The organism is Pelistega ratti, assembly GCF_009833965.1.
GTDB lineage: Bacteria > Pseudomonadota > Gammaproteobacteria > Burkholderiales > Burkholderiaceae_B > Taylorella > Taylorella ratti.
Map to the genome: position 1 here is coordinate 1,153,433 of NZ_CP047165.1, position 57,671 is coordinate 1,211,103.

Here is a 57,671-nt window from a genome sequence, read left to right on the forward strand (position 1 = left end):
GTACAGGTATTGTTATCAATTCATCTCGTGCTATCTTATATGCGAGTGCAGGCACAGACTGGAAAGAGGCGGCCGCTAATATGGCTAAAACAACAAGAGATGCTATTAATAAAGCAAGAGAGCTCTTACACCAATAGTATTAATACTCATACCCAATAGCAAGGGATAATATAAGTTCATATTTATCTCTTGCTTAACATATAAACGATAAACATTTTCTATAACAATTCTTAATACGAAATAATATTATTCTTCTATTAATTCCAATAAAGTCCACAATGCAAATTTCACTGCCTGTTGGCGAATTGCAGAACGGCTACCATTAAAATACTGTGTACTTGTTTTTAAGGTTCGGATACCTTGACTATCTTTCTTCACAAATGAAAAACATACCATACCAACTGGCTTTTCTGCTGTACCACCACTCGGCCCAGCAACGCCTGTCGTACTAATAGCATAGCACGTTATATCCTCTAAATAATGAGGTTGTTGTCTTAGTGTATACAACACTCCCAGTGCCATTTCTTCTGCTACTTTCTCACTAACAGCACCATAGTGTTGAAGCGAAATTACTTTTACACCCAATTCATCTATTTTTGCTTGATTACTATAGGTAATAAAACCTCGGTCAAACCACTGACTGGAGCCTGCCACCTCAATAATCGTACTAGCTAATAAACCACCTGTACAAGACTCCGCTGTAGAAACAATTGCCTGTTGTTGGTGCAAACGATACCCTACTTTTTCAGCTAAATCAGTTAAAGCAATAGATTCAAGCATTTTCTATTCCTCATAAGAATAAATACCTTATTTCTTAGCGAAAGAAGCCATAGCAATACTACTAACTCCCTCCGCTCACCTTAAAATACTGTATATTCAGAATGCATTCACACAGTAAGCTAGTAAGTATTACCATTTATTTTTAATCCCAACAGTATTAAAAATATGACTATGCCATCAAAGAGCTATAAAAAATGCCTAGCAGCTATTTCTTTCTCTATCCCTCTACAATCATTGTATCAAGATAGTGTATATTAGCCAGAAAAGTATTATACCCCTAAAAACCGCACAGCAATTGCCATTACAAATAAGGTATAAACGGCAACAATAATATCATCCCACATGACACCAAAACCATTTTTAAAATGCTCATCAAAATAATGGATGGGCCATGGTTTAATAATATCAAAAAAACGGAAAATAACAAAGGCAACCAATTGCCATAAGAAACTCATATTGGGACTTAGCATAACAAAGAATACTAACCACATGGCAACAATTTCGTCCCATACAATTCCCCCATGATCGGTTACCCCCAGCTCATTAGAAGTACGTTGGCACACATAAATACCAAAAGCAAAGCCCAATAATATAATAACAGCTTGTACAATATCATTACCAATAATATGTGCAATAATAAGCCAAGAAAACCATCCCAGCAAACTTCCCCACGTTCCCGGTGCTTTCTTAATTAAACCTGTACCAAAACCAAAAGCAAATAGACGGAAAACAGATTTTCTCATCCATTCGGCATTTGGTATTGTTCTTTCTTGTAATGTTGTGTGATCCATTTTATTTACACTTAAAATAATCTAACTTAAATAATATAAAAACTGATTTACTATACTGATGATGCAAAGTGATCAAAGCCTTTTTTCATCATTTTAACCTTATGATGAAAACGATCAAATACCGTAATAGTAGGCTCTCCTTTTGATACTTGCACCACCTCACCAATCGCTGTTAAGGGAATACCGAGGTGCTTTGCCAATATACCAATATCTTCTGAAAACTTGGCAGGTGCAGTAAAACATAGCTCATAAACATCACCTCCCGACAGTACAGCTTCTCTCACTTCAGTAGTAGGTAATGAACGTAATGCCTCTGCAATGGGTAGTTTTTCTTCATAAAGATACGCATGAACATGACTTTGTTCCATTATATGTCCTAAGTCTTGTAATAAACCATCAGAAATATCTATGACAGCATTTGCGAGACTTTTTAAGGATTGACCCAACATTATTCTAGGTTCAGGACACTCTAACGCTTGACGTGTATGTGCTAAAAGCAAACTTTCTTGTGGACTTAATGCTTGTTCTTTAGATTTAAACAATAACATTAGTGCTGTATGAGCAGCTCCCAAAGCACCACTCACCCAAATAATATCACCTACTTTGGCTCTATTTCGCATTAAATAAGGGGGACTAACCTCACCAAATACCGTCACACTAATCACAATATCATGTGCTGATTTTGTCGTATCTCCACCAATGAGGGGGCAGTGATATTTATCTGATAGCTGATAAAACCCTTTTGAAAATGCAGATAACCATTGCTCATCTATACGAGGTAATGCTAACCCCAACAAACACGCAATAGGGCTCGCCCCCATTGCCGCTAAATCAGATAAATTAACCGCTAAAGCTTTATGCCCTAGCGTGAATGGATCAACATCTGAAAAAAAATGTTGTCCTTCTACTAATAAATCTTTACTTGTGGCAATCTGATGATGAGAGGAGAAAATGGCACAATCATCAGCAACCCCCAGTACAACGCCTGTACCCAAGGATACCGATTCTCCTGCTGTACGAGAAAAATACTGACGAATTAAATCAAATTCCCCTCTCATTCTCAATCATTAACCTTTCTTTGCGAAAGCGTTTACTTCAACTGTACGAATGTCTGTTGCTAATTTGTCTAAGACACCATTCACAAACTTAAATCCATCAGTTCCACCAAACTCTTTGGTTAAATCAACCGCTTCATTAATAACGACTTTATAAGGCACTTCCTGAAGAGCAGATAGCTCAAAAGTAGCTAATAATAACACCCCATATTCAATAGGGGAAAGTTCATTAACAGGGCGATCAATATAAGGAGCAAATTTTTCTTTCAATGACTCTGCTTGGTCAAAAACACCATAAAGTAGCGTTTTATACCATTGCTCATCTGCTTGTGAAAATTCTTCTTGATTACGAATATGGGCATCAACCGCACCACGTTCTTGATATTCACAACCACTAATAATCCAGGCATAAATACCCTGTAACGCATATTCACGCGCCCTACGGCGGGCGCTTCGACTTTTAATACTCATTTGATTCCTATCTTATTGACGCTCATCTTCTTCGTAGTCATCATCCTCATCATCATATTCTTCATCTGATTCAGGAATTAATGCTTCTACTAAATTCGCCATTTCAACGGCACAAACTGCACAATCACGACCTTTTGTTTCTGCTCGCTCAAGTGCTTGCTCATCTGTTTCACATGTGAGAATACCATTGGCAATAGGAATATTCATATCTAAACCTACACGTGTGATGGCTGCCGCACTTTCATTACTCACCACTTCAAAATGGTAAGTTTCACCACGAATAACAGCACCAAGAGCGATTAAGGCATCAAATTCATAACTTAGTGCCATTTGTTGTAAGGTTAAACCAATCTCCAATGCACCGGGGACAGTAACCACCATAATTTGGCTTTCATCAACACCTAGCTCACCTAATTCATCAAGGCAAGCATTTAACTCTGCATAACCGATTTCTTCATTAAAACGTCCGCATACAATACCGATATGAAGACCTTCTCCATCATGATTAGGTTCTAAAGTGTATGGTTTCATCATTTTTCCTTTACGCTTAAAAATAAAGATTTATATAAGGTGAAATCTTTAATACGATATTTACCCTGCTATTATACCCTTTTATGCTTTAATCATTGCTTTCATAACCTGTTACAGTTAAAGCATAGCCTGTCATACTCGGCATTTTACGAGGTAATGCAAGTAGTTTCATTTTAGAAACTTGTAAATCTCGTAAAATCTGTGCCCCAACACCATATGTTCTTAAATCATAACGTTCTGCTTTTTTCTTAGGTGCTTCACCCTCATGACACCACCCCTCTAAACGATCAAATAATTGTTGCTCAGAGCCTTGTGCATTCAGTAATACTACTACACCACTTTTGGCCTGCTTAATCCGTGCAAGGGCTTTATCCATTATCCAACTATGTGCAACACTCTCTGTATCCAAGAAATCTAAAGCAGTAACAGGCTCATGGACACGCACCAATGTCTCTTCATCTGGTTGAATATCCCCATGGACTAAAGCAATATGAGGTGCACCTGAAGCCTTATCACGGTAAGCAACCGCCTTAAATTCACCCCACGGTGTTTGTAGTGTTTTCTCTGCCAAACGCTGAATCATTGTTTCATGTTCACTACGATACTGGATAAGATCAGCAATCGTACCAATTTTAAGCTGATGTGTTTGTGCAAATTCTATTAAATCAGGTAAACGAGCCATTGTACCATCTGGTTTTAATATTTCACAGATAACAGCAGCTGGTGTTAAACCTGCCATACGGGTTAAATCACAACCTGCCTCTGTATGACCTGCTCTAATTAAAACCCCTCCATCGACTGCTCTTACAGGAAAAATATGCCCGGGGTGAACAATATCAGTGGGTTTCGCATGAGGGGCAATGGCTGCTTTAATAGTTCTTGCTCGATCTGCCGCTGAAATACCAGTTGTAACCCCCTCAGCTGCCTCAATAGATAATGTAAAATTAGTACCAAAGCCTGACCCATTACGGCTTGTCATCAGCGGTAATTCTAATTGGTCACAACGTTCTTTTGTTAATGTCAAGCAAACCAACCCTCTTGCGTGTGTTACCATAAAATTAATCGCTTCAGGTGTTACATAATCCGCTGCCATTAATAAATCGCCTTCATTTTCTCGATCTTCTTCATCAACTAGAATGACCATTCTTCCTTGGCGTAATTCATCAACAATTTCACTGACACTTGCCATGACATTTACTTCTTTTTGAGACATTCTCTTAACCTTTATTTACTAAAAAAATATAGAATAACCATACTATAGTCATAAAATACGCTATAACATATTACCTATTTCATATTGGTATTTATTTTACTCCTTTTCCTTCTTTTTTATATCATTCAAAAGATAACTTTATAAACAACACTGATCATCCATCCCACTATCAGTAGCTATCAATATCCCTCTTGCTTTCTTCTACTAATTTTTATTGATTAAAAAAGCCTAGAAAAACAGAGCTGCTATTGACCATATCACCTATAAAACTCTTCTTATTCTTATTATCTTGATAACACTTTTCATTACTTTACCGAAAGCCTTTATTTACGTTATATTTTAAAGATTATTCCTTGCTATCCCTATGAAATCATTATATAATTATAAACAGAAACAAATTTTAACATTTATAACCTGTTATTTAACGGGAGCAAACATGACTTTTGATGTAGAAACACGCTTAAAAACTGATTCTAGTGAGGGCCTAAAACTTTGGTTGTGCTTACATGCTTGTAACAACCAAGTTGAAAATTATATTCGTGAACAGCTTTATTTACGCTATAAAACCACATTACCACGATTTGATTTTATGGCTCAATTAGCTGGACATAAATCAGGAATCAAAATGGGAGAACTTTCAGCCCGTATGATGGTTAGTAATGGGAATATCACCACTATCGCCACTCAACTAGAGAAAGAAGCACTTATTGAGCGAATCATTAATACGCAAGATCGCCGTAGTGCCCTTATTCGCCTTACACCTAAAGGGGTTAAGCAGTACAATAAAATGGCTAAATCTTATGAACAATGGCTAGAAGAGGCATTCTCTCTTTTATCACCTACTAATATGGCAAAACTACAAAAATCATTAGTTTTACTCAAAAAAGCTTTATCTGAAAAGACAAAATAGTCTCACTGCATTATTTTACTTATTACGACTTTCCTCCCTCTTTCCAGAAAAGGGAGGGTTTATTTTTATCTTAAAGATAAAATATAAAGCTAATTTACTTTAATTCTAAATTTCATTATTTTTTATCTAAACTATTAGGGTCAGCGAATCTTTATTTATCTATGAAGAAGACAATCAATACAGTGAATAAAAAGACCTTTTTAAAAAAATCAGAAATGGCTTAAATAGCGCAAACACTATACAACTATTTGCCATGATTTTTACACTCAATAATAAGATAAAAACCTTATATTCTATTTATACTTTATTTCTTTAATATGTCAGCCATCGTTTAAATCATAAACGTTTTCTCACTTGCCTATCAATACACAACAAGTGGTAAAATTCCTTATTCTTTCTTTTTGATATATTACTTATGTTTTCTACTAACTCTCAACATCAGTACGATATCTGTATTATCGGCGGTGGTATTAATGGTGTAGGTATTGCAAGAGATGCCGCTGGTCGTGGTCTGCGTGTGCTTGTCTGCGAACAACATGATTTAGCAAGTGCTACCTCATCAGCCAGTAGTAAACTTATTCACGGTGGTTTGCGTTATTTAGAGCATTATGAGTTTCGTTTAGTCAGGGAAGCACTTTCTGAACGAGAAACTTTACTCAATATTGCGCCTCATCTGGTGCAGCCCTTACGCTTTGTTCTACCTCACGAACCCCATCTTCGCCCAGCATGGATGATTCGTTGTGGGTTATTTTTATATGATCACTTGGCAAAACGTTCTGCTCGACTACCCAAATCATCAAGCATTACACTCTCACACGATAATCTCTATGGAAAAGCACTAAAAGATCATTATCAAAAAGGATTTATCTATTCTGATTGCCAAGTGGATGATTCTCGTTTGGTAATCCTTAATGCCATCAGTGCGCATCAGCATGGTGCTTCTATTCTCACTCAAAGCAAAGTAACCCATATCACTCACCATGAAAATCAATGGCAGATAACGGTTCAACAAGACACAGGTCAAACAATTCAAGCACAAGCAAATATCTTAATCAACGCTGCTGGCCCTTGGGTATCTCACGTTGATAAAATGATTCACCCTGAAAAAACAGACAATAAACTACGCTTGGTTAAAGGTAGCCATATTGTTGTACCTAAATTTTATGAGGGTAATCATGCATATATTCTTCAAAATAAAGATAAGCGTATTGTATTTGCAACGCCTTACCGTCAGCACTTTACTATGATAGGTACAACCGATGTGGATTATCAGGGTGATCTCAGTCAAGTAGCGATTAGTGAAGAAGAAATAACTTATTTACTCACCTTAATCAATGAATATTTTGCTAAACCACTAACACGAGAAGCCATCATTTCCACATGGTCAGGCGTACGTCCACTCTATAATGACAGCACAGGGTCAGCCTCTGCCGTTACCCGTGATTATGTTTTTGATCTCAGTGGGGGCGATGCTCAACACCCCCCTGTTCTCTCTATTTACGGGGGAAAAATTACTACTTATCGCCGTTTAGCAGAACACGCACTCGAAAAACTTGCACCATTTACAGGGAAACCGAAAGCATGGACAGCTACAGAAAAACTCCCCGGTGGTGATATTGAGTCTGCAGAAACTTTTGCCACACAACTGATACAACACTATCCATGGTTATCCATTTCTCTTGCGGAACGCTATACTAAAGCCTATGGTTCATTGGTTTATCAATTCCTCCCCCAAAATCAGTCAGGTATGGGACAAGATTTTGGACACGGACTCTATGCCGTTGAGGTAGATTGGTTAATACAACATGAATGGGCAAAAACAGTAGAAGATATTCTACAAAGACGTACACGCTTAGGATTGTACTTTACATCAGAAGAGCAACTTGTTTTAAGACATTACATAAATCAAAAGCTATCAACATAAAGATACTTTACTGCCATATTTAGACAGCAGTAGGTAATATGCTTTATAAATAAAGGACTATTCAGAATGAGAACTTATTATTGTGATTGTTAGTCCTCTATTTTAAAGCATTAAGTAGTAATCTATATTTGCTTTATATACTATTTTCCGAATACATTATCCAAACTTAATCTATTGTTGCACTTAGCCAATGTCCCATTTTGAAAACTAAAAATAGAATACCATTTTCTAATATATCCTGTATTTAATGATATTTTCGTAGATGAAATGGTAATATGACAGTTATATATTGATGACTATTTTTGGTTTTATCATGTCTGAACAAGAACTGAAATTACACGTACCGCCCCATAGCCGAGACAACATAAAGAAAGCACTAGCAAAAGCAAATACTATTCATTTACATGCTATGTATTTTGATACCCCTGATCGCCAACTAGCCAAAGCAAAAGTGGCTATCCGTCTGCGCAAAGAAGGAGATGATTGGGTACAAACACTTAAAATGGCAGGTGAGAATAGTTTTAGCCGTATTGAGCTTAACCACCCTCGTTCTAAACCTATTCTTGATCTTAGTCTTTATGCTGGAACAGTAGCAGAGCCTGTATTGACCAAGCTGACACAGCCTTTAGGACTTCGTTATGAGACAGATGTTATTCGTCTCTATAAAAAACAACGTACACGCAAAGGAACAGTAGAGATTGCTTTTGATACGGGTGTTGTACGTGCAGGGCGTTTAGAATTACCGATTAACGAGATTGAATTTGAACTCAGATCAGGGCATGTAGAAGCCATGTTTGATATAGCCACTCGTTGGTTATATGATTATGATCTTATTCTCGATACGCGTACGAAATCCCATCGAGGAGATGCATTAGCCAATATGATGGCAAAAATTAATAATACCGATGATATTCATAAAGATACTATTGAATCTCAAGAAACCACTCGATTCTGGAGACCGTATAAAACAAAACGTACAGTCCTATCCCGTCATCTTAGTGCCACACAAGCCCTCTGTCGTCTAACAGAAGAATGTGTAGAGCAAATCGCTATTAATACCGCCTATTTAGCAGAGGTAGATACGGCTGGGGTTATTCAAGTTGCTTGCCCTGAACATGTTCACCAATTACGCATTGGTATGAGACGCTTAATTTCTCATTGGAAACTATTTTCAGGTTTTGCCCATTTACCCCCATCAGAACTAATGGAAGAAATCCGTTTATATTTAAACCAATTTGGGGCAACCCGTGATACAGATGTTATGTTGGCAACCATTATGCCTTCGCTTGAAAAAGCAGGTATGCCCCCTATTAAAATTGATCACTATCAAGGTCGTTCAGCAACAGAGTTAGCAAGAGACAATCACTTCCAAGCCTTTTTACTTAAATTATTAGCTTGGATCGCTACTACACCTGCGACAGACCCAATTAAAGCAGATAAGGCAAATATATCTGCTGATTTGCCCTTATCAGAAGAGATTGACATAGATGCAGTTGATCATTCTTCCTCCGTATTACCTCAAACAGATATACCCGTATCTGCAACAGAAGAAATATCACAGATTTCATTATCAGACAATGAAAAAGAAGCGCTTTCTGACAATATAAGTATGAATATCTCTACTACCACACATACGGTTTTTTTAGATATTATCCCCTTGGTCCCTCATTCTCCCTCAAATGATTTTCTTAAAAAAATCATTGAAAAGCGTTTAACCAAATGGAATAAATCTATTGTGCAACATTGGCGATATCATGATCGACAAGACATTGAGGCTTACCATGATTTGCGCAAAAAGATTAAACGCATACGCTATAGCTTAGATGTATATAATAGTGTAGAAGGACATAGCCAATTAAATAGCTATATCAAGCGCCTTGCTGAAGTACAAGATATATTCGGTGCATTAAATGATACAGCTACCGCAAAAGTATATTTTTCAGAAATAACCGATACCCATTCCCATGCATGGTTTGCTGTAGGTTGGTTATCCGCACAGATAGAATTATTAAAAAGGGTAGCTGATTCTGCACTGAAATCTATTCCTAAAAAGATTCCATTTCAGTAATCATTATCCTATACCCTCTATGGTTATGGTAAAAACAAACTACTATATTCCTTAGAGGGCTATCCGATAGTATTATTTATTTTACTGATTACGTTCAAGAAAAACGACTATTCCTTATTGACGAATAGTCGTTTATGATGAAAATACTATAAAGTTTAAATTTCTACTTTTATAAAAATCTATACCTAATACATTATTCATCCCCCAGTAATGCACTTGCAAATTCACTGGCTACAAAGGGTTGTAAATCATGTAACGACTCACCAACACCAATCCAATAAACAGGAACGGGACGCACACCTTGACTACCCGATGCCACCGCAGCCAAAATACCTCCTTTTGCAGTACCATCTAGCTTAGTTACGATTAAACCCGTTAATCCTAAAACGGCATCAAATGCCTTAATTTGTGCCAGTGCATTTTGCCCTGTATTACCATCAATCACGAGTAATACCTCATGTGGTGCGGTACTTTCTGCTTTTGTAATCACCCGATGGATTTTCTTCAATTCTTGCATCAAATGTGTCTGTGTCGGTAAGCGACCTGCTGTATCAACCATTACCACCGTTGTTTTACGTGCTTTACCTGCATTAACCGCATCAAACGCAACAGCAGCAGGATCACCTCCATCTTGAGCAATCACTTGTACATTATTGCGAGCCCCCCACTCTATCAACTGCTCTCTTGCTGCTGCACGAAATGTATCGCCTGCCGCTAATAACACACTTGCACCACTTGCTTGAAAATGATGTGCCAATTTACCAATAGAGGTTGTTTTACCAGCCCCATTAACCCCAGCTAACATCACAACATTGGTTATATCAGGATCTAGCGTAAACCGTTTTTCCAAGGGTTTAAGGTGTTCTACCACTAATTCATACAAGGCTTGTTTAACTGCTTTGGCATCTTCTATACGTTCTTTTTTTACCTTAGCCCTTAATTGACTTAATAGTGATTGTGTCGCTTCTATCCCAGCATCTGCCATAATAAGTGCCGTTTCTAGCTCTTCAAATAAATCTTCATCTACTTTAACCCCTACAAAAAGGCTACTAATATTTGACCCTGTTCGAGCTAATCCTTTTTTCAAACGACTTAACCATGATGCTTTTTCCGCTGGAGGCGTGGCACTAAATACTTCCTCTTCTATCCGCTCTTCAGTAGTATGGTGTTTATCCGTATTGTCTGCTTTATTCTCTACCTCTTCAATATCTGTATAAGTATTTTCTTGCGTATTTTCAGATAATGTATTGATATTATCTAGTGTAGATGCTTGTTTATCATTTAGATTTAAACTATTTTCTTCTACAACAATTTCTTGTGTATGATTAAAATCCACACGATTATTTTCTTCTATACTTACTTTTTGATAAGGTGTATCCGTAGTTTGCTCTTTATTCTCATGTAGACTATCAAAATCCATATAATTATCTTTAGGTAACTCTACTGGATTACTTATTATATTTTCTGCTATAGAGCTATCAAGTAAAGCCGTTTGTTCAAGAGTATCCTCAGTGGTTTGATCTAATACTTCTTCACTGGTGTTTTCTCTTACTGACTGAATTGCTAAATCTTCTATGTCTGTTTTTTCTTCTTCTACTTGATAGCGTAAAGGACTATCTTCTGGAATCTCTGCTAAAGCCGCTTTTTCTAACTCTTCATCAGAAATAGGTGGTAGGGCATCACTTAATGTAAAGTGGATACGTACCTTTTCATCTTCTCCCCCCTGTACAGGTGCAGTATCGACTACATTCACCGCATTGGTAGAACAGGTCACTTCTTTATCAAGACTTTCTTGAATAATGGCTTCTGGTTCTATATCATTAGGCACAGGATTTTCCTGATATTCAGGCTCTATAGTATTCATTTCTACTGCAGATACTGTAGATAGTGAGACACTTTCTTGATTGTTTTGAGTCGTCTCAGTACCCGCTTCTACTGCTTTATCCTCAATAATTTGCTGTTCTGCTGTTGTATCAGCTTTATCTTTATTACGCCAACGTTTGAAAAAACTAAACATAGAAATATTCTTTTAAATAAGGATTAATAAATAAACAACTATTGTACCGTTAATTGAACAAATACGTTAAGTAAAAAACGGCTTTTTTACTTACTTCTTTTCTTCATTTCGCTTATATTTTAAATATATCTTAACTATAAATTTTCTCTTTTATCCCCTCTTATTTTTAGCTAGCGTATAATAATTTACTGTGAATAACTTTATTTCCTCATGTCATAATGTCATCTTCTACCCAAAAAGTTCGTATTATTGGTGGCACATTACGCCGTACGCCACTTCCCGTTATTGATGTCCCTGGTTTGCGTCCCACTCCTGATCGTGTCAGAGAAACACTATTTAACTGGGTTCATCATTTATGGCAAGGGCAGTATGCAGATAAAGCCGTCCTTGATTTATTTGCGGGAACAGGAGCTTTGGGTTTTGAAGCGGCATCACGGGGGGCATACCATGTACAACTTGTTGAGTCTAATCCTATAGCCCTACAAAACTTACGTATGGTACGCGACAAACTTAACTTGCCTCAAGTCCGTATTCATAACCATGATGCATTACTTGTACTCAGACGTATGGATGCCTCACGTTTTGATTTAATTATGCTTGACCCCCCCTTTGATACACCTTTACTTGAAAAAGCAACACCTTTTTTAAGTAATATCCTTAAAGCAGGAGGACTAGTTTATATCGAGTCTAATCAACCCCAATTATTACCAGAAGAAGAGTTTGAACTTATCCGTTCTTCAAGAGCAGGTATGGTTTATTTTCATCTGTTTGAACGTAAAGCATAATCCGTACAGATACCTTAAAAATACGATTTTTATAACAACTATCAACTGCTAAACATATAAAAAATAGTCAAGTACTTTAATGTCATAGCCTTTGACTCGACTCTATTTGCCATAATTATGACCCACTTATCTCTTCCCAGAAAGTCGCTCCTATTTATCTATTATTGCTTGATTATTGATGTGCTATAGCCATATATTGTTTTTCTTTGTAAACCTCTAATGCTGTTTTTATAGCACAGTGACGGGCTTTAATAATTTGTTTATCTTGATCACTTGATCTCACCTTATCCATATTACGTAAGCGAGTAATATGGCTGGCAAATGCTTGACGAGCTTCATCATAGGGTAAGCCTAATCTACGATTTTTAGGCAAACAATAAGCCTCATCAATACCTTTATAATTTAAAGGGTTCTCAACAAGTTTTAGATGTTTTTCAAGTATAGTAAATTCATATAAGGCATTTTTTAGACTACTTTTCATCGCATGACTATTTGCATTTCGTTCTAAATCAATACTTAAAATCGCTTTTTCATTAGCAATAATGGCATAAATATCTTTTTTTAAAGCCGTCTGAATAATTTGTTGATGAATTCTAGTTTGTGTACTTTTAATAGCATGACTTAACCTGCTTGAGTTTAACCGCTCAAGTCCTTTACTTTCAGATACTAGTAAAAATATAAAACTACTCATTTAACCAATTCTCTCCATAAGACTTAACTGCTTGTGTTGTATCAAAACCATATTTTCTAATAAACTCTGCTCCATGCCATTCTTTCATTAACTTTAATGTGTAATCAGGCATCTCTGTTTTAGCTAACCAGCGCCAAGCCATATCTAAATCACCAGCATTTTCTGCTGCTAATGCTTCTTCCATATAAATTAGCTCATCATCTACTCGTTCTGCTATCAATTCAGCTCTTGTATTTTCAGTTAAATAACTTTTTAATTCCATCATCTACTCCTACTTTATTCGATACAATATTATGCTATTTTTTACTTAATGAATAGATACATTTTAGCAATATGGTCAAAAAAGTCCTACTTTTACTTTCCCTCTTTTTAGTAGCATGCCAAGCAACATCTAGCACAAAAGGGAAAAACCTTATTATTTTTTTCGATAAAAACCAAACAACTACTCAACAACTTCTTGAGAAAGGGAAACCTTGGCAATTACAATTAGTCTATGATTACCAAACACTACACGGTATGGCTGTCTATGTACCCAATGCAGAGGATATTGCTCAAGTCAAGGATTTTTATCATCAACAACCAGAAGTATTTAGTGTCAATGAAGATCAGAAAATGGAATTACACTAAAAACTATTCTATTATTTTTGTATAACATTAAACCCATACAGTGCTACAACTTTATTACCCAGTTAGTCAATACCTTCTTTTCTTACGGTTAAAACCTTACTATAAATTCAAAAATACTTATTTAATTTCCTATCTAATAAAAATGATTTTCATTTCGCTAGCAATACCTTAAAAAGGGTTTTCTTTTCCGAACGATATAGAAAGCAGTATAATAGACGAATTATTTCATCTTTTAGAGAATATTCATGTTAGTTGCTGTTTATCCGGGTACTTTTGATCCTATTACGCGAGGCCATGAGGATTTAGTACGCCGTGCTTCAGGTCTTTTTGAAAAGGTAGTGATTGGCGTAGCGGCAAGCCGTGGCAAAAATCCCTTCTTTACACTAGAAGAACGCTTAAAAATCGCCAGCGAAGTCTTGGGACATTATCCTAATGTGATTGTCAAAAGCTTTGATGGTCTGCTCAAGGATTTTGTTCGGCAAGAGGAAGCCCGCGTTATTATCCGAGGATTACGAGCCGTATCTGACTTTGAATATGAGTTTCAAATGGCAGGTATGAATCGTTATCAGCTACCCGATGTTGAAACACTCTTTATGACCCCCTCCGATCAATATCAATTTATATCAGGAACTTTTGTTCGTGAAATTGCTCAACTCGGTGGTGATGTGAGTAAATTTGTATTCCCCTCAGTTGAACGCTGGTTAATCAAAAAAACGGCTGAACGCAAACAACTCGCCCAGCAGTAAAGGAAGTAAAAATGGCACTAACCATTAGTGAAGAATGCATTAACTGTGATGTTTGTGAACCGCAATGTCCAAATGATGCTATTTATATGGGTCCTGAGATTTATATTATTGAACCCGATAAATGTACTGAATGTGTAGGTCACCATGATGAGCCACAGTGTATGGTCGTTTGTCCTGTGGATTGTATTAGTCCCCATCCAGAATGGAACGAAACTCCAGAACAACTAATGCAAAAGTTTATTGAATTACAAAAACGGAAAGAAACATAGTACGCTAATACCCTCGTACTACACTATAGAAAAAGGCATAAGGCAAATAAAAATTATTATTATTTGTTAATTTTTATACGAATAGATTATTTTGGCACTTATATTTTTATTTTCCTTATAATAGCAATACTCATTGGGGAGTAGTCTCTTCTGCCGAAGGTTTACGTCAACATACTTAGCCAATAGCTATGGCGTAAACGACGAAATTTTTTCGTTTGACAAGACCTTTGATTATATTATGGTTGCCTTGCCGGACAACTATAGTGTGGTCATTTGTACTTGTTTTCCGGCAATAAGGTTGTTATCCCATGAATGCTTTTCTTATCTCTTCTAGTACGGTTGCCCTTGCCGAGATGGGCGACAAAACGCAACTCCTCGCCTTTCTTTTAGCATCTCGATTCAAACGTCCTATTCCTATTATTCTAGGTATTACACTAGCGACACTAATTAATCATGGTTTTGCTGGCTCTATTGGTGCTTGGCTAAGCAATCTTGTATCACCCGATATTTTACGGTGGGTACTCGGTATATCCTTTATTGCTATGGCAATTTGGATGTTAATCCCTGATAAGCTAGAAGCAGAAAAAATCTCTTTTTCTTCTCGTTTTGGTGTTTTTGGTGTTACTTGTCTTACCTTTTTCTTAGCAGAAATGGGGGATAAAACACAGATTGCAACAATAGCAATGGCGGCTCGCTTTGATCAAACCGCGTTGGTGATTCTTGGTACAACAGCAGGTATGCTTATCGCAAATATCCCTGCTGTATTCTTAGGTGAAAAATTTGCCCATCACTTTTCACCAAAACTCATTCATACTATTGCAGCAAGTATCTTTATATTATTAGGGATAGCCACATTATTTGAAGTCGATAAATTATTTGGTGGCTTATTCTAAAACCTCTAATATCCTTACCAAATAAACAGTAGAAGGCTTTATAACAAGCCTTCTTATCTTATGATTTCTCTAAAATCAAATTCTCTCTATGACATTTATAAGTAATATTACCTTATTGTCATTTTTATCCTTTACAATAAAAGTGTGCTAGGACATTTTGTTCAAGGCACTTTTTAGGAGAAATATGATGACATTAATGAAAGCAGCTGTCTTTATTGAGCCAGGTCGTATTGAGCTAGTCGATAAGAAAATTCCTGATGTTGGTCCTAATGATGCCCTAATCCGCATTACAACGACCACTATTTGTGGTACAGATGTACATATTCTTAAAGGTGAATATCCTGTTGCCAAAAATCTAACAGTAGGTCACGAACCTGTAGGGATTATTGAAAAATTGGGTAGTAATGTCAAAGGTTATCAAGAAGGACAGCGTGTGATTGCGGGTGCTATTTGCCCAAGCTTTACCTCTTATCCTTGCCAAGACGGCTATCCGTCTCAAGATGGAGCTTATCTTACCGCTGATGGGACATGCTCATGCCACGGGTATAAAGCAACCGCAGGATGGCGATTTGGTAATGTTATTGATGGCACACAAGCAGAGTATGTACTTGTTCCCGATGCTCAAGCCAATCTTGAACCCATTCCTGATGGACTTACAGATGAACAAGTATTAATGTGTCCCGATATTATGTCCACTGGTTTTAAAGGAGCAGAAAATGCCAATATCCGTATTGGTGATACTGTTGTTATATTTGCTCAAGGTCCTATTGGCTTATGTGCAACAGCAGGTGCTCGTTTATTAGGTGCAACGACCATTATTGCCGTAGATGGTAATGATGAACGTCTTGCTATTGCTAAACAGCTTGGTGCAGATATTACCGTAAATTTCCGCCATGCTGATGTGATTGATGAAGTAATGAAAATCACTAAAGGACGTGGTGCAGATGCCTCTATTGAATGTTTAGGAACACAGCGTACTTTTGAACAAGCACTTCGAGTCCTTAAACCTGGTGGTACACTCTCTAGCCTTGGTGTGTATTCAGAAGACCTTGTTATTCCACTTAATGCATTTGTGGCAGGTTTAGGCGATCACAAAATCAATACGGCTCTTTGCCCTGGTGGTAAAGAACGGATGCGCCGTTTATTAAACGTCATACAAAGCGCTCGTATGGATTTAAGTCCTCTTGTGACACACCATTATAAACTAGATAATATTGTTGAAGCCTATGATTTATTTGCCAATCAACGTGATGGTGTACTAAAAGTCGCTATTAAACCTTAATTAGTAGTCAATTATTTCATACTACAATAAATTAACCCCTATCACATACGATAGGGGTTTTTATTACATGATCAAAACCACATGTTTATGACTCAAACGCTGCTGCGGCTCGCTGCAAACGATCATTCAATGCTTCCCAATCTAGGTCTTGTGGTAAAGCCTGTACACAAATCCGTTGGTATCCTTGTGTATCCAACTGTCGTAATAAGGCATAAATACTTTTTGCATATACCGTTGGATCATCAGAGACAGGATATAAATCAATTGTAGATTGCTTATCAGACAAACTCAACGTATTCTGATGAGAAACCACGCTCAAATGAGAAATAGCTAGTTCTTGAAGTTTTAATAAATCTTGAGGGAACCCCATTAAGACCCATTTTTCATTTTTGGGAATATGGGTGAGTAAACCCTTATAATCCTCTTTTTGTACCATTTGTAGGGGAGTATGAGGTGCATAATGTGCTTTAAGTGTGCCTGATACCCGAGGGGCAGCCTTATCAGGACTTGCTGGCATATAACCCAATACATCCGCTAATTGCTGACGGGTAATATGCCCGGGACGCAATAATACCGCTCCAATACCTTCAGCTATACGGGATAAATCTACAATGGTTGATTCAATCCCAATATCCGCATCACCTCCTTCTACCACATATAATTGATGATGCTGAATTTCACCAGGAAACTCACTTTCTACATGAGCAGCACTTGTCGGAGAAACTTGCCCAAATTTATTCGCTGATGGAGCAGCAACACCTGCATTTGGTCTTAACTGTGCAAAGGCACGTAATAACTGTTGCGCAACTGGGTGTGAGGGACAACGTAAACCAATACTAGGCTGCCCTCCACTGACAGCATCAGGAATATGCTTAGCTCTAGGCAAAATAAGGGTTAAAGGTCCTGGCCAAAAATGCTGAATTAATAATTTAGCCTCTTCAGGAACATGACTTACCCAATAGCTTATATCTGCATCAGGTGGTAAATGAACAATCACAGGGTGATTTTGTGGTCTGCCCTTTGCCTGATAAATTTTAGCAACTGCCTCTGGATTCTCAGCATCCGCCCCTAAACCATATACTGTTTCAGTAGGAAAGGCTACTAGCTCCCCTTTTAATAATAATTCTGCTGCTTTAGCAATACACATATCATTAGATCTTTGCATTGAGATGAAGAATATCACTAACTTGACGGGCATAATATATCAGCTGTTGTGGATCTTTATTCACAATATTGATATGCCCCATTTTACGTCCTTTCCGCGCTTCTGCTTTTCCATAAAGATGTAAATTTACACCCGGTAGCGCTAATACACTCGCCCAATCAGGCTCTATCGCTTGTTCACCACCATGAGCAAACCAACTATCCCCTAAAATATTTAACATAATGGTTGGTGCTAATAAATCAGTTGAACCTAATGGCATACCTGCTAATACACGTACCTGTTGTTCAAATTGACTACTTAAACAAGCATTCATCGTGTAATGTCCGCTATTATGAGGGCGAGGTGCTATCTCATTAGCAACAAGGCGGTTATCTTCAAGAATAAAGAACTCGACACACATTACACCAAAATAGTTTAATCCTAAAGCAATTTTTATGGCGGCTTCTTGAGCTGCTTTTTCTATTGTAGGATCAATTTCCTCAACCCCGACAACGGAACTTGATAGGATACCATTAATATGTGTATTAACCCCTATAGGAAAGAGGGCAGTTTTTCCATCAAACCCCCTTGCCATCACAACAGAAACCTCTTTTTTTAGAGGAAGCATAGCTTCTAGTACACAGGGAACTTCACCAAAAGATTTAAAAGCCTCTACCGCTTCAGCAACCGATTTAACACGTGCTTGTCCCTTTCCGTCATAGCCTAAACGAGCCGCCTTTAAGATGGCAGGAAATAAGGTATTATCTGCTTTTTCTAAATCTTCTATCGTACGAATTTCTACATAAGGGGCAACGGGAATACCTTGTGAAGCAATAAAGGCTTTTTCTGCAATTCTATCTTGTACAACAGCAACCACAGCTGCTGATGGGCTTATTCTTATCTGTGATGATAAGTATTTAAGACTAGCTGCGGGTACATTTTCAAATTCTGTTGTTACCGCTTGTGTATAAGATAATAACGTATCTAGTCCTTTCATATCATCATAGGCAGATACTACTTCATATTCAGCAACACGTCCAGCAGGGCTTTCTTCCGTTGGTTCTAATACAACCACCTTATAACCAAGGCTTTGTGCTGCATGACAAAACATACGACCTAATTGACCACCACCCATCATACCGAGTGTATGTCCAGGTTGCAGTATTGCCGAATAAGGTAATGGTTCTTGAGGTAAATCTCTATTCATTATTCAACCTCTGGTAAATGCATTGCACGAGCAGTTTCTGTTTGTTTTGCTCTAAAGGCAATAAGTTGTTGGCGTAAATTATTATCATGCATCGCTAGTGTTGCAATAGCGTGTAAAGCAGCATTGGCAGCCCCTGCTTCTCCAATCGCAAAAGTAGCTACAGGAACACCCTTAGGCATTTGCACAATAGAAAGCAAAGAATCTTCTCCGCGTAAATAACGTGAAGGGACAGGCACACCAAAAACAGGGACTTCTGTTAAGGCAGCCATCATTCCCGGTAAATGAGCAGCACCCCCTGCTCCAGCAATAATGGCACGAATACCTTTTTCAAAAGCGGTTGCGCCATATTCAGCCATATCATGTGGCATACGGTGTGCTGAAATTACTTTTGCTTCATAAGGCACACCAAAATCTTTTAATATCTTAACAGCATTTTGCATAATATCCCAGTCACTGGAAGAACCCATAATTACGCCAACTTTTGCTACTGTCATTTACTTTAACCTTAAAATAATCAATTCATAAAGAAAAGAGCTACTATGTATTCACCCTAATTCTTATTTTTATATCAAATCGATAGAGAAATTATTTGTTTATATTCAAACTATTTCTCTATCTTATATCTATTAGGCACGCAAGCGATCTAAAGCCTCTCGGTATTTAGCCGCTGTTTTTTCTAATACATCTTGCGGTAACCGTGGAGCTGGAGGAGTCTTATCCCATACTTGTTTCTCTAGCCAATCACGTACAAATTGCTTATCAAAAGAGGCTGGACTTGTCCCCTCTTGATAGGTATCAGCAGGCCAAAAACGAGAAGAATCAGGGGTTAGTACCTCATCCATTAAATGCAACTGCCCTTTATCATCTAAACCAAATTCAAATTTCGTATCAGCAATAATAATACCTTTACTTGCCGCATACTCAGAAGCTTCTTTATAAAGTCGTAAGGTAACATCACGAATTTGCTCCGCTAACTCTTTACCTACCACATTGATAACATGATCAAAGCTTACATTTTCATCATGTTCACCTACTTCTGCTTTAGCGGCTGGTGTAAAAATAGGCTCAGGGAGTTTGCTTGCTTGTTGAAGTCCTGTTGGTAGCTGAACACCACATACTGCCTCTGTTGCTTGATAATCTTTCCAGCCTGAACCAATAATATAACCACGAGCAACTGCTTCCACTAATACAGGTTTTAAGCGTTTAACCACCATTGCTCGCCCTTTGACTTGTTCTATTTCATCTGGTGCAACAACCTCTTCGGGACGAATACCTGTTTCATGATTAGGGATAATATGTGCTAATTTTTTTAACCAAAATTCTGTTAATTCAGTCAGTACTTGCCCTTTCCCCGGAATAGGATCATCTAAAATAACATCAAATGCCGAAATACGATCACTGGCAATAATTAATAATTTATCATCACCCACTGCGTACATATCACGCACTTTACCACGGGCTAATAACGGTAAAGACTTTAGACTTGATTGGTGTAAAGTACTCACAACAGAACCTTTGAAAGAGGAAAAATAATGCTCTATTTTACATCAGATTAGAAGAATGCTTAGTATCCGTAGAGAATATACTATCTAAAAAAATACCACCTAACGAAAGGTGGTATTTTTACTGTTATCATCAACTTGATGCCATGCGATAAGATAATGACCTATTTTACTTGTTGCGCCAACTCACCTGAAGTATAACGAGCGGCCATATCCACTAAAGTAATTGGCTTAATTTTGCTTGCTTGTCCTGCAGAACCAAATGCTTCATAACGGGCAATACATAATTGTTTTGCGGCTTCTCGTGCTGGTTTATTAAATTCACGTGGATCAAACTTAGAGGGATTCTCTGCTAAGAAACGGCGAATTGCACCTGTCATTGCCAAGCGAATATCCGTATCAATATTCACCTTACGAACACCATATTTAATCGCTTCTTGGATTTCCTCTACTGGAACACCATAAGTTTGTTTCATATCACCACCAAACTGACGAATTTCTTCTAGTAGTTCTTGGGGAACACTTGACGAACCATGCATTACAATATGTGTATTGGGTAAGCGTTCATGGATTTCTTTGATACGTTGGATAGAAAGAATATCCCCTGTTGGTTTACGTGTAAACTTATATGCCCCATGACTTGTACCAATGGCGATCGCTAAAGCATCTACTTGTGTTTGACGCACAAAATCAGCCGCTTGTTCGGGATCAGTTAATAATTGTTCTCGTGTTAATGTACCCTCTGCACCATGACCATCTTCTTTATCACCTTGCATGGTTTCTAATGAACCAAGAACTCCTAGCTCACCTTCGACAGAAACACCCAATGCATGTGCCATCTTAACGACTTCTTTGGTTACTTCAACATTGTACTCATAGCTTGCAATGGTTTTACCATCCGCCATTAGTGAACCATCCATCATCACACTAGAAAAGCCTAGATTAATAGCACCTTGACAGATAGCCGGTGATTGACCATGGTCTTGATGCATCACCACTGGAATTTCTGGATATGATTCAACAGCTGCTTGAATTAAGTATTTCAGAAAATGCTCACCTGCATATTTACGCGCACCAGCAGAAGCTTGCATAATGACAGGGCTATTCGTTTCTTTGGCAGCCTCCATAATGGCTTGAACCTGCTCCAGATTATTCACATTAAAAGCAGGTAAACCATAACCATGCTCAGCGGCATGATCTAATAACTGACGCATTGACACAAGTGCCATATCTTTTTCTCCTAGAGATAAATCAATATTATTTAGAATATAGAACTACCCGTAATTTTAAATCTTATTCCAAATAATTGCGTAAAAATAGAGGTAAAGTTAAAAGAAAACTCAGAAATAAACGATATTTAGAAGCATACTACCCAATAGAATACTATTTAATCGTTTTTACTATATTTCTTAGTATCTAGAATAAACTCTTACTCATTAGTGTAACGAACTGACTTTTCTAAACTTTTTACTGTTGGAATAAGCTCAATATTTAAGGCATCAAGAATTTTACGAATACTTTCAAAGCGTGGTTTTTGACTATTTAAAGTTTGATAAAGACTCTCTCTTCCAATACCTGCTTTTTTAGCTAGCTCATTCATTCCTTTTGCTCGTGCAACCGTATTTAATGCTTCAATAAAGTCCTGGTCTGTTCCTTCTTTTAGAGTCTCTGACAAATAAAGGGCAATTAACTCATCATTATCTAAGTATTCTGCAGAATCAAATGTTGTCACACTATATTTTTCTTTTATATCTTCATTTATTTTCATTTCTTTCATCTTTACTCCTAGTTAGTATTAGGTGAGGTTCTTCAAATCTGCCCATATAGATTTAGCTTTCTCTATATCAGTCCGTTGAGTAGATTTATCCCCTCCATTTAGTAAAACATAAATAACATTACCTTGTTGTGCATAGTAAATACGATAGCCCTTACCGGTATCTATTCGCATTTCACTTATCCCTCCAGAATTTGTAATAATTTATGATCACCAAAATTTCCTTTTGCTGCTCGCTCAATACGTTTTAAAACATTAATTTTTGCTAATGGGTTATTTAATCGCTTTAACCATTGTTTAAACTCATCAGTTTGTTTTATCTCATATTTTATGTATTACCTCCCTACTGTATTGTAATGAAAACATTACAACATAGCAAGGGATAATTTATTATAGTAATCTGCTTAAAAAGCAAATATAAGATTATTATGATGTGGTTTATAATTATTTCAAAATAGGTTTTAATGGCAAATAAGTTTTTGAAAATTGGATATCATATACCGTAAAAACACTTATTTGTTCTATAAGCAAATATATAATGTATTCCCATCCTTTTAAAACAACCGCCTATTCACCAAACACGGTAGTAATGTTCTCACCGTATTAAGTCGTTCTAAAGATAGCGTCTGCACTTGAACTCCAATCTCCGTACCACACCCTGCTAATATGACACCCATAGGATCAATTATCATACTATTACCTATACCCTTAGTAGGTGTTTGTCCACTTGCTAATACATAAGCGGTATTTTCAATAGCACGGGCTTTTAGTAAGGTTTCCCAATGCATCTCTTTGGCTGAACCCGCTATCCAATTTGCACTCACACTTAATACATTAACCCCTTTATCAATCAATGCTCTTGCTAGTTCAGGAAATCTCAAGTCATAACAATTGATCAACCCTATTGTGAAATCCTTAATTTTAAAAATTCCCAACATACTGCCATCTGCTTTTATATCAGCAGGTTTTACTTTGTCAGACTCTTTAAATTTAAAGGCATCATACACATGGATTTTATTATAGCGAACAATAATCTCTCCCTGTGGATTAATGACAACGAGTTGATTCTGTACCCGAGGCTCATCACTATATTCACTAGGGCTTATGACACCAACCACAATAAATAATTGATACTGCTTAGCAAGGGTCTGTATAAATTGAATAAAAGTAGGCGTATGTTGATACGCAAGTGTTTGCAATACGGGTAAATCTGACGCAAAAGAACACATAGCCGCTTCGGGAAGCACTAATAATTCAACTGATTGTGCTGCACTTTGCTCAACAAGTTGTTGAATATACTGTTTATTGGTTTCAATATCATTACTTGCTGGAAATTGCCCTACGGCTACACGTAATACATTTTTATCCATCATTTATTTTCCTATATAGATAAATTTATAACTATTTTATCGTTATATATACGATATTTCCAATAAACAGAAAATAATGAATAACCAAGCAAATTTTACGAGCAAAGCGAGAAACTGCTTGAGCGACTTATCAAAGTAATTTATATAACTCTCTATTAAGTTTTTATTAAAAATACTTAATCTTTAAACTCTTTTAATAAAACAGCCATACTATTCCTCTAAAAGCACGGAGAAATAGTGAATAACCAAGCGAATTTTTCGAGCAAAGCGAGAAACTGCTCGAGCGACTTATCACTATTTATAGTGCTTTTTATATAGCCTCTAAATTTTATGAATACCCCCTATCGCATTCCTCTTACTTGAAAATGCACTTCATCTAATTTTTCACCTGATAAAGATAATAGTTCAAGTTTAAATGAACCTGCTTGCAATGGGATATAAGCAGGATTTGATTGACTAACCGCTTTCCCATTTAAAACCCATTGAATTTGCTTTGATAGTTGTTGATTAACCATTCTTGCCTCCAAACGTAGCTGTTGGTTCTCTGCCGGAATATCAGGATCTAACGCAATAATTGTTCCATCTGTTGGCATACTAATCATACCCACACCCTCTTGAGATGCTGCTATAGAACTCACCAATCGAATACTTTGCTGCTGCGTACCTTCTATAAAATATTCTTTTCGACTCGGCTCTATAGCAGGTTTATACTCAATCTGTTCAACTACTACTCCCTTAGGCATTGGGACAAATACTGAAGGCGTTTCCTGATGTAAGTATTGCATCACATCATGCCATATCGGAGCAGCACCTGAAACACCACTAATATTCCGCATACTATGACCGGCACTATTACCTACCCATACACCAACCGTATAACGAGATGACCAGCCTACTGTCCAGTTATCACGCATATCCTTACTAGTCCCTGTTTTAACCGCTGTATCAAATGGTGTACTTAATGCACTATCTAAACCAAAAGTTAATGCTCTTGCCTGTCTATCCGATAAAATAGACTGAATAATCCATGCACTCTGAGGGCTAAACACCTGCTCACCTTGCGTATCTTGAACCACTTCTACAGCAGAAGAATTATCACCAACGCTCTTTGTTATACGCCTATTTTCCTCTCGATCAGATAACCATTTTATGGGGGTATAATAGCCCTGATTAGCTAAACTTCTGTAAGCATTTGTCAAACTTAATAAGGTAATATCTGCACTACCTAATGCCAAACTATAGCCATAAAAATCACCCTCTTCGCTCAAAGGCAAACCTAAACGTACCAATGTATTCCGAAAGGATTCTGCACCCAACATGGTTAATGTTTGTACGGCAGGAATATTTAAAGAAGACGCTAAGGCTTTTCGAATAGATACCCAACCTTTAAATCCTTTATCATAGTTTTGGGGGATATAAAGCCCAGTATCAACCGCAATACTTAAAGCACTATCATTCAGTAAAGAAGCAGCAGTAAGATATTTTTTATCAAAAGCCTGTGCATATAAGAAGGGTTTTAAAGTAGAGCCTGCCTGTCGTAATGCCTGCGCATGATCTACCTCTTGTGCAGATGATAATGATCCTGACGAACCAACATAGGCTAATATTTCACCTGTCGCATTATCTAAAACCACAACAGCCGCATCACTGATCTGCTCATGGAATAAATCCATTAATCTCGTTCTAATACGCTCACTGACAAACTGTTGTAACTGCTTATCAATAGTAGATTTGAGGGTTTTATCAGTCGTATGAATAGAGGATAAATAATGTTTTAAAAAAGCACGTGCAAAGTGGCTACCTTCTTTTGCCTCATCAACAAATGTACCATGCAAATAACTAACCGCATTATTGACAAAAACATCCAGATAATCACAGCTATTCGGACGTATCAATAAACAAGTACGATTCACCAAGGTATTTATCTTCGCATTGGGTGCTTTTAACATCGCCACCAATAAAGCACTTTCTTTTTGGTTTAAGGCATAGGAATATTTTTGAAAAAAAGCCTTAGCCCCTGAAGCCATACCTACTATTTCTCCTCGCAAAGGAACAAGATTTAAATAGGCTTCAAGGATTTGCTCTTTACTCCATATTTGCTCTAATCGAATCGCATAGGCAATTTGCTGTATTTTTTGCCAATAACTACGCTGCTTACCTTGTCGTTGTAACTCTGGTAATAATATACCAACCAATTGCATGGTAATGGTTGATGCACCACGTGAGGTTGATGAAAAAAGCTTATCCTTTACTGCCCCTAGCCAAGCAAACCAATCGACACCATGATGCTGATAAAACCGCTTATCTTCAGATTGCAATACCATCTGACGCAAAGTAGGTGAATACGCTTCTAACTTTGTCCAAGGTACTTTACGTTGCTGAAAATCATCACGAATAGCAATTAAGGGTTCACCCCTTCTATCTACTATTTGAATAGAAGAGCTTTGTGTCTGCCTTACAACTTGCTCATAACTCGGTACAACTTGCCCCCATGCCCATATATACAGCCCAAGTATAAGAACACAGAAAAATATCGTAAATACTAACAGGAGTTTTATTATTTTTTTCATTAAATAATATCCCATTTATAAAAACCGTGAAATTATGCTATTTCACGGTTTTATTTAACTACATTTAATGTGCTTTTACCTGTATTTCTTTATTAACTGTCTCACCAAAAATAGCAGGTGCATACATGGCCTCCACACGAGTAACAGGTAAGGTGAATCGTCCTACATTATTTAAACGAACCACATAATCTAATGTGACTTCCCCCTTATCCATAAATTGATAATAAGCACGATATACATCCTCTTTTCTTTCTACAAAGACAGGCTCTTTATCATCTAATGCGTAGAATATATCTTCTTCTGCATTATCTGCTTGATTATCTTGTTGTGTATTAATAACAGAGTCTCGACCTAGACCTGAACCCAATATCGTTGCACCACTTGGGATAGGATCATTAACCACTACCCATGTCATCGGTGCATCAGCTATAATACGCAACTTAACACGGTACACATCACCGACTGACCACTGCCCCATAATTTTACGTTTAATCGGTTCGATTAATTTTTCAACGCGATAACCTGCATAGGTATGCTCTATTGGTTCAACCGCTGCCAATGTAGAAACGGTTGCCCAAGCTGAACCTTTTCCATGAAGACTTAAATCCATATTAGCTTCTTGTTTCGTTAGCCAAGGAATTTCAATTGCTTGGTTAAGTCCTATTTTTTCCAATTTTTTAGGTTCTTTATAACCAGCACCCGTAACGGTAATATTGGCATAACTATCATTAGCTGGGGCTTCAAATGTTTGACTAAAGGCATGAATCGCTAATGTACCAAATACATTATTAGTCGTTGTTCCCCATTGTCCTTTTTGTTGTGCATGAACAAGTCCTTGCACTAAATAAGGAATATCTTGTTTCCATGCCTCTTGATTCATCACTGTAAATAATAATTTTGCATGAAGACTATTGCGATCTTCCATCAACCACCATAGCTCATTCAATGATTCAAACTCTTTAAAGACTAATCTATCCGCTTGGCGTGCCATACGATCTAAAATAGCTTGTCGAAGTTGTTTAAGCGTCTCTGCCTGTTGTTCCGTCTCTAAATGACTGTGAATAATATACAAATTCACTAAACTGGCTGTACTATAAGACTCTCTAAACGGATAAGCCTGCATCATACTCTCTGTCACAAGATTATAACGAGCCAGTGCTGACAATAGGGTCAAGTCATAATCTGTCTTGTCGGGTGTTGGTATCCAATCCCGTGTATTCTTGATACGACCTTGTACTACCCCTTCTACAGCATTTAGCATTTTTAGTTTTGCTTCTTCAGGAAGTGCAAATTGCCATCCTAATTGCGAAGCATCTGCCGAAATTGCTAATAAATGAGCATTAAGCAAAGGACTACCTCTTAACATAGCACTTGGATAATAGCGAACAAACCCTAATTGATCTATATAGCTTGGGATTTCTTGCATTAAGATATCCCAACGATCTACATCCTGTAAACCCACGGCAATAGAGGCTTTTTGTTCAAAGCATGAGAAAGGATATTGAGTAAAATAATGTTCTACCCCTTCTAGGCTAGTACTAAGGCTATCTTGTAACTGTACAAGGATACCCCCACGGATTTTATTACCAACCGTTAAAGCACGAGTAGGCGCTTGTACAGGTAAAGATAAAGGTTGCTTATTCGCTTCTAATTGCACTAATTGCGATTGTCGGATAGTTACAGGAATAGCAGGAATTAAGCGTTGTGATACCCTAATACTATCTTTTAGCTTTTCAGCCCCATCTTCTGCTACCTCAAGCGCTTTAAATTCCCATGTTAGGTTCTGTACACCCTCAATATCATTTAAGCGTAAAGGATCTATTGTCCATGCTACTGTATTTGCATATCCTGCTAATACACGGACTTGTTTCGGTGCTAAACTGAGTAAGGGTTGATCACCTTTTTTCACCTCAGCAGTTATCTTCAATACTTTATCTGTCTCTGTTGTATTTCTGACGGTTAATGTAGCATCAAATTTATCCGTATCCCGAATTAATGTGGATAAACCAGAGATTAATTGAATATCCTGACGGCTTGTATAATCCACCTTTTGTGTACCAAATGCCTCTGCACCAGCATCTGCCACCGCCACCAATTCAAACTGTGAAATACTATCATTAAGATTAAAATCAACTGTTGCATGACCCTGTTCATCTAAAACAACATTAGCTTTCCAGAAAACCAAGGTATCAAATAGTTCTCGAGTTGGTGCAAGCCCACCACCGCCACCGACAGGGACAGCTTTACGACCATAGTGTCTTCGACCAACCACTTCACCTTGTGCTGTTGCCGTATTCACTAACCATGCACGTTCTGGCCACATAGCAGTTAATACATCTGTTGTCGTATTTTTTGCTAACTCTAATAGTGCTTTATCAACTGCAAATACAGTAACATTCGCTAAAGCAGCTGGTTTACCATCTGATAATTTAGCATCAATGGTTACCGTTGCTCTTTCTCTCACCTGATAAACAGGTTTATTTAATTGCAAGGCAATATCAAGATGATGTTGAGGATTTTTAACAAGCAGTTTAGCTGATCCAAAACGGAATGAAGGTTTAGCCAAATCAATTAATGTGCTTGCGCCATGCGATTGCTGACTATCATTTACCCACAATCTGCCTTCATCATTCGCATCACCTCGAATGCGTCCTCTTACCGATAATACCGTCACAAAGACGTTGGGAGACCAATCTTCTTTCACTTTTAATTTGAAAGTCGAACTATTTTTTTCAAACTGTACGATCTCATAATCAATGACCCCATCTCGCTCAATACTGATTAGAGCAGTTGCTTCTTTAAAAGGAATCCTAACATCAAAGATAGCTTCCTCTCCTGCAAGGTAAACAGGTTTATCTGCAATCACATCTACCCTATCGGTATCATTACCTGTGTACCATGAAGCACCATTAAATACCCATAAGGGGATATCCGTAATATAGGTGTTATCACTGGTGTCGCTTGCAATAACAGATAAGTTAAGTTGACCTTCTTCCTGAAGTTGGCTAGTACACGTGAGTACACCTTGTTCATTCGTAAAGCCCTCACATATATCACCTAAATCTACCACTTCTTCATGTATATCATAGGTATAAAAACCACCGACTAAACGTTTACGTACGACATTACTCTTAATTTTAGTTGCTTTCACGACAACATATCTATCATCCAATATTTGTCCTAATGGATTAACGGTGATGACATCAAAAGTAAAATCTTTTTTAGGTTCAAAATAGCGTTTGCTTCTTACCCCCGGAATTAAAGCAGATGATAAAGCACTCACCGTATGAGAAATGGTTTGTACTTGACCATTCGGATCAAGGAAACTCACCTCGATTAGAAAATCTGTTTTACCATTAAATTCAGGTACATTATCAATAGTGACTTTAGCATTACCATTCGCATCTAAGGTAAATGATTTTTTATCAAGAAAAACTTTACGTTCTTGTTCCCCTAAAGATTGGGCAGTAAAATCCACATCACTTATTGAAGTAATATTAAAATTAAACGTTTGAGGAATAGCCATTGCGGATACTTCAATCGGTAGTAATGCGGCAGCTCCTCCAGCGATATAATTCACCTGAATATTTGCCTCTAGCTGTTGGGGATTAATCAATATATTTTCGACTTGTTGGCTCTCACTAGATACCTGAATACTACCTTTTAAGAAAGGCACTTTAAATGACTCTACTTGGAAAGTATCTGTTCCGTTTACTTGATATATGTCATCCTCACGGCGATAAGTGATTGAGTAAGTACCATTTTTGGCTGTTTTTGGAATTTCCCAATTGGTTTCTGCATATAAACTACCATTAGCAGCTGTTTGCCATGTTAATGGCAAAGTAATTTCCTCATCAAGTGCATCAAGCGATAAGACTAGATCTGTTGGTAATGGTGTATTCTGACTCGGTGTTAGTAGCCCATCTTTGCTTTTTTGACGAACTAAATGTTTAATGTTGAGTGTTTCACCCGCTCTTAATAAAGTACGACCTAATACAGGATGTAATATGATATCTTGTTTGGTGTTTTGTTCCCAATAAGGATTTAAATTAAATGCCCAACGTTCAATACCATTATTCCAACTACTTAATGCAAATGCATAATCCTCCATTCCATTGGCTAAAGGATGAGTATCAGGAATACGAATACTTGCCATATAGCTATAGTTATCATAAGTACACTGACGATTCTCAGGCATTTTACCTTTATAATGGAAAACACCTTCTTCATTCGTTACACCTGTGGCAATTTCAGTATTATCACAAGTTGATAAGCGAACTTGGGCATTAGGAACAACTTTTGCATCATCCAAACGAGTTACCCATACTAAAGCACCCTCACTACTAGTTTTTAGATGCACAGCAAAATTGGTAACTAAAGCAGCTGTTCGTACATACATAGGTTCACCACTTTCTGTTAATTGGCGACCTAATTGTTCTGATTTGGCTTCTAATACATAAAATCCCGGCTTTTTAATCGGAATGCCAATCACTTCTGATTGATTTTTATGATTGTCTGTTGTAGGTAAATCATAATACTGAATATCTTTTTCTTGTGTTAAGAGCGATACATTGCGTGTATCTATTTCTGGTAATTCATCATATTCAGAAGAAAAACCACTTAATATACGCTGAATATTTTGCTCACTATAGGTTGTTTCTGCTAAGCGAGGAATAACCGACAACCATTTTCTCACATCAGCATCATTTTGTGTTCTCCATTGCGCAACGGTTGTCTGCACAGCTTGATTGCCTGATACGTCATTAACATGACGAACAGTTACGGGAATCATAGCAGGATTTTTATTAAGATTAGCCTCTGTTGTGTTAGCAAAAAGTTCAATAATACCAAAAGAACCCGTCGCAAATTTTAATAAAGGTGGATAATCACCTATCTTCATTTTATAAGGGAATCGATTTGTATTACTCAGCAATCTACCGATATCATCCTTTAATTCTCCCTCCAGTTTTACTTCAATGGAAGTATTGGGGTTAAATGGGCCTTTATAGACTAACTGGCTCACAACAGTATCTTTAACAATCTCCTCTGGAGCAATCTCTTTTCCATCTACAAATACATGCAGCTTACTTAATTCTTCTGAAGGAACAAAAGCATCGTTTGTAAATTGCACCCGAATATCTCCCAATGGAGAACAATCGGTTTTAGCATTAACTCGATCACATAACACTTTCGCTTCAAATGGCGATCTTACAAGATATTTACCTTCTATATCTTTCCCTAGCTTAATGCCGTTTTGACTCTCTACATCTTCTTTAATATGAAGAACAACCTTACCATCCGTGGGAAGTGGGCGAGTACATTGAACAAAAACACGATTTTCATCTTTATCCCGTAAAACAGCATCACTAGAGACCAGCTTAACAGGAATCTGTTCTCCAATCCCATCAACAAGGCATACGACATTCTTTTCTATTGAATCAGCGGAGACGCTTTGGTTGAAAGCAAGCTGAAATACTTGATCTTCTGCAATACGTGTATAAGAAGAATCTTCTGTTGGATCCATATAGCGAATATAAAACCCTTCACTATAAGCAAAAGCACTTGTTGATACTGTTATAGCACCCAAAAGACTCAATATACTATTTTTTAGTCGCATTCGCTCTCTCCAAAAGTCTTATTACGTTCATTAAGCGATTTTAAAAAATGTTAAGTAAGGTATGATTACCTTTTCTTCATCTGTATCTTAACACAAAGCACTCACCCAAATGAGTGCTTTGTAAAGGCTGTCAATACATATAGAGATATTATGTATTACGCTGTTCCAAAATATCCACCGCAGGAAGGACTTTCCCTTCTAAAAATTCTAAGAAAGCACCGCCACCTGTTGAGATATACCCGACTTTATCCGTAATACCAAATTTAGCAATTGCCGCTAGTGTATCTCCCCCTCCAGAAATAGAGAAGGCATCAGAATCAGCAATCGCATAAGAAATTTGTGCTGTACCTTTTGCAAATTGATCAAACTCAAAAACACCCACAGGACCATTCCACACAACAGTACCTGCTTTTTTAATAATATCAACAAGTGTTTGTGCTGTTTGCTCACCAATATCAAAAACCATATCATCATCAGCAATCTCTGTGGATAATTTTGGTGTTGCTTGTGCATCTGCTGAAAAAGCTTTACCTACAACAACATCTGTAGGAATAGGGACACTTGCTCCTCGTTTTTCCATCAGATCCATTACGGCTTTTGCCTGCTCAACCTGATCTGGTTCAGCTAATGATTTTCCAATAGGCAATCCTTTAGCAAGCATAAAAGTATTCGCAATACCACCACCTACAATTAATTGATCAACTTTGGTGGCTAATGATTGAAGAATAGATAATTTGGTCGATACTTTTGAACCACCCACAATAGCAACAAGAGGTCGTTTAGGCTCCTGTAATGCTTTCCCTAAAGCTGTTAATTCTGCCTCTAGCAAAGGACCAGCGCAGGCAATCTTAGCATACTTAGCAATACCATGCGTTGTTGCTTCGGCGCGGTGTGCTGTACCAAAAGCATCATTTACATAAACATCACATAGTTTTGCCATTTTTTGAGCAAGTTCATCATTATTTTTCTTTTCACCCACATTTACACGGCAATTTTCAAGTAAAACAACCTCACCTACTTTTACTTCAACACCATCTACCCAATTTTGGATAAGACTCACATTTTGCTCTAATAATTCACTAAGCCGTTTGGCGACAGGGGCTAGAGAATCTTTAGGCGTCAATACTCCCTCTGTTGGCCGCCCTAAATGGGAAGTTACCATCACAGCTGCCCCAGCTTCTAAGGCTAATTTAATGGCAGGAACAGAAGCTCGGATACGCGTATCCTCTGAAATTTCACCTTGTTCAGTAAAAGGAACATTTAAATCTGAACGGATAAATACACGCTTCCCTTGAAGTTCACCTGTTTTTGCCAGATGAGATAATAATTTAACATTTAGCATAAATTTCTACTCGCTAATTTTTTATAAAAATGGCATGAGAAAAACGGCACTCTATTATCGGGTGCCGTCTAATATGATAATTAGATTATTTTATTTAGCATTAACTAATGCAACAGTCGTGTCTAACATACGGTTAGAGAAACCCCATTCGTTATCATACCATGCAGATACTTTAACCAAACGACCTGATACTTTTGTGAGTGTTGAATCATATGTACTAGAAACTGCTGTATGATTATAGTCAATAGAAACTAATGGTTCTGTACCATAATCTAAAATACCTTTTAGATAACCCTCTGAAGCAGCTTTAATAATGCTATGAACCTCTTCTACACTCGTATCACGTTGTGCCACAAAAGATAAATCTACTAAAGAAACATTAATGGTAGGGACACGAATAGCATAGCCATCAAACTTACCTTTAAGTTCAGGTAATACAAGCCCAACCGCTGCAGCTGCTCCTGTCTTAGTAGGAATCATACTCATAGTAGCAGAGCGAGCGCGGCGTAAATCATTATGATAGACATCCGTTAATACTTGGTCGTTTGTATAAGCATGAATAGTGGTCATTAAACCATTCTCAATACCAATAGCATCTTGTAAGGGTTTGACTAATGGTGCTAAGCAGTTTGTTGTGCAAGAAGCATTAGAAATAACGGTATCACTTGCTTTTAGGATTTGGTGATTAACACCATAAACAATGGTCGCATCTACGTCTTTACCACCGGGGGCAGAGATAACGACTTTTTTCGCCCCTTGTGCTAAATGGATAGCCGCTTTTTCTTTACTGGTAAAAGCACCTGTACATTCAAGTACAACATCAACACCTAGCTCACCCCAAGGTAATTGCGTTGCATCACGGGTACTAAATAAACGGATACGATCACCATTTACTACCATATGATCACCATCAAGATGAACATCTGCATTAAATCGACCATGTGCTGTATCATATTTAGTGAGATGAACATTGGTTTCTGCTGATCCTAAACCATTAATAGCTACAATTTGAATATCATGTTTTTTACCAAGCTCATAATGTGCACGCAAGACCATACGTCCAATACGTCCATAACCATTGATTGCAACACGAATTGTCATGAGTTTTTTCTCCTAGATAAACTTTTATAAAACGGTTTTAACAGTTTTCACTACATTTTCTGGTGTTAAACCAAAATGCTTAAATAAAACAGAAGCTGGCGCTGATTCACCATAAGAATCAATGCCTACAACAGCCCCTTGACGACCAGTATATTTATACCAAGCACCTGAACAACCTGCCTCTACCGCTACCGTTGGTAGATTCATGGGTAATACTGCTGCCTGATAATCAGGTGATTGGCGGTCAAATACATTGGTACTCGGCATGGATACGACACGCACAGCAATACCCTCTTCTGCGAGTAAACGTTGTGCTTCTAATGCTAATGCTACTTCTGACCCTGTCGCTAGAATAATGGCTTTAGCCCCTTCCGCATCACGAAGAATATAGCCACCTTTCGCCACATTATTGGCTGTTTCGGTATCTCGTTCAATAAAAGGAAGATTTTGACGAGAAAGTAATAAGGCACTTGGCCCTCCCTGTTGTACCTGTAAACCAAGACTGGCTGGACGAGTAACTGCAGATTGCCATGCAATAGCCGTTTCATAAGTGTCACAAGGTCGCCATACATCTAAGTTAGGGATAAGACGTAAACTCCAAGCATGCTCAATAGATTGATGCGTAGGACCATCTTCGCCTAAACCAATAGAATCATGTGTAAAGACATGGACTACTCTTTGCTTCATCAAAGCAGCCATACGAATCGCATTACGCGAATAATCTGAGAAAGTTAAAAAAGTACCGCCATAAGGTAAGAAACCACCGTGAAGGGCGATACCATTCATAATGGCTGCCATACCAAATTCACGAACTCCGTAATTAATATGACGACCAAATTGAATCCCTTTATCAGTAGCACGAACAGGCACAACACCTTTCCAGTCTGTATAGTTAGAACCTGTTAAGTCAGCTGATCCACCCAAAAACTCAGGTAAAATCGCGGCTAAGGCAGTAATAGCAAATTGAGAGGCTTTACGAGAAGCAACCGTCTCTGCTTTATTGACTGTATCTGTTAGATAATTTTGGAATTTTTCAGCAAAATCAGAGGGTAGAATCCCTTGCATACGACGGGTTAATTCTGTGGCTAACTCAGGGTAGGCTGCTTGATAAGCAGACCAATCTTTTGTCCATATTGCTTCTTGAGCCTGCCCTTTAGTAATATGATTCCATGCTTGAGCAATATCACTAGGAATAACAAAAGCATCATGTGTCCAACCTAATGCCTCACGTGCAGCCGCAATTTCACTTGCACCTAATGGGCTACCATGCACTTTTTCTGTGCCTGACATAGTAGGCGCACCTTGACCAATAACAGTCTTACAACAGATTAAGGTAGGCCCTGTTCCCTCTTTTTGAGCATTTGCTTTTGCTTGTGCAATTGCCGCATCTACCGCATCAATATCATGCCCATCTACATCACGAATCACTTGCCAACCATACGCTTCAAAACGTTTGGGGGTATCATCAGCAAACCAAGGTGCAACATGACCATCAATAGAAATACCATTGTCATCATACAACACAATGAGTTTATTTAATTTTAATGCACCCGCCAAAGAAAACGCTTCGTGAGAAATACCCTCCATTAAGCAACCATCACCTGCAAAGGCATAGGTAAAATGGTCAATAATCGTATGACCTTCTCGATTAAATTCAGCTGCCAATAAGGCTTCTGCTAAAGCAAAACCTACTGCATTCGCAATACCTTGTCCCAAAGGACCTGTCGTTGTTTCTACACCTGCCGTAATACCTACTTCAGGGTGTCCCGGTGTCTTAGAATGTAATTGGCGGAAATTTTTGATTTCGTCTATTGATAAATCATAACCCGTCAAATGCAATAACGCATAAATAAGCATTGAACCATGACCATTAGAAAGCACAAAACGGTCACGATTAAACCAGCTAGGATTGGTAGGATTATGTTTAAGATGACGATGCCATAAAGCGACTGCAATTTCTGCCATTCCCATTGGAGCGCCTGGATGACCAGAATTGGCTTGCTGAACCGCATCCATAGATAAAAAACGAATAGCATTAGCCAATAAAGCTGGCTGAACTTTTGCTTCAGTACTCATTTGATTCCTGTAAGGTATGAACCATTATTTTTGCGAGAAAACAATAGCATATTTGTGCTATTAGGTATTTCTGCAAAGGTTTGACTAAATTTCAACGTATAATTTTAGCATTTGTACAACTTTATAATGGCTGATAATGGCTTTACCTCGTTTTTTCTGTCCAATTCCTTTACAAATAAATACAATTATTACACTTCCGCCCGAAGTCGCTCATCATGCTGGACGCTCTCTTCGTTTAAAAGAAGGGACGCGTATTATTTTGTTTAATGGGCTAGGTGGAGAATATCATGGCACGCTCCTTTTTAATCAAGGAACTGCCCAAGCTGACCTTGATTTTTTTGATAGTCAAAATCGAGGAATTACAGGAAATATTACTCTAGTGCAAGCATTAGCATCTGGCGATAAGATGGACTGGATTATTGAAAAAGCCGTAGAAATGGGTGTTTCACATCTTATTCCTATTAAGGCAGAACGCAGTATTCTCCAACTATCTGGAACACGTTTAGAAAAAAGACAACAACATTGGCAAGCTATTATCCAATCCGCCAGTGAGCAAAGTGGGCGAAATATTCTAATGACATTGAGTCCATTACAAACACTAAAACAATTTTTTCAAAGTACTGTACACGCCAATTATTTACTCGCCGACCCAGAGGGGGATATATCTTTAACGCACTATCTTAATCAGCACCATAACTCACTAAACAATATTTATTTTTTTATTGGTCCAGAGGGAGGATGGTCGCCTAAAGAAACTGAAGAGATAGTGAAACACGGCGCTACTAGGGTACGATTTGGCGATAGTATTCTACGCACAGAAACTGCTGGCATTGCACTCAGTAGTGCCGCCGCTAGTGTATTGAATTGGCGTTAAATATTTCAGATAAATATTAAATTTTCTAAGCTAAAACAAATTGCAGATTAATTCAATATAGATTTTCGTAATATCGATAAAAAAGGCTTGACCTTAATAAGATCAAGCCTTTCTATAAGCATATGCTCGTTGTGATTAAATTTACACAACAGGAATAAATTCTTTTAAGAAAACCACAAAAGCATTAATCACTGATGCATTTAATAAATCCACAAAGAATGCACCAACCATAGGCACAATTAAGAATGCCTTATGTGATGGACCAAAGTGTGATGTCACTGCCTGCATATTCGCTACCGCTGTTGGTGTCGCACCAAGACCAAAACCACAATGCCCTGCACTTAATACAACCGCATCATAATCTTTACCCATGACGCGATAAGTTACTAAAACCGCATAAACTGCCATTACACTAACTTGAATCGCAAGGACAACAAGAACAGGAAGTGCTAAACCCGCTAATTGCCATAATTTAAGCGACATTAAAGCAATTGCCAAGAAGAAAGACAATGCTACATTACCTAATGTATCAACAGCATCATCAGCCACTTTAAATTTAAATAAATGTGTTAAAGTATTACGAATAATAACACCTGTGAATAAACACCATACAAAGGTCGGTAATTTTATAATCTCTTTAAATTGATCTGCTAACCATTGTCCAATCAGTAAACATAATACCATCATGGTAACGGTTTCAATAATAGAACGGGTATTGATTTTACGGCGATAAGCAGGTTTTTCAAAAGCATGTTCAATATCATCTACTTCGATATCTTCATGTACTTTTTCTTTTTTCATACGTTTTAAGAGAAAACGTGCTACAGGCCCGCCTAAAAGTGCACCAGAGACTAAACCAAAGGTAGCGCAAGCCATCGCTAATTCAGCTGCTCCCGATAACCCAAAATCTTTTGCTAAGATTTCTGCCCATGCAGCTCCCGTACCATGACCACCTGTTAAGGTAACTGAACCGGCAATTAAACCATAAGCAGGATTTAATCCTAATGCCACAGAAGAGGCAACACCCACAATATTCTGAAGAATAATTAAACCTAATGCCACGAAAAGGAAAATCACTAAGGGTTTACCACCTTTTACTAATCTGGCAAAGTTAGCACTTAACCCAATTGAGCTAAAAAATGCAAGCATCATCGTATTAGAGAAACTGGTATCAAACCCAAAGCTTAATCCCCAAATACTATTCACAATCGTTAAACTAACCGCTACAATAAACCCGCCCACAACAGGTTCAGGAATATTAAAGTCATTTAAGAATTTAACGTGTTTAACCAGAAAATACCCTAGCAACAGCACAAAGCATGCTAATGCTATGGTTTCATAAGTATCAAAATTAAAATCCATATTACTTCCTTTGATAAATACTTCTATCAATCTGTTATCTATACGCTTTCACTCTACTTGCGATACAACAAAATATAGATAAGCAGTATGTATGACTATCCTTTTATTCCTAAAAAGCATAAAAGACCCCGTAATTTACCAAAATTCTTTAAAAAAAAGGGGAAAAATCTCTTCTTTCTTACAAAAAATTTTATTTTTAGAAAGAGAAAATATCAACGAAGTTTATAATTTTTAATGATTTTTATAGGATAATAAGAAGAAATTATCAACAGAATTTTAAAAATAAACTAGATTTTTCTCTAAAATTTATAGATAGTTGAGAAGATAATAGACGTACGAGTTCTAGATATAATCTTGTTATTTAGTTAAGAGTTAAACTAAGTAAATTATTATAGATATAATAGAAATTGGTACTGTCTTAACTAAAAAAACAGTACCTAAAATATTATCTTATTTACTGAGGTAAAAGGCTTTCTGCATAAGGGGCAGGAGCAATTCCTGGTTCTGGCGCACTATGCTTACCAGAATGCTCAACAATATAGGTCAATACTTTCTGCTTATCATTGGCATATTGACTCGCCTCTTTAAGCACAGATAACACTTTTTGAGCATCTTGTGCCAAGTCTGGATCACCTGAATGAAAGGACTGAATCCATAAAAGATACCCCTTTTTCTGTTCATCAAGGGTTTCACTTAGACAATCTAGTAAAGCATCTGTATCTTTGCCAAAAAAAACAGGATAATCTACTGCCTTAGCAAAGGCTCTTAACAAGGCGGATAAATTGCGCGCTTTAGAACAATCTACCTTAAAAATAGCTAACCCCTGCTGATGGGCGTGTAAAAGCACCTCTTCATACTGCGACAACAATGCTTTAGGTAATTCTCCACTCTTCTCCAGTGCTTGTGCAATATTCATTTTTTTACTCATTACACTTATCCTTTCAACAAAATAATGTTATTCAAAAGATATGTTTTATCTGCCACCCTATACTACCCTAAAACAAACCTTTTTGACAATAGTTTTATCAACTATTTATTTAAATCTAGATAATCAATGAAACAATACTATTGAATTAAACAATACACTCATCCACATAAAAAAATATCCACCCCTAAGGGTGGATATGCTTTCTTGTATTTTTAGCTATAACACAAAATATCTATAGCCTCTTAGCATTAACTCACTATATTTTCACCTAATGCCATTGAATTTTCTTTTCGTGTATTTGCATCTACAACCGTTAGTGCTGCCATATTGACAATACGGCGAACAGTAGAACTCGCTGGTAATATGTGAATAGGTGCATTAATGCCCAATAAGAATGGGCCAATGGCAACATTACTTCCTGCACTCACTTTAAGTAAATTATAGGCAATATTACTCGCATCAACATTAGGGCAAATCAATAAATTGGCTGCTCCTTTTAATGGGCTATCTGGCATCATTTTATACCGTAGCTTCTCATTTAATGCCGCATCCACTTGCATCTCACCATCAACTTCTAATAAAGGATCTCGTTCACGAACAATCGCAAGGGCATCACGCATTGCCTGCCCTGATACAGGTGTATCTGTACCAAAATTTGAACTAGACACAAAAGCCACTTTAGGCTCTAAGCGTAAATAACGCATTTCTTCTGCTGCCATTAATGCAATATTGGCTAATTCATTGGCATTTGGCTGTGCATTCACATGGGTATCCGCAATAGCAATCATTGATTCAGAAGTGAGCACAATATTCATTGCCGCATAAGTACAAGCATTAGGTGCTTTACCAATCACCTGATCAATTAATTCTAAGTGATTAACATAACGACCAATCGTACCGCAAATCATACCATCGACTTCACCAAATTTCACCATTAAGGCACCAATCAATGTGGGACGACGGCGTAATTCTAACCTCGCAAACTCTTGTGTTACCCCACGGCGGCGCATTAACTCCCAGTATGTTGTCCAGTAACGATTAAAGCGTTCATCATGTTCGCTATCAACAACTTCAACATCTTTTTCTAAATCAAACCGCAAACCATAGCGTTGAATACGATTGGCTAATATTCTTGGGCGACCGACTAAAATGGGGGTACATACTTTTTCATCAACCAATACTTGAACAGCACGCAATACACGTTCATCTTCTCCTTCCGTAAAGACAATGCGTGATTTACCACCCTCTCTTTTAAAGCGGCGTGCCATAGCAAATAAGGGTTTCATAAAAGCGCCTGAGTGATACACTAACTGTTGTAATTGCTCCGCATAAGCCTCTAAATCCTCAATAGGACGAGCAGCAACACCATCCGCCATAGCTGCTTTTGCCACAGCTGGAGCAATACGAGCAATTAATCGTGGGTCAAATGGTTTAGGAATAAAATATTCGGGTCCAAATGATAATCCTATCGTATCGTATGCCGCTACAACCATTTCATTTTGTTCTTCTTTTGCTAAATCACAAATGGCATAAACAGCGGCTTTTTCCATATTACGCGTAATCGTTGTTGCACCAACATCCAACGCACCTCGGAAGATATAAGGGAAACACAAAACATTATTCACTTGATTAGGATAATCAGATCGCCCTGTTGCCATCACCACATCACCACGAACAGACTTCGCCACCTCAGGTAAAATTTCAGGAGTTGGGTTAGCCAGCGCTAAAATAAGAGGATTAGATGTCATCTGTTTAACCATCTCTGGTTTTAGGACATTCCCTGCAGAAAGCCCTAAAAACACATCCGCATCAACAATAATTTCTCCCAAGGTTCGCTTATCTGTATCCTGAGCAAAACGCTCTTTATCAGGATCCATCAGTGCTGTACGCCCTTTATAAACAACCCCCTCAATATCGGATACCCAGATATTTTCTAGGGGTAAACCCATATCTGCCATTAAATCTAAACAAGCTAAAGCAGCCGCCCCAGCCCCCGAAACAACCACTTTGACTTTATCAATTTCTTTATTGACAACTCGAAGTCCATTAATAAAAGCTGCCGTCACGCAAATCGCTGTACCATGTTGATCATCATGGAATACAGGAATATTCATTTTTTTGCGTAGTTCACGCTCAACATAGAAACATTCTGGTGCTTTAATATCTTCTAGGTTAATTCCCCCAAAAGTAGGTTCTAAACCGGCAATAATTTGTACTAATTTTTCGGGATCACTTTCATTAATTTCAATATCAAAAACATCAATGCCCGCAAATTTTTTAAATAAAACAGCTTTACCTTCCATCACAGGTTTAGAGGCCAAAGCACCGATATTACCCAGCCCTAGCACAGCAGAACCATTGGTAATCACACCAACTAAATTACCTCGTCCTGTATATTGCACCGCATTAGCAGGATCTTTAACGATCTCATCACACGCTGCTGCCACCCCTGGTGAATACGCCAAAGCTAAATCACGTTGATTCGATAATTGTTTTGTTGGCATGACGGTAATCTTGCCGGGTCGCCCTGTTTTATGGTACTCCAAAGCCGCTTGGCGTAAATTTTCATCCATAATGATTTTCCCGAAAATAATTAATCATATTCAAAATATAAAATACAGTTGTACTCTAACAAATAACTTATTTACCATATCAAAAGAAATAGCAAATACGCATATTTTCTAAAAGATAGTAAAGTCACTCATCACAATTGATAGGTTTTTATAAGCAAAGTATTGTTTAAGCTAAAAATTTTAAGCCATATCATACCCTTTAAATATATTTCACTCAACTATTCTTACCCACAATACCCCTAAATATTTTCTTCCATAATGGTCACTTCATCATCATAAAGAAATATGCCGTCCATATCGAATAAATTTTTCATCTGAAATTGAATTTGTGCCAATTTCTCAGGAACTTGTGCAAGTTGTATATCAGAAGGTAAGTACAGCACATCTTCTGGTATTTTACGAATTACCCATGCTTGTACCCAAAGTAATCGAGCCTTTTGTCCCTGAAAAACACGGGCTAAATTAATATCCACAAAATGTTTTTCTAAAGCATCTAAACGGTATTCGTAAGGCCAATAGGTTTTGTCTAAAAACGAAGCAACCTCTTTATCTTGTAAAAGCTCAAATAGTTTAGGAATACAACGATTTAAAATAGGCACGGATAAAGCCGATTGATCTTGTACACCAAAACCGCCTAGTACCGCTTGAGAACCATCAGAAAAAAGAGCTTGAATACGCTCTACGCCTGACAAAAAGCTATGGAAGGGACGGCAATCATGATAGAGCGGATTAGAAAACCACTGTGCAATATAGAGAGAGGTAGGTACTCTTGTAAACTGCTGAAAACCCAAAGCAAGCATATCTCCAGCGGTTACACTGGGTTGCACAAGGCAAATATCATCACTTAACCATTCTATTTTATTCATAGTGCAAGCATAATGAACAATCAATATTGGTCTAGTGTACATACCTGCTGGGTCAATAAATCCTGCTAGTGCCATTGTCACATGATAGACCTGACATAAAGCAAATATATGCTGAATATCACTACTATTTTCCAGATAAATCTCAGCCACGCCATAATCCTGCATGGGACACGTAATATCACGAAATTGCCCCTTGACCGTTCGCTGAATCCGATGACAAAAATTATCCCATTCTGTTTGTGGTAATAAGCCAGTACGACCAAATTTAAAAAAAGAACGCCGATCCATCACTACTCTTTCAATATATACGATACAAAATCCTCTAACTTTTTCTACGACCTAATAAACCGTACTGGACAGCTAGACAAATATTCATTATTTTAGCGACTTTATCACAAGAACACTGACAAGCATATGCACTAAGGTCTAAAATGGTTATTTCTACTTTTTTATCTTTCCCCTATGTTAGCCGCTGCATCACGTATTCATCAAGCTGTTACCTTTCAAGCTGTCGAGTTCGCCAAACAAGCACAGTACCTTCGTGAACAGGGTCATGATATTATTAGTTTAGGAATTGGTGAGCCTGATTTTACTGCCCCCCCTATCGTTATTGACACCTTACACAAAGTGGCTTCTGCTGGATTAAGTGGTTATAGTCCTGCTTTAGGTATTACACCGCTACGAAAGCATATTGCGGATTACTACAATAATACTTTTGGCACAAATATTTGTTATGAGCAAATCATCATCACAACAGGGGCATCAGGTGCTTTATCACTCGCTTGTCTTAGTTTACTCAACCCTGGTGATGAAATACTCATGCCAGACCCTTATTACCCTGCTAATTTTAATTTTATTCTAGCCGCAGGAGCAAGCACACGACTCATCCCTTGCACACCAGAAGAACGCTATCAACTTAGTGCTGACAAAATTGCTCAACATTGGGACGAAAAGACAAAAGGTGTACTTATTGCCTCACCGAGTAATCCAACAGGAACATCTGTTACCCCTGATGAATTACAAAAAATCTTCTCCTTAGTAAAATCAAAAGGTGGATTTGTGATTCTTGATGAAATTTATCTAGGGCTTAGCTACGATGGGGCTGTTCAATCTGGACTAGTATTTGATAAGGATATTATTGTTATCAATAGTTTTTCTAAGTTTTTTAATATGACAGGATGGCGTCTTGGCTGGATGATTGCCCCAACTTATTTTGTTCCCCATATCGAAAAACTGACTTCTAGCTTGAATATTTGCCCTCCTACATTGGCTCAACATGCAGCCATTGCCTGCTTTAGTGATGAGGCAATGGCAATTTACCATGAACGCAAGCAAGCCTTTAAAGAACGTAGGGATTATTTATTAAAAGCGTTAGAACGTCTCAAATTAGTTGTTCCTGTCAAGCCTGACGGTGCTTTTTATATTTATGCAGATATTAGCTATTATAGCCATGACAGTATGGATTTTTGCCAGCGTTTACTCCAAGAAACAGGTGTTGCTATTATCCCTGGACTTGATTTTGGGCCAACAGGTGCAAAACAGATGATCCGTATTTCCTATGCTACCGCGATTGATCGTCTTAAAGAAGCCATTACTCGTTTAGAAAATTTTTTACCGACATTATTAAAGTAAACCAAGATGAAATATAAAGATCTTCGTGATTTTATTGCACAACTTGAACAAAAAAATGATTTTAAGCGTATTGATTTTCCGATTAATACTCAGCTTGAAATGACTGAAATTAGCGACCGAGTGCTACGCAAAGAAGGGCCAGCCTTACTTTTTACTCATGCACAACATAATGGACAAAAAGCCAGTATGCCTATCTTAACAAATCTTTTTGGGACACCTAACCGTGTTGCATGGGGAATGGGCGCAGAAGATATTTCAGCTTTAAAAGATATTGGCGAATTACTAGCGAGTCTAAAAGAGCCTGAACCTCCCCGTAACCTAAAAGATGCTTTTGGTAAAGTCTCTATGCTGAAATCAGCGCTATGGGATATGCAGCCTAAAATGGTTCACTCTGCCCCTTGCCAAGAAATTGTTTTAGAGGGGGATCAAGTTGATTTACACCAACTTCCCATTCAAAAATGTTGGCCTGGCGATATTGCTCCTTTATTAACATGGGGATTAGTCATTACCAAAGGGCCTCATGCTAAACGCCAAAATTTGGGTATTTATCGCCAACAGCTTTTAGGCAAAAATAAATTGATTATGCGTTGGTTATCACACCGTGGGGGCGCACTAGATTTTAGGGATTATGCCTTAGCAAACCCCGGTAAACCTTTTCCTATTTCTGTTGCGCTAGGGGCAGATCCAGCGACTATTTTAGGGGCTGTAACACCAGTGCCTGATAGTTTGTCAGAGTACCAGTTTGCTGGTTTACTACGAGGTTCACGCACAACATTGATTAAATCCATTGGGAATGAATTATCTGTTCCTGCTTCTGCTGAAATTGTTTTAGAGGGGCATATTCTTCCAGCAAATCACCCCAAAGCCATAACACCAACTATTCCTGATGGTATAAAAGGGCCGAGTAATACGCAGTACGAAATGGCATTAGAAGGTCCTTATGGCGATCACACGGGTTATTACAACGAACAAGATTGGTTTCCTGTTTTTACTGTTGAACGTATTACTATGCGTAAGAATCCTATTTACCATAGTACCTATACGGGAAAACCTCCTGATGAGCCTGCTGTTTTAGGGGTGGCTTTAAATGAAGTTTTTGTTCCCTTACTTCGTAAACAACTTCCTGAAATTGTGGATTTTTACTTACCACCAGAAGGATGTAGCTATCGTTTAGCCGTTGTTTCCATCAAAAAACAATATGCTGGTCATGCGAAACGAGTCATGTTTGGGGTATGGAGTATTCTTCGCCAATTCATGTACACTAAATTTATCGTTGTCGTCGATGATGATATTAATATCAGGGATTGGAAAGAAGTTATCTGGGCGATGACCACAAGGATGGATCCTGTACGCGATACTACACTTGTTGAAAATACCCCTATTGATTATTTAGATTTTGCTTCACCCATTTCAGGGCTAGGAGGCAAAATGGGTATGGACGCGACAAATAAATGGACAGGAGAAACTTCTCGTGAATGGGGAATTCCTATTCAGATGGATAATGAAGTCAAAGAACGTATTGATACTATTTGGCAACAATTAGGATTTTAAGGATGATGGATAAACCATAAAATATATACGAAAATAATCTTACTGATTTAATATAAAAACTAAGAGGGAAAGCATAAAAATAGTGTGAAATTACTCAAACAGTTTTACTATATTTGCAAAACTCGCTTGATCCATCACTATTTTTTGTACTTTCCCCCACAATAGGTACGATTCACCTAAATATAGCAACAAAAACTTTAGTCTATCTTCTGACGTGTACCAAAAAGTCGATCCCCGGCATCACCTAAACCGGGAATAATATATCCCTGTTCATTAAGACCTTGGTCAATTGAGGCAGTATAAATATTCACATCAGGATGCGCTCGACTGACTTTAGCAATCCCCTCTGGAGCAGAAACCAATGTTAATGCTCTAATTTCTTTGCATCCAGAAGCTTTTAACATATCAATTGTAGCTACCATTGAACCACCTGTTGCCAACATAGGGTCAATAATTATTGCCATCCGTTTATCTAAATCTTCAACTAATTTTTTGAGATAAGTGTCTGCCTCAAGAGTTTCTTCATTCCGAGCAATACCAACAGCACTCACTTTAGCACCGGGAATAATATCAAGCACCCCATCTAGCATACCAATACCAGCACGCAAAATAGGTACTACCGTTACTTTTTTACCTGCAATTTTTTGTACAACAACACGACCACACCAACCATCAATCGAGGTATGCTCTAATTCAAAATCTTTTGTTGCTTCATATGTTAGCAATGCCGTAATTTCCTGTGCTAACTCACGAAAACTTTTAGTGCTTAAATCCGCTTTACGCATCAGTCCGATTTTATGTTTAATAAGGGGGTGTTGAATTTCATAAATTGCCATGGTAGCTCCAAAAATAAACGGTTCCCTATATTCTATCTATGTTAGACCTTTCCGTAAAGGGGATAGCACTTTATGCCTTAATAAAGCCATCGCTATCATCAGAAAATACGCTATAATAGACCGTTTATATTTTTTCGGGTTTTTCGACAATGATTAATCCTCAATTACAGCTTTCTGACTTCGATTATCACTTACCTCATGAATTGATTGCGCAACAACCAGCAAAAGAGCGTCATCAAAGTCGTTTATTACGTATTGATAATCAGAATATCGTGCATGATCATGTTTTTACAGACTTACTACAGTTTCTAAAACCACATGATTTACTGGTTTTTAATAATACCAAAGTGATGAAAGCACGGTTATACGGGACAAAGATCAGTGGCGGTAAGATTGAAGGACTTGTTGAAAGAATTATTACACCCCATAAAGCCTTAATGCACCTTAAAGCAAGTAAATCTCCTAAGGCTGGTACATCACTTATTTTTGCGGATCAAATTAATGCAACTGTAGAAGGTCGTCATGAGGACTTATTTGAGGTTACTTTTGAGCAAGAGGTTCTCACCGTCCTTGATCAATTTGGTAGCCTCCCCCTCCCTCCTTATATTGAACACAGTGCAGATAATGAAGACGATAAACGCTATCAAACCGTCTATGCCGACCCTATAGGGGCAGTGGCTGCACCAACAGCAGGGTTACATTTTGATCAAACCATGCTGGATAAATTACCTACTTTAGGTATTCAAACTGCCTTTGTAACACTACACGTTGGTGCAGGGACATTCCAGCCTGTACGAGTTGAGAAAATCAGTGATCATATTATGCACGCTGAATGGTATGAAGTATCACCCCATACGGTTGAAGCAATTAAACAATGTCGTGCTAATGATGGACACGTATTTGCAGTAGGGACAACCAGTGTCCGTGCTTTAGAATCTGCCGCTGCACAAGCTGGACTCATGGATAATCAACGAATTCCTCTTCCTCATCAAGGGGATACCCGTTTATTTATCACACCGGGTTATACCCCAAAAGTAGTAGATGGTTTACTAACTAATTTTCATCTACCTCAATCTACCCTATTAATGTTGGTATCTGCCTTTATTGGTATAGATACCATGCAAAAGGCTTATGCACATGCCATTAAAGAACGTTACCGTTTTTTTAGTTATGGTGATGCAATGCTGATTGAACCAAGAGCATAAAATGACAGGACTTACTTTTAATCTTTTAAAAACAGAAGGCAAAGCACGCCGTGCAAGCATGACCTTAAATCACGGCACAGTACAAACACCTATGTTTATGCCAGTTGGTACTTATGGTAGTGTCAAAGCAATGCTTCCCCATGAGTTACATGAAATTGGCTCTCAAGTAATTTTAGGTAATACTTTCCACCTATGGTTACGCCCAGGAACAGATGTCATTCAAAAACACCACGGTTTACATGACTTTATGCAATGGGATAAACCTATTCTTACCGATTCGGGTGGTTTTCAGGTATTTAGTTTAAGCGATTTACGCAGTAAAATTACAGAAGAAGGGGTTAAATTTTCTTCCCCTATCAATGGTGCAAAACTGTTCCTTACCCCTGAAGAATCCATGCGTATCCAACGTGCTTTAAACTCAGATATCGTCATGGTCTTTGATGAATGCACCCCTTATAAAATTGGTGATCGCCCTGCTACACACGAAGAAGCAGCCAAATCAATGCGTATGTCACTTCGTTGGGCAAAACGCTCTAAAGATACCTTTAATGCACTGGAAAATCCCAATGCACTATTCGGTATTGTTCAAGGAGGGATGTATGAAGATTTACGAGAAGAATCGCTTGCTGGCTTAAAAGCAATTGGTTTTCATGGCTATGCTATCGGCGGGCTTTCCGTAGGTGAACCCAAAGAAGATATGGAAAGGATTCTCACTCATCTTGCCCATCAACTTCCTGATAATGCTCCCCGCTATTTAATGGGAGTGGGTACACCAGAAGATCTTGTTTTTGGTGTATCACAAGGCGTGGATATGTTTGACTGTGTCATGCCCTCTCGTAATGCCCGTAATGGCTGGCTATTCACACGTTTTGGCGATATTAAGATTCGTAATGCACGTTATAAAGAAGATACTCGCCCACTTGACCCTACTTGTCAATGCCATACTTGTCGTCATTTCTCACGTGCATATTTGCATCATTTACAAAAGGCGAATGAAATCACTGGTGCAAGACTAAATACCCTACATAATCTTGCTTATTATCTCAATCTCATGAAAGAAATAAGAGAAGCTATTGAACAGGGTAATTTTGCACAGTGGAAAGAACAATTTCATCAAGACCGCTTAAAAGGCATTGATTAGCTCAGAAAAAGCTACAATATAGCATTCCATTTTTTATTTAACGGAGATTTATATGTCATTTACTGATTTAGTTTCAGTTACTCTTAATCAAGCAGCTGATGCAGGTGCTGCAGGTGGTTTAGCCAGCTTCCTTCCACTTATCCTTATGTTTGTGGTGCTTTATTTCTTGATGATTCGCCCACAAATGAAACGTCAAAAAGAACACCGTGCGATGGTTGAAGCCCTAGCAAAAGGTGATGAAGTGATTACCGCTGGTGGTTTATTAGGTAAAGTAACACGTGTAACAGACAACTATATTGCACTTGAAATTAACACACCAAACAGTGCTACTGTAGAAGTGCTTTGCCAACGTGTTGCAGTCAATACTGTTTTACCTAAAGGTACGATCAAAGATTTATAATCTTTTTCCACAGTACGGTTTGATAATTTACCAAGCCGTACTTTCTTTTTTATCCGTTTGGATTTAGTTTTTATTATTACGGCTAGGTATGAATCGCTATCCCTTTTGGAAATACTTAATCGTTATTGTTGCCCTAATTTTTGGGATTCTTTACACTGTTCCGAATATTTTTGGTCAAACACCTGCTGTTCAGGTTTCTAGTGCCAATGTTGCTCGTAAGATTGACGAAAAAATGTTAGAACGTGTAGAGCAAATTCTTAAACAAAACGATATTCCTTTTACAAGTTCACAACTACAAATTACTGGCACCGTGGGTACTATTCGTGTACGTGTTGCCACACCTAATATTCAATTACAGGCAAAATCTGTTTTAGAAAAAGCATTAAACACCAATATTGATGAGCCTGATTATGTCGTTGCTCTAAATCTTCTATCTGCTTCTCCTGATTGGTTAAGTAAAATTGGGGCACACCCTATGTTTCTAGGTTTAGACCTACGTGGTGGTGTTCACTTCTTACTTAAAGTAGATATGCAAGGCGCATTAGAAACACGTTATGAATCATTAGTCACTGAGCTACGCACCCTATTCCGTGATCAAAAAATTGCGGTAGAAAGTATTAACCGTGCTGGTAATACGATTATTTCTACCTTTAAATCCTCTGCGGATATGGCTAATGCACAGGAACAAATTCGTATTCGTATTCCTGAACTCACCTCAACAGCGGCTACAACAAATAATTCATTTACGCTTTCTAGCACCATTAATCCATCTGAGATCACACGTGTTGAAGAGACTGCCCTTAATCAAAATATTGTTACCTTACATAACCGTATCAATGAGTTAGGGGTATCAGAGCCAGTTATTCAAAAACAAGGCACAGACCGTATTGTGGTACAACTTCCGGGTGTACAAGACGTTGCCAAAGCAAAGGATATTTTAGGACGTACTGCCACACTACAACTCCGTATGGTAGATGACTCTCCAGCGGCAATGACTGCCTTAGCATCAGGTACAGTTCCTTTTGGATTGGAAATGTTTAAAGACACAGATGGCAATTCTCTTTTACTTCGCCGTCAAGTTTTATTAACAGGTGAAAATCTGGAAAATGCACAATCAGGCCGTAATCACCAGACACAGCAACCAACGGTTAATCTATCACTAGATAGTAAAGGGGCTCGTATTTTCCGTGATGTAACACGTGATAATATCAATAAACGCATGGCGATTGTCTTATTTGAGAATGGTAAAGGTCAAGTTATTACAGCTCCTGTGATTCGTACAGAAATTCCAAATGGTCAAGTAGAGATTTCTGGTTCAATGACCCCTACTCAAGCGGCAGATGTTGCCTTATTACTCCGCGCAGGGTCACTTGCTGCACCTATGTCTATTATTGAAGAGCGTACTATTGGTCCAAGCCTAGGTGAAGAGAATATCGAAAAAGGGTTTAAATCCACTCTGTACGGTTTCTTAATGGTAGCGGTCTTTATGATTATTTACTACCATTTAATGGGCTTTTTCTCTACCCTCGGACTTATCTTTAACGTACTGTTATTATTAGCTTGCTTATCACTATTACAAGCAACCCTAACACTTCCCGGTATCGCAGCGATTGCCCTCACACTAGGTATGGCAATTGATGCTAACGTACTGATTAATGAACGTATTCGTGAAGAACTTCGTGAGGGTTTATCACCACACCAAGCGATTAATATTGGTTTTGATAAAGCATGGGGAACTATTTTAGACTCTAACGTTACCTCTCTTATTGTGGGTCTTGCTCTTTTAGCCTTTAGTGGCCCTGGCCCTATCCGTGGTTTTGCGGTGGTACATTGCATTGGTATTCTTACCTCTATGTTTACATCAGTTGTTGGTGTACGTGCCATTGTTAATCTTTGGTATGGTCGCAAGAAAAAACTCAAATCCATTTCCATTGGTACAGTATGGAAACCCGATACGGATAAATAGAGAGATGATTTGTTCTCAAGAGCAAAATCATTGAGGAAAAAATATGGAATTATTTAAAATTCATCGAACAATACCGTTTATGAAATACGCACTGGTACTTAATCTTATCAGTGCTATTACCTTTGCTTTAGCGGTATTTTTTATTGTGACTCGCGGATTTAATCTCTCCATTGAATTTACAGGAGGGACATTGGTTGAAGCAAAATATGAACAACCTGCTAATCTTGAAAAAATCCGTGAATCTATTTCAAGCTTAAATTACTCAGACTTCCAAGTACAAAACTTCGGTACGGCAGAAGACGTTCTTATTCGCTTACCCATTATTGAAGGTAAAAGTACAGCAGAACAAAGTGAAGAAATTCTATCTGCCTTAAAAGCACAAGATGCTACTGTTACCTTAACACGGGTAGAATTTGTAGGGCCTCAAATTGGTAATGAGCTTTATCAAAATGGTTTAAACGCATTTATTTTTGTTATTATCGGAATCTGCTTATACCTTGCTTTCCGTTTTGAGTGGAAATTTGCGATCTCTGGGATTATTGCCAACCTACATGACGTTGTGATTATTCTAGGATTCTTTGCTTTCTTCCAATGGGAACTTTCATTAGCAGTATTGGCAGGGGTATTAGCCGTACTCGGTTATTCTGTGAATGAATCAGTTGTCGTGATGGATCGTATCCGTGAAAACTTCCGTAAACAACGTAAAACGAGTGTTGTCGAAGTGATTAATAGCTCTATTACACAAACCATTTCTCGTACCGTCATTACACATGGTTCAACACAAATGGTAGTGTTATCTATGCTCTTTTTTGGTGGTCCTACCCTACACTATTTTGCCATGGCACTAACTATTGGTATTTGGTTTGGGATTTATTCTTCTGTATTCGTTGCTGCTGCGATTGCTATGTGGTTGGGTGTCAAACGTGAAGATATGATTAAAACCCCTAAAAAAGAAAATCCTGCCGAGGAAATATTAGATTAAACCCATTATCATTCTCGTATCAAAAAAGCTCTCATAATACATGGGAGCTTTTTTATAAGATTAAATAAAAGAGGAAATAAAATCCTAGGGCAACACCTTAGAAAATCTAAACTAAACAGAGAACATAATTTTTATATAACTTAGGATTAAAGTATTTGTATACTACGCTAAACATTCATTTATTATTACAATTTTCTATCCATTTTTATACCAGTAGTTGATTTTCATCAAGTATCTTTCCTCTTTTATACGGTATGATTACGTTTAGTTTATTTGTAAAAAATCGTAATTATTTAAACTCAAATGAAACAAAATATCTCTCAGAAAAAACAAAGTAGCCTACACTACTTCAGTATTTGGCGTTGGCATTTTTATGCTGGCATACTCGTTACCCCCGGACTCATATTACTCGCCGCAACAGGTCTTGCCATGATTATATTTGCCCAAACGGTAGGTAGATTGGGTGAGCAAATTACAATCCCTGTACAGACCACCACAAAAACACTACAAGAGCAAGCCTTAGCAGCACAAATGGCTGTTGATTCAACTAATGGAAAAGTTGTACAGTATATTGCCCCTACCGCGGATAATATGGTTGCTATGTTTCGTGTCAATATGGGTAATGGCGATGCAATGATGGCTGCTGTTAATCCTTATACGGCAGAAGTTGTTGATATATCACCGCATTTTCAAGGTTGGTATCAATTTGCAGAAAATCTGCACTCTGACTTGATGATAGGCACATTTGGAGATTTCTTACTAGAAGCCTCTGCTTCTTTAACCATTATATTAATCCTAACAGGGTTTTATTTATGGTGGAATAAGCAAAAAAGTATTCCTAAAATGCTCTTTCCCCAATGGAAAAAACAAACTTTCTGGCGAAGTTTACACGCTATGCTAGGCTCATGGGTATCACTACTTTTATTAACCTTTTGCTTATCTGGTTTAGCATGGTCAGGTATTTGGGGTGAAAAAATGGTACAAGCATGGTCTCAATTTCCTGCTGGCAAGTGGGGAAATCCTCCTATTCCCGTTTCAACACTCCCTGTACACGGTGATTTAAACGCTAGCCCCACCAGTAAAGAAGTTCCATGGGTATTAGAAAAAACACCTATGCCTGTATCTGGGACATCATGGGGTGAAAAAGGGATTGATCTTACCGAAGGGGAACATATTACACTAGATAAAATTGACATCTTTGCTCGTAAAATTGGCTTTGAAGGACGCTATCAAGTCAATTTCCCCAAAGGTGAGACCGGCGTATGGACACTCAGTCAAGATTCAATGAGTTATGATAGTCCAAGCCCTACTGCTGACCGTACCGTACATATTGATCAATATTCAGGGCATTTACTGGCTGATATTCGCTACGATGACTACAATTGGTTTGGCAAATTTATGGCAGTCAGTATTGCTTTACATATGGGAACAATGGGCTGTTGGAGTATTATCATGAATATACTCTTTTGCTTAGCTATTATCATAATGTGTATCAGTGGTTGGGTGATTTGGTGGAAACGCCGTCCTACAAATGCTGTCGGGCTTGTACCCCCAGCACAAAAAAATGACCTACCAATATGGTATGCTGCAGCTATACCATTATTACTCATTGCTCTTATCTTTCCTGCGGCTATTTTAGTTATTGCCCCAATATGGCTTTTGGACAAACTACTGATTTCGCATAGTCAAACCTTACAAAAATGGTTTAAGTAGTCCTAAAATAAATTGATAGAGTGATTATAAAGTTATCATGAGGTGGGTTTACTAACCTACCTCATTACTATATAAAGTATTTATAGATAAGTAAAAATATTCTCTCTTTAATACAAGCCTAGATTATCAAACACATCATATAATTACGGTTAAAATAAGCGCATCTCATGTATTAAAAAATATTTTAGCGTTAAACGTTAATTATAGAAAAACAATCCAAAAAAAATACAGCAATAGCATTTACTATTACCCATAAAATAAATACTCCAAAAATCTTTAGATAAAAAACTCCTGATTATATTTTTTCTGTTCCTTATAAAAGAGGCATTTTAAAAGACAATATCTAAAAATATCTGGCTTAATTTGACCACTTAAAAATATAAAAATAGTTAATTTAACTGAAATTGACAAAATGTAAAATAAGAATTATTATCAGTATCATTTACTATTTATTAACTTTTATTAACGATACCTCTTTGAGGAAATGAATATGAAAAACAATAGGCAACAGGGAACAAGCTATAACTTATTACCCATAGTTATTATTCTGTTAAACATGGCAAATATAGCGACAGCAGAAGAAACTTTAGATGAGATTCAAGTCCAAGATGAGCTTAACTCAATTCGCCAAACACAATCTTCCGTCATTCATAAAAATGCTGAAACGATTCAAAAAGAGTTAATTCGAGATACTCGAGATTTAGTTCGTTATACTTCCGATGTTGGTATCAGTGATAATGGTCGTTTTTTAAAAGGTTTTTCTATTCGAGGGGTTGAGGGAAATCGGGTTGGTATCAGTATTGATGGCGTTAATTTACCCGATAGCGAAGAAAACTCTCTCTATGCTCGTTATGGCAATTTTAATAGTTCTCGCTTATCTATTGATTCTGAGTTAGTACGAGAGATTGATATTGTAAGAGGATCAGACTCCTTTAATTCAGGAAGTGGCGCTTTAGGTGGTGTTGTCAATTATCGTACACTAGAGGCAATTGATATTGTTAAACCAGGTAATAAATTTGGGGCATTATTACGTGGTGGGTATGCTAGTAAAAATAGTGAATGGGTTCGTACCATTGGTTTAGGCTATGTGGGTGATCAATTTGATGCCTTATTCATGTATTCTCAACGTACTGGTCATGAAATGAAAAGTAATGGTGAGGGGGATTTGTATAGCGGTAGTCAAAGCCAACACCCTGATCCATCCACGCATCGTTACCATAGTTATTTAGCAAAATTAGGCTATCAAATTAATCCCCATCACCGAATGGGTATTTTGGTAAACGGTCAAAGAGGGAATCGCTATACAGATGAGCGTAGCTATGTCCTTTATGGTGGTGCTTGGCGTGAGGCAGATGATCAAAATAAACGCTATAACCTTAATTTCAATTATACCTATGCCCCTGAATCAAAGTGGCTTTCTTATGCAAGACTAGATTTGGACTATCAAAAAACAGACCTTGCTACTATTAGTTACAAAGGAGGTACGCACTGGTCAACAAAAGCCAAAGAACTGAATGAGATTTTGGATAGAAGAATGAAAACAACCTTTAAGCGAGCTAGTATAGAAGCTGAAAGCGTACCATTTGATTTATGGGGAGAACATACCTTAGCATTCAGAAGTTATATTAGTGATCGTGAATTTAAAAATATTAATCACGATACGATTGGTATTGGATCATATTATCAAAAAGATTATCGATATACTATTCAACGTCCAGTGAAAACTAAAATGTATGGCTTTTCTCTCAAAGATCATATTGTATGGAATAACGTTTTCTCTTCTGATATAGGTATTCGCTATGATTATGCCAAATTAACACCAAAAGCACTGAATGCCGAATGTTCTAAAGCCTGCTTAGAAGGTGATACACCAAATAAAAGTAGTTTTGCAAACTGGAGTGGTTTTGTAGGAATTAATGCTCAAGTATCCAATGCATGGAAATTGGGTTATCAGCTCTCAACGGGTTATCGTATTCCAACAGCATCCGAAATGTATTTCACCTTTACAAATCCTTATGGCTCTTGGCGAGCAAACCCTGATTTAAAATCAGAACGCAGTATTAGCCATACGCTTTTTGCTCAAGCACATAGCGATGTCGGTTTGTTTGATATTAACCTTTATCAATCTCGCTATCGCCATTTTCTATTTGAACAAGAAAGCGTTATTACTTCTTATAGTTACGGAAGAAAGTACCAAGGTTTAGAACAACAAATGGTCAATATTGATAAGGCAAAAGTAAGTGGTATTGAAATAAAAACCTATTTAAATCTAAATCAAATAGCCTCCTTTATTCCAAAAGGTTTTAATTTTTATGGTTCATTAGGTTACAGCAAAGGCAAACTCTCTAACGGCACAAGTTTACTATCCATTCAACCATTAAAAATGGTATTTGGTTTGGACTTTGAAGATCCTGATGGGAAATGGGGGATTTTTAGTCGATTTACTTACCTAGGAGCTAAAAAACCCAAAGATGCCAAAACCATTCAAAATAATCGATATTGTGTCCGAGAGGAATTTGATTATTGGTATGGTAATTTTCAATGTATCGAACATGACTTCAAACAAGAAATTGTGAGTTATAAACATCTCAACAAATCAGCATTGATTACCGATATTTTTGGTTATTATCACCCTACCGACAGTATTACTTTACGTGCAGGTGTGTACAACTTATTTAATCAAAAATATCATACTTGGGACGCTTTACGCGGTATCAATGCACATAGCACTACCAATACCGTTGATAAAAAAGGGTATGGTCTTCAACGTTTCTATGCACCAGGTAGAAACTTTGCCGCATCAGTAGAGATTCGTTTCTAAGTGTTTAGTCCAAAGGATACGTAAGCCAATCTTATACTAAGATAAGCACCTTATGCCGAAAAGTA

Annotated in this window: 47 protein-coding genes and 1 riboswitch (1 of these 48 cut by a window edge); of the genes, 20 read left to right on the forward strand and 27 right to left on the reverse strand. The window is 37.7% G+C overall.

The genetic code is table 11. The features are described from left to right. Positions 1 to 137 carry the 3' portion of an orotidine-5'-phosphate decarboxylase gene (gene pyrF, locus F9B76_RS04940; RefSeq protein WP_159992109.1) on the forward strand. The gene continues 697 nt to the left of window position 1, outside the view, so only the last 137 of its 834 coding nucleotides appear in the window; its start codon lies off the left edge, out of view; it ends in the stop codon at positions 135 to 137. A 109-nt stretch (positions 138 to 246) separates the two neighbouring features. On the opposite strand, the gene F9B76_RS04945 is transcribed toward pyrF, so the two are convergent. The 6 genes from F9B76_RS04945 to ribBA all read right to left on the reverse strand — a co-directional run bounded on the left by F9B76_RS04945 (position 247) and on the right by ribBA (position 4,841). Further along, positions 247 to 780, reverse strand: coding sequence for a CinA family protein (locus F9B76_RS04945; protein ID WP_159991111.1), 534 nt, complete (start codon positions 778 to 780; stop codon positions 247 to 249). A gap of 269 nt (positions 781 to 1,049) precedes the next feature. Further along, positions 1,050 to 1,571, reverse strand: a complete 522-nt coding sequence (locus tag F9B76_RS04950) for a phosphatidylglycerophosphatase A family protein (protein ID WP_159991112.1) — start codon at positions 1,569 to 1,571, stop codon at positions 1,050 to 1,052. Positions 1,572 to 1,621: 50 nt separating this feature from the next. Then, the gene (gene thiL, locus F9B76_RS04955; RefSeq protein WP_159991113.1) at positions 1,622 to 2,629 is read right to left on the reverse strand and encodes a thiamine-phosphate kinase; all 1,008 of its coding nucleotides are present in this window, start codon (positions 2,627 to 2,629) and stop codon (positions 1,622 to 1,624) included. 9 nt (positions 2,630 to 2,638) lie between these two features. Then, positions 2,639 to 3,097 (reverse strand): transcription antitermination factor NusB, encoded by a 459-nt coding sequence (gene nusB, locus F9B76_RS04960; protein WP_159991114.1) that lies wholly within the window; start codon positions 3,095 to 3,097, stop codon positions 2,639 to 2,641. Positions 3,098 to 3,109: 12 nt separating this feature from the next. Beyond that, positions 3,110 to 3,628, reverse strand: a complete 519-nt coding sequence (gene ribH / locus F9B76_RS04965; protein WP_159992110.1) for a 6,7-dimethyl-8-ribityllumazine synthase — start codon at positions 3,626 to 3,628, stop codon at positions 3,110 to 3,112. 88 nt (positions 3,629 to 3,716) lie between these two features. Next, on the reverse strand, positions 3,717 to 4,841 hold the full coding sequence (ribBA, locus tag F9B76_RS04970; protein WP_159991115.1) for a bifunctional 3,4-dihydroxy-2-butanone-4-phosphate synthase/GTP cyclohydrolase II: 1,125 nt from the start codon (positions 4,839 to 4,841) through the stop codon (positions 3,717 to 3,719). Between the two features lie 436 nt (positions 4,842 to 5,277). Here ribBA and F9B76_RS04975 point away from each other — a divergent pair, with 436 nt between their 5' ends. The 3 genes from F9B76_RS04975 to F9B76_RS04985 all read left to right on the forward strand — a co-directional run bounded on the left by F9B76_RS04975 (position 5,278) and on the right by F9B76_RS04985 (position 9,743). Continuing rightward, entirely contained in the window at positions 5,278 to 5,751 is a 474-nt protein-coding gene (locus F9B76_RS04975) for a MarR family winged helix-turn-helix transcriptional regulator (protein WP_159991116.1), read from the forward strand. A gap of 415 nt (positions 5,752 to 6,166) precedes the next feature. Continuing rightward, on the forward strand, positions 6,167 to 7,675 hold the full coding sequence (glpD, locus tag F9B76_RS04980) for a glycerol-3-phosphate dehydrogenase (protein ID WP_159991117.1): 1,509 nt from the start codon (positions 6,167 to 6,169) through the stop codon (positions 7,673 to 7,675). Between the two features lie 313 nt (positions 7,676 to 7,988). Next, positions 7,989 to 9,743, forward strand: a complete 1,755-nt coding sequence (locus F9B76_RS04985; RefSeq protein WP_159991118.1) for a CYTH and CHAD domain-containing protein — start codon at positions 7,989 to 7,991, stop codon at positions 9,741 to 9,743. Positions 9,744 to 9,936: 193 nt separating this feature from the next. Here F9B76_RS04985 and ftsY read toward each other — a convergent pair whose 3' ends face one another. Beyond that, entirely contained in the window at positions 9,937 to 11,760 is a 1,824-nt protein-coding gene (ftsY, locus tag F9B76_RS10520; protein WP_423805501.1) for a signal recognition particle-docking protein FtsY, read from the reverse strand. Positions 11,761 to 11,978: 218 nt separating this feature from the next. Here ftsY and rsmD point away from each other — a divergent pair, with 218 nt between their 5' ends. Continuing rightward, complete coding sequence (gene rsmD / locus F9B76_RS04995) at positions 11,979 to 12,545, forward strand: 16S rRNA (guanine(966)-N(2))-methyltransferase RsmD (RefSeq protein ID WP_159991119.1); 567 nt, start codon at positions 11,979 to 11,981, stop codon at positions 12,543 to 12,545. A 172-nt stretch (positions 12,546 to 12,717) separates the two neighbouring features. On the opposite strand, the gene F9B76_RS05000 is transcribed toward rsmD, so the two are convergent. Next, a complete protein-coding gene (locus tag F9B76_RS05000; RefSeq protein WP_159991120.1) occupies positions 12,718 to 13,236 on the reverse strand; it encodes a hypothetical protein in 519 nt (172 codons plus the stop codon). Beyond that, positions 13,229 to 13,501, reverse strand: coding sequence for a hypothetical protein (locus F9B76_RS05005; RefSeq protein WP_159991121.1), 273 nt, complete (start codon positions 13,499 to 13,501; stop codon positions 13,229 to 13,231). The genes F9B76_RS05000 and F9B76_RS05005 overlap by 8 nt, the downstream gene beginning before the upstream one ends. 68 nt (positions 13,502 to 13,569) lie before the next feature. Between F9B76_RS05005 and F9B76_RS05010 the strand changes: the two genes are divergently transcribed. The 5 genes from F9B76_RS05010 (at position 13,570) to F9B76_RS05030 (ending at position 17,053) form a co-directional block, all read left to right on the forward strand. Further along, positions 13,570 to 13,863 carry a hypothetical protein gene (locus F9B76_RS05010; protein WP_159991122.1) on the forward strand — a complete coding sequence of 98 codons (294 nt, stop codon included), beginning with the start codon at positions 13,570 to 13,572 and terminating at the stop codon, positions 13,861 to 13,863. A 245-nt stretch (positions 13,864 to 14,108) separates the two neighbouring features. After that, positions 14,109 to 14,609 carry a pantetheine-phosphate adenylyltransferase gene (gene coaD, locus F9B76_RS05015; protein ID WP_159991123.1) on the forward strand — a complete coding sequence of 167 codons (501 nt, stop codon included), beginning with the start codon at positions 14,109 to 14,111 and terminating at the stop codon, positions 14,607 to 14,609. An 11-nt stretch (positions 14,610 to 14,620) separates the two neighbouring features. After that, entirely contained in the window at positions 14,621 to 14,878 is a 258-nt protein-coding gene (locus F9B76_RS05020; protein WP_159991124.1) for a YfhL family 4Fe-4S dicluster ferredoxin, read from the forward strand. 123 nt (positions 14,879 to 15,001) lie between these two features. Continuing rightward, positions 15,002 to 15,095, forward strand: a riboswitch (yybP-ykoY riboswitch). A 91-nt stretch (positions 15,096 to 15,186) separates the two neighbouring features. After that, positions 15,187 to 15,771 carry a TMEM165/GDT1 family protein gene (locus F9B76_RS05025; protein WP_159991125.1) on the forward strand — a complete coding sequence of 195 codons (585 nt, stop codon included), beginning with the start codon at positions 15,187 to 15,189 and terminating at the stop codon, positions 15,769 to 15,771. A gap of 184 nt (positions 15,772 to 15,955) precedes the next feature. Next, a complete protein-coding gene (locus tag F9B76_RS05030) occupies positions 15,956 to 17,053 on the forward strand; it encodes an NAD(P)-dependent alcohol dehydrogenase (protein ID WP_201289275.1) in 1,098 nt (365 codons plus the stop codon). 85 nt (positions 17,054 to 17,138) lie between these two features. On the opposite strand, the gene F9B76_RS05035 is transcribed toward F9B76_RS05030, so the two are convergent. The 13 genes from F9B76_RS05035 to tkt all read right to left on the reverse strand — a co-directional run bounded on the left by F9B76_RS05035 (position 17,139) and on the right by tkt (position 36,756). Then, positions 17,139 to 18,200, reverse strand: a complete 1,062-nt coding sequence (locus F9B76_RS05035; protein WP_201289276.1) for an L-threonylcarbamoyladenylate synthase — start codon at positions 18,198 to 18,200, stop codon at positions 17,139 to 17,141. A 4-nt stretch (positions 18,201 to 18,204) separates the two neighbouring features. Further along, positions 18,205 to 19,404, reverse strand: a complete 1,200-nt coding sequence (locus F9B76_RS05040) for a 5-(carboxyamino)imidazole ribonucleotide synthase (protein ID WP_159991127.1) — start codon at positions 19,402 to 19,404, stop codon at positions 18,205 to 18,207. Beyond that, positions 19,404 to 19,898 (reverse strand): 5-(carboxyamino)imidazole ribonucleotide mutase, encoded by a 495-nt coding sequence (gene purE, locus F9B76_RS05045; protein WP_159991128.1) that lies wholly within the window; start codon positions 19,896 to 19,898, stop codon positions 19,404 to 19,406. Before purE ends, F9B76_RS05040 begins: the two co-directional genes overlap by 1 nt. Positions 19,899 to 20,030: 132 nt before the next feature. Beyond that, positions 20,031 to 20,909, reverse strand: coding sequence for a phosphoribosylaminoimidazolesuccinocarboxamide synthase (locus F9B76_RS05050; protein WP_201289277.1), 879 nt, complete (start codon positions 20,907 to 20,909; stop codon positions 20,031 to 20,033). A gap of 161 nt (positions 20,910 to 21,070) precedes the next feature. Then, positions 21,071 to 22,135 (reverse strand): class II fructose-bisphosphate aldolase, encoded by a 1,065-nt coding sequence (fba, locus tag F9B76_RS05055; protein ID WP_159991129.1) that lies wholly within the window; start codon positions 22,133 to 22,135, stop codon positions 21,071 to 21,073. Between the two features lie 200 nt (positions 22,136 to 22,335). Then, entirely contained in the window at positions 22,336 to 22,683 is a 348-nt protein-coding gene (locus F9B76_RS05060; protein WP_159991130.1) for an addiction module antidote protein, read from the reverse strand. An 18-nt stretch (positions 22,684 to 22,701) separates the two neighbouring features. Next, positions 22,702 to 22,854: a type II toxin-antitoxin system RelE/ParE family toxin gene (locus tag F9B76_RS10350; RefSeq protein ID WP_159991131.1), complete on the reverse strand. Its 153-nt coding sequence runs from the start codon at positions 22,852 to 22,854 to the stop codon at positions 22,702 to 22,704. 380 nt (positions 22,855 to 23,234) lie between these two features. Beyond that, positions 23,235 to 24,053 (reverse strand): carbon-nitrogen hydrolase family protein, encoded by an 819-nt coding sequence (locus F9B76_RS05070; protein ID WP_159991132.1) that lies wholly within the window; start codon positions 24,051 to 24,053, stop codon positions 23,235 to 23,237. Between the two features lie 338 nt (positions 24,054 to 24,391). After that, positions 24,392 to 26,620, reverse strand: a complete 2,229-nt coding sequence (gene pbpC, locus F9B76_RS05075; protein WP_159991133.1) for a penicillin-binding protein 1C — start codon at positions 26,618 to 26,620, stop codon at positions 24,392 to 24,394. Between the two features lie 64 nt (positions 26,621 to 26,684). After that, positions 26,685 to 32,237 carry an alpha-2-macroglobulin family protein gene (locus tag F9B76_RS05080; protein WP_159991134.1) on the reverse strand — a complete coding sequence of 1,851 codons (5,553 nt, stop codon included), beginning with the start codon at positions 32,235 to 32,237 and terminating at the stop codon, positions 26,685 to 26,687. A 148-nt stretch (positions 32,238 to 32,385) separates the two neighbouring features. Continuing rightward, positions 32,386 to 33,579, reverse strand: a complete 1,194-nt coding sequence (locus tag F9B76_RS05085) for a phosphoglycerate kinase (RefSeq protein ID WP_159991135.1) — start codon at positions 33,577 to 33,579, stop codon at positions 32,386 to 32,388. A gap of 90 nt (positions 33,580 to 33,669) precedes the next feature. Beyond that, entirely contained in the window at positions 33,670 to 34,680 is a 1,011-nt protein-coding gene (gene gap / locus F9B76_RS05090) for a type I glyceraldehyde-3-phosphate dehydrogenase (protein ID WP_159991136.1), read from the reverse strand. A 24-nt stretch (positions 34,681 to 34,704) separates the two neighbouring features. Further along, positions 34,705 to 36,756 carry a transketolase gene (gene tkt / locus F9B76_RS05095; RefSeq protein WP_159991137.1) on the reverse strand — a complete coding sequence of 684 codons (2,052 nt, stop codon included), beginning with the start codon at positions 36,754 to 36,756 and terminating at the stop codon, positions 34,705 to 34,707. A 136-nt stretch (positions 36,757 to 36,892) separates the two neighbouring features. Here tkt and F9B76_RS05100 point away from each other — a divergent pair, with 136 nt between their 5' ends. Further along, positions 36,893 to 37,630 carry a 16S rRNA (uracil(1498)-N(3))-methyltransferase gene (locus F9B76_RS05100; protein WP_243140607.1) on the forward strand — a complete coding sequence of 246 codons (738 nt, stop codon included), beginning with the start codon at positions 36,893 to 36,895 and terminating at the stop codon, positions 37,628 to 37,630. A gap of 141 nt (positions 37,631 to 37,771) precedes the next feature. Here F9B76_RS05100 and gltS read toward each other — a convergent pair whose 3' ends face one another. The 4 genes from gltS to F9B76_RS05120 all read right to left on the reverse strand — a co-directional run bounded on the left by gltS (position 37,772) and on the right by F9B76_RS05120 (position 43,647). Continuing rightward, entirely contained in the window at positions 37,772 to 38,992 is a 1,221-nt protein-coding gene (gene gltS / locus F9B76_RS05105; protein ID WP_159991138.1) for a sodium/glutamate symporter, read from the reverse strand. A gap of 454 nt (positions 38,993 to 39,446) precedes the next feature. Then, complete coding sequence (locus F9B76_RS05110; RefSeq protein WP_159991139.1) at positions 39,447 to 39,920, reverse strand: barstar family protein; 474 nt, start codon at positions 39,918 to 39,920, stop codon at positions 39,447 to 39,449. 248 nt (positions 39,921 to 40,168) lie between these two features. Then, positions 40,169 to 42,493: an NADP-dependent malic enzyme gene (locus tag F9B76_RS05115; protein ID WP_159991140.1), complete on the reverse strand. Its 2,325-nt coding sequence runs from the start codon at positions 42,491 to 42,493 to the stop codon at positions 40,169 to 40,171. 239 nt (positions 42,494 to 42,732) lie between these two features. Continuing rightward, positions 42,733 to 43,647 (reverse strand): hypothetical protein, encoded by a 915-nt coding sequence (locus F9B76_RS05120; RefSeq protein ID WP_159991141.1) that lies wholly within the window; start codon positions 43,645 to 43,647, stop codon positions 42,733 to 42,735. A 174-nt stretch (positions 43,648 to 43,821) separates the two neighbouring features. On the opposite strand from F9B76_RS05120, the gene F9B76_RS05125 reads away from it, so the two are divergent. Then, complete coding sequence (locus F9B76_RS05125) at positions 43,822 to 44,991, forward strand: pyridoxal phosphate-dependent aminotransferase (RefSeq protein ID WP_159991142.1); 1,170 nt, start codon at positions 43,822 to 43,824, stop codon at positions 44,989 to 44,991. Positions 44,992 to 44,997: 6 nt separating this feature from the next. Continuing rightward, entirely contained in the window at positions 44,998 to 46,542 is a 1,545-nt protein-coding gene (gene ubiD, locus F9B76_RS05130; protein WP_159991143.1) for a 4-hydroxy-3-polyprenylbenzoate decarboxylase, read from the forward strand. Positions 46,543 to 46,739: 197 nt separating this feature from the next. Here the strand turns inward: ubiD and upp are convergent, their stop codons facing one another. After that, positions 46,740 to 47,378 carry a uracil phosphoribosyltransferase gene (gene upp, locus F9B76_RS05135; RefSeq protein ID WP_159991144.1) on the reverse strand — a complete coding sequence of 213 codons (639 nt, stop codon included), beginning with the start codon at positions 47,376 to 47,378 and terminating at the stop codon, positions 46,740 to 46,742. A 149-nt stretch (positions 47,379 to 47,527) separates the two neighbouring features. Here upp and queA point away from each other — a divergent pair, with 149 nt between their 5' ends. The 7 genes from queA (at position 47,528) to F9B76_RS05170 (ending at position 57,606) form a co-directional block, all read left to right on the forward strand. Continuing rightward, complete coding sequence (queA, locus tag F9B76_RS05140; protein ID WP_159991145.1) at positions 47,528 to 48,583, forward strand: tRNA preQ1(34) S-adenosylmethionine ribosyltransferase-isomerase QueA; 1,056 nt, start codon at positions 47,528 to 47,530, stop codon at positions 48,581 to 48,583. Position 48,584: 1 nt separating this feature from the next. Next, complete coding sequence (tgt, locus tag F9B76_RS05145; RefSeq protein ID WP_159991146.1) at positions 48,585 to 49,724, forward strand: tRNA guanosine(34) transglycosylase Tgt; 1,140 nt, start codon at positions 48,585 to 48,587, stop codon at positions 49,722 to 49,724. A 52-nt stretch (positions 49,725 to 49,776) separates the two neighbouring features. Continuing rightward, positions 49,777 to 50,124, forward strand: coding sequence for a preprotein translocase subunit YajC (yajC, locus tag F9B76_RS05150; RefSeq protein WP_159991147.1), 348 nt, complete (start codon positions 49,777 to 49,779; stop codon positions 50,122 to 50,124). An 88-nt stretch (positions 50,125 to 50,212) separates the two neighbouring features. Next, positions 50,213 to 52,090 (forward strand): protein translocase subunit SecD, encoded by a 1,878-nt coding sequence (gene secD / locus F9B76_RS05155; RefSeq protein WP_159991148.1) that lies wholly within the window; start codon positions 50,213 to 50,215, stop codon positions 52,088 to 52,090. Positions 52,091 to 52,133: 43 nt separating this feature from the next. Next, positions 52,134 to 53,072, forward strand: coding sequence for a protein translocase subunit SecF (gene secF, locus F9B76_RS05160; RefSeq protein ID WP_159991149.1), 939 nt, complete (start codon positions 52,134 to 52,136; stop codon positions 53,070 to 53,072). A gap of 303 nt (positions 53,073 to 53,375) precedes the next feature. Then, positions 53,376 to 54,785 carry a PepSY-associated TM helix domain-containing protein gene (locus F9B76_RS05165; protein WP_159991150.1) on the forward strand — a complete coding sequence of 470 codons (1,410 nt, stop codon included), beginning with the start codon at positions 53,376 to 53,378 and terminating at the stop codon, positions 54,783 to 54,785. A gap of 490 nt (positions 54,786 to 55,275) precedes the next feature. Beyond that, positions 55,276 to 57,606, forward strand: a complete 2,331-nt coding sequence (locus tag F9B76_RS05170; RefSeq protein WP_159991151.1) for a TonB-dependent hemoglobin/transferrin/lactoferrin family receptor — start codon at positions 55,276 to 55,278, stop codon at positions 57,604 to 57,606. Positions 57,607 to 57,671 lie beyond the last annotated feature (65 nt).

What these genes read in the sequence shown, in the direction of transcription:
- F9B76_RS05170 (WP_159991151.1), top strand. Translation starts at nt 55,276, where the DNA reads ATGAAAAACAATAGGCAACAGGGAACAAGCTATAACTTATTACCCATA.
- ftsY (WP_423805501.1), bottom strand. Translation starts at nt 11,760, where the DNA reads ATGTTTAGTTTTTTCAAACGTTGGCGTAATAAAGATAAAGCTGATACA.
- F9B76_RS05120 (WP_159991141.1), bottom strand. Translation starts at nt 43,647, where the DNA reads ATGGATCGGCGTTCTTTTTTTAAATTTGGTCGTACTGGCTTATTACCA.
- yajC (WP_159991147.1), top strand. Translation starts at nt 49,777, where the DNA reads ATGTCATTTACTGATTTAGTTTCAGTTACTCTTAATCAAGCAGCTGAT.
- F9B76_RS05010 (WP_159991122.1), top strand. Translation starts at nt 13,570, where the DNA reads ATGGTCAAAAAAGTCCTACTTTTACTTTCCCTCTTTTTAGTAGCATGC.
- F9B76_RS04985 (WP_159991118.1), top strand. Translation starts at nt 7,989, where the DNA reads ATGTCTGAACAAGAACTGAAATTACACGTACCGCCCCATAGCCGAGAC.
- F9B76_RS05100 (WP_243140607.1), top strand. Translation starts at nt 36,893, where the DNA reads ATGGCTTTACCTCGTTTTTTCTGTCCAATTCCTTTACAAATAAATACA.
- F9B76_RS10350 (WP_159991131.1), bottom strand. Translation starts at nt 22,854, where the DNA reads ATGCGAATAGATACCGGTAAGGGCTATCGTATTTACTATGCACAACAA.
- F9B76_RS05125 (WP_159991142.1), top strand. Translation starts at nt 43,822, where the DNA reads ATGTTAGCCGCTGCATCACGTATTCATCAAGCTGTTACCTTTCAAGCT.
- F9B76_RS05000 (WP_159991120.1), bottom strand. Translation starts at nt 13,236, where the DNA reads ATGAGTAGTTTTATATTTTTACTAGTATCTGAAAGTAAAGGACTTGAG.
- F9B76_RS05085 (WP_159991135.1), bottom strand. Translation starts at nt 33,579, where the DNA reads ATGCTAAATGTTAAATTATTATCTCATCTGGCAAAAACAGGTGAACTT.
- pbpC (WP_159991133.1), bottom strand. Translation starts at nt 26,620, where the DNA reads ATGAAAAAAATAATAAAACTCCTGTTAGTATTTACGATATTTTTCTGT.
- secF (WP_159991149.1), top strand. Translation starts at nt 52,134, where the DNA reads ATGGAATTATTTAAAATTCATCGAACAATACCGTTTATGAAATACGCA.
- F9B76_RS05060 (WP_159991130.1), bottom strand. Translation starts at nt 22,683, where the DNA reads ATGAAAGAAATGAAAATAAATGAAGATATAAAAGAAAAATATAGTGTG.
- F9B76_RS05115 (WP_159991140.1), bottom strand. Translation starts at nt 42,493, where the DNA reads ATGGATGAAAATTTACGCCAAGCGGCTTTGGAGTACCATAAAACAGGG.
- rsmD (WP_159991119.1), top strand. Translation starts at nt 11,979, where the DNA reads ATGTCATCTTCTACCCAAAAAGTTCGTATTATTGGTGGCACATTACGC.
- queA (WP_159991145.1), top strand. Translation starts at nt 47,528, where the DNA reads ATGATTAATCCTCAATTACAGCTTTCTGACTTCGATTATCACTTACCT.
- F9B76_RS05165 (WP_159991150.1), top strand. Translation starts at nt 53,376, where the DNA reads ATGAAACAAAATATCTCTCAGAAAAAACAAAGTAGCCTACACTACTTC.
- nusB (WP_159991114.1), bottom strand. Translation starts at nt 3,097, where the DNA reads ATGAGTATTAAAAGTCGAAGCGCCCGCCGTAGGGCGCGTGAATATGCG.
- tgt (WP_159991146.1), top strand. Translation starts at nt 48,585, where the DNA reads ATGACAGGACTTACTTTTAATCTTTTAAAAACAGAAGGCAAAGCACGC.
- F9B76_RS05040 (WP_159991127.1), bottom strand. Translation starts at nt 19,404, where the DNA reads ATGAATAGAGATTTACCTCAAGAACCATTACCTTATTCGGCAATACTG.
- F9B76_RS04950 (WP_159991112.1), bottom strand. Translation starts at nt 1,571, where the DNA reads ATGGATCACACAACATTACAAGAAAGAACAATACCAAATGCCGAATGG.
- ribH (WP_159992110.1), bottom strand. Translation starts at nt 3,628, where the DNA reads ATGAAACCATACACTTTAGAACCTAATCATGATGGAGAAGGTCTTCAT.
- F9B76_RS05070 (WP_159991132.1), bottom strand. Translation starts at nt 24,053, where the DNA reads ATGATGGATAAAAATGTATTACGTGTAGCCGTAGGGCAATTTCCAGCA.
- F9B76_RS05035 (WP_201289276.1), bottom strand. Translation starts at nt 18,200, where the DNA reads ATGTGTATTGCTAAAGCAGCAGAATTATTATTAAAAGGGGAGCTAGTA.
- gap (WP_159991136.1), bottom strand. Translation starts at nt 34,680, where the DNA reads ATGACAATTCGTGTTGCAATCAATGGTTATGGACGTATTGGACGTATG.
- ubiD (WP_159991143.1), top strand. Translation starts at nt 44,998, where the DNA reads ATGAAATATAAAGATCTTCGTGATTTTATTGCACAACTTGAACAAAAA.
- F9B76_RS04945 (WP_159991111.1), bottom strand. Translation starts at nt 780, where the DNA reads ATGCTTGAATCTATTGCTTTAACTGATTTAGCTGAAAAAGTAGGGTAT.
- fba (WP_159991129.1), bottom strand. Translation starts at nt 22,135, where the DNA reads ATGGCACTTGTGTCAATGCGTCAGTTATTAGATCATGCCGCTGAGCAT.
- coaD (WP_159991123.1), top strand. Translation starts at nt 14,109, where the DNA reads ATGTTAGTTGCTGTTTATCCGGGTACTTTTGATCCTATTACGCGAGGC.
- F9B76_RS05020 (WP_159991124.1), top strand. Translation starts at nt 14,621, where the DNA reads ATGGCACTAACCATTAGTGAAGAATGCATTAACTGTGATGTTTGTGAA.
- F9B76_RS04975 (WP_159991116.1), top strand. Translation starts at nt 5,278, where the DNA reads ATGACTTTTGATGTAGAAACACGCTTAAAAACTGATTCTAGTGAGGGC.
- F9B76_RS05080 (WP_159991134.1), bottom strand. Translation starts at nt 32,237, where the DNA reads ATGCGACTAAAAAATAGTATATTGAGTCTTTTGGGTGCTATAACAGTA.
- F9B76_RS05005 (WP_159991121.1), bottom strand. Translation starts at nt 13,501, where the DNA reads ATGATGGAATTAAAAAGTTATTTAACTGAAAATACAAGAGCTGAATTG.
- glpD (WP_159991117.1), top strand. Translation starts at nt 6,167, where the DNA reads ATGTTTTCTACTAACTCTCAACATCAGTACGATATCTGTATTATCGGC.
- gltS (WP_159991138.1), bottom strand. Translation starts at nt 38,992, where the DNA reads ATGGATTTTAATTTTGATACTTATGAAACCATAGCATTAGCATGCTTT.
- F9B76_RS05025 (WP_159991125.1), top strand. Translation starts at nt 15,187, where the DNA reads ATGAATGCTTTTCTTATCTCTTCTAGTACGGTTGCCCTTGCCGAGATG.
- upp (WP_159991144.1), bottom strand. Translation starts at nt 47,378, where the DNA reads ATGGCAATTTATGAAATTCAACACCCCCTTATTAAACATAAAATCGGA.
- purE (WP_159991128.1), bottom strand. Translation starts at nt 19,898, where the DNA reads ATGACAGTAGCAAAAGTTGGCGTAATTATGGGTTCTTCCAGTGACTGG.
- F9B76_RS05110 (WP_159991139.1), bottom strand. Translation starts at nt 39,920, where the DNA reads ATGAGTAAAAAAATGAATATTGCACAAGCACTGGAGAAGAGTGGAGAA.
- thiL (WP_159991113.1), bottom strand. Translation starts at nt 2,629, where the DNA reads ATGAGAGGGGAATTTGATTTAATTCGTCAGTATTTTTCTCGTACAGCA.
- ribBA (WP_159991115.1), bottom strand. Translation starts at nt 4,841, where the DNA reads ATGTCTCAAAAAGAAGTAAATGTCATGGCAAGTGTCAGTGAAATTGTT.
- tkt (WP_159991137.1), bottom strand. Translation starts at nt 36,756, where the DNA reads ATGAGTACTGAAGCAAAAGTTCAGCCAGCTTTATTGGCTAATGCTATT.
- F9B76_RS05030 (WP_201289275.1), top strand. Translation starts at nt 15,956, where the DNA reads ATGATGACATTAATGAAAGCAGCTGTCTTTATTGAGCCAGGTCGTATT.
- secD (WP_159991148.1), top strand. Translation starts at nt 50,213, where the DNA reads ATGAATCGCTATCCCTTTTGGAAATACTTAATCGTTATTGTTGCCCTA.